This window comes from Phocaeicola vulgatus ATCC 8482 (assembly GCF_000012825.1).
Taxonomy (GTDB): Bacteria; Bacteroidota; Bacteroidia; order Bacteroidales; family Bacteroidaceae; genus Phocaeicola; species Phocaeicola vulgatus.
On record NC_009614.1, the window covers coordinates 2,997,795 to 3,055,465 of the forward strand.

Sequence of the window (57,671 nt, forward strand, 5' to 3'; positions counted from 1 at the left end):
GCAGCGTCTACACTTTCGTCTTCTTGTACGAATCCTCCCATCAAAGACCATTTTCCCATAGCCGGTTCAAAATTTCGTTTTAGTAGAAGCAGTTTTAATTCTCCTTCGTCAAAACCGAAAATGATACAGTCTACAGATACATAGAATTTAGGGTTTATGTTATAATAGGTGGTCATGGTTTAGCGTCGGTTTAAAATTAACAGGCTGTATTCTTCAAGATAATTCAAAGCATACAGCCTTTAATTTATGGTTTACCAGAAATAAGCATAGAATAGTGCACAAAGCAGAACTACACCTAAAGAGGTAATAACATCCCATTTGTTCCAACTCTTTCTGATAAGTTCCTTGTAACTGCCGGTAAAGGTGATGGCTTCCACTTGTTTGGCGGTTGGAGCCGGAGTGAAGCATGATACAACAACCATTAACAACAAGAGGAATACAAGTAGCCATATTTCAAAAATAAGCCAGTTTGTCTGCCAAAACCAAGTTGTATTTTCCCAAAACCAGCCGGTCATCACATCTTTTCCGGTGTTGGTGAGGATATTAGTCAGCAAACGGAGCATACCAATTAGGAAACCTACAATCATGGCTGTTTCACCGGCTTTCGGAGTGATTTTCTTGGAGAATATACCAAGTGCAAATACGGCTACCATTGCAGGTGCAAGGAGGGACTGTATGCCTTGCAGGTAGTCGTAAAGGCTGCCGAGGCTCATCATTACAGGAATCCATGCCATGCCGAGGATAACTACAACTACGGTGGCGATACGTCCTACCATAACATAAGTAGCTTCACTTTTGTTTTTAAACATGGGCTTGTAAAAGTCTTCTGTAAAAAGTGTGGCGCATGAATTAAAGAAAGCAGCCAGTGAAGCAACCAATGCGCAGATGAATCCGATAGTTACAATACCTTTTACACCGGCAGGCAGAACATCCTTTACCATTACAGCAAAAGCCGCATCTGTATTTGACATATCAAATTCACCTTTTGCAGCCAAGGCGGCAGCTACCATCCCCGGAATAAGAAACATGAAGACAGGCAGGATTTTAAAATAACCGGCTGCAATAGTACCTCTGCGGGCACGCTTCATTACCACATCATTATCTTCGCCTTTACGCTGTCCAAGTACACGCTGTACGATATGCTGGTCGGTACACCAATACCAGAAACCGATGATGGAAGCTCCGATAAATACCCAGAATCCAGGATAATCTTGATACATCGGGTCTGCTTCGGTCCAGTGAAACATATGGTTGGCACCATAAGCGTGTCCGTCTGCTCCTACATTCATGGCGCTACGCGCATGATCCATCATTTCTGTCCATCCTGTAGCAATATTACCGTCTCCCAAGGCTGACAGTCCCAGGAAAAGAACCAAGAAAGAACCGATGATTAAAATAGGGGTTTGAATAGCTGAGAGGGTCATTACTCCTTTCATTCCACTCAGTACGGTGAAGATGCCGGTCAGGACAATAAGTCCGATTGCCCCATACCAAAAAGGAAGTCCAAGTAAGAACTCCAAAAAGATACCTCCGGTATAGGCGGTTACACTCACTTTAGTAAGAATATAGGCTATCAGTGTGATGATAGAAAGCCATGAACCGGTACGCGGGGTATAACGGTATTTAAGGAAATCGGGCATGGTAATGATTTTGCCCATTTTATTGTTTAATAGTTGGTAGAATGGAACAAAAAGCCATCCTAGAAGAAGAATCATCCAACCTTGCATTTCCCAGTGTGCCATACCTACTCCGGATTTGGCACCGGTTCCTGCCAAACCTACCAGATGTTCCGAACCGATATTGGCTGCAAAGATAGCAGCACCAATGATGTACCATGGCTCACCTTTGCCAAATAGATAATCTTCACTGCTTGCTCCTTGTTGCGAGCGTTTGTCTTTTTGTACAGAGCGCCATACCGCCCATATCACAGCTACAATGCCGACTGCCAGTATTGTCCAGTCCAGCCAGATGAATTCATGTGAATTCCAATTCATGATATTAAATATTTAAAGTTTAACAATTATTTTTCAACACCGAATTTAAAGATACATTGGCTGTGATAGGTCTGTCCCGGTTCCAGAATTACAGAAAGCCATTGTGATTTGTTGGGGCTGTCGGGATAGTGCTGTGTTTCCAGACAAACAGACGCGCGTTGCGGATAAGTAATTCCCTTTTTCCCTTTTACGGTTCCATCCAAAAAGTTGCCTGTATAAACTTGTATTCCCGGTTCATTAGTATATACTTCCAAAGTGATACCACTAGTGGGGCTGGTCAGTTTGGCAGCCAGCTGGTTGATATCGCCTTTCGTGTTAAGTACCCAATTATGGTCGAAGCCGTTACCGAATTTTATTTGTTCGTTTTCAAAGTTAGTCACATCGGGGGCAATGGTTTTAGGAGTATTGAAATCAAACGGAGTTTCTGTTACTGCCATCATTTCTCCAGTGGTCATGAATGTGCTGTCAACGGGAGTGATGCTGTCTGCATTTACATAAAGAATATGGTCGGTGGCCGGATTGGCAGGGTTTCCACTCAAGTTGAAATAAGAGTGGTTGGTCATATTGATAACAGTCTTTTTGTCAGTTGTCGCTTCGTAATTTATGTCGATGGCATTGTCTCTTGTCAGTGCATAAGTAACAGTAGCGGTTACATTTCCCGGAAAATTGGCATCTCCATCCGGTGACTTCATAGTCAGTGTCATAGTACTGTCGTTTAATTGGTTTGCTTCATAAACTTGGTATTGCCATCCTTTAGGACCTCCATGCAGGCAGTGACCAAAATTATTTTGGGGTAATTGAATGGTTTCTCCATCCATTACGATGACTCCTTTATTAATGCGGTTGGCATAGCGTCCGATAGAAGCACCGAAGTCGCTTGGTATATTTTGGTAGTCAGCAATGCTGTCAAAACCCAGCACTACGTCTTTTAGATTTCCATTTTTGTCGGGGACCATGATAGATACAATACGTCCGCCAAAATTAGTTACGCATACTTCCATTCCGGCTGCATTCTTTAGCGTATACAGTTTAACAGGTTTTACGCCATCCACTATTGTTTCATAATTAGTGGGGTTTAATCCGGACTTTGTAAGTGTTTCTTGAGATTGTTTGGGAGCGCAAGCACTTAACAAGGTCAGTGCGATACCAGTTCCCAGAAAGGTTTTTTTCATGCTTTTCATGATATAAAAGTACTAATTAGTAATAGAGTATATGATTTTTGGTGTAAAAGTAACACTATTACTAATACATTGGATATGAAAAGAGTATGTTGTGCAACATAAAAGTGTATTTCCTACACTTTTATAGCATAAAGAAGAAAAAACCGCTTTGAATCCAAAGCGGTTTTTTCATATGTTAGCGAATTTGAGATCTTTTTTATACCAGCTTGCGAGAACCGTCACTGATGACTACATCGTAAACTTTGGGACTTCTTCCGAACTTCTCTTTGAATCTTTCTTTGGCAGTGGTGATGAATGTTTCGTATAGTTCATTTTTAACCAGGTTGATTGTACATCCACCGAAACCTCCACCCATGACACGTGAACCGGTGACACCGCAGTCGAAAGCAACATCATTCAAGAAGTCAAGTTCTTCACAGCTTACTTCATACAATTTACTCATGCCATAGTGAGTTTCATACATCTTCTGTCCTACGGTTTCGTAATCACCTCTTTCCAAAGCATCGCAAACATCAAGTACACGTTGGATTTCTTCAATGACGTATTCTGCACGCATATAGTCTTCTTCACTGATCTCGGCTTTTGCTTCCTGCAACATTTCCATTGTACAATCACGTAAAAATTCTACATGAGGATGTTTTTTCTGGATGGCGGCTACAGCAGCTTCGCAGCTTTGGCGACGTTTATTATAAGCAGAAGAAGCCAATTCGTGTTTGACTACCGAGTCAACCAATACCAATCGGTAACCTTCCGGTTTGAACGGGAAGTATTGATATTCCAATGAACGACAGTCCAAACGGATCAAACTACCTTCTTTTCCGAATACAGATGCAAATTGATCCATAATACCGCAATTTACACCACAATAATTATGTTCTGTTGCCTGACCTACCTTGGCTAATTCAAATTTATCTATTTTGTTGTCACCGAAAAGTTCGTTGATAGCGAAAGCATACGTACTTTCCAATGCAGCAGATGAAGACATACCTGCACCCAAAGGTACGTCACCCGCAAAAGCAGTGTCAAAACCTTTCACATCTACACCACGTTTGATCATTTCACGGCAAACGCCGAAAATATATCTTGCCCAACTGGCTTTAGGGGCATCTTCTTCGTTCAAGCCGAATTCTACATAGTCTTTTAGATCAATAGAATAAGCACGTACCTTATCAGTACCATTAGGTTTGATTTCAGCAATCATACCTTTATCTACTGCTCCGGGAAAGACAAAACCACCGTTATAATCGGTATGTTCTCCAATAAGGTTAATACGTCCGGGTGATGCATATACTGAACCTGTTGTGCCATCAAAATGTTTGATGAAGCGACTTCTTACGTATTCTATATCCATGATATTAATAGTTTAAAGTTAATACTATATGTTTTTATAATTATTCTACAGGAATGTCTTTGTTTACGTTCTTGCATCCTACCAAACCATAGAACAACAGATAAGCAAGCAAAGCGATAATTAACCAATAGCTGGCCATATATCCCACAGCGTCAGAAATGAATTGCTGCAATAATGGGAAAATACCGCCACCGACAACCATCATCATAAAAATACCTGAAGCTTGTGCGGTATATTTGCCTAAACCTTCTACAGCGAGGTTGAAGATACCTCCCCACATAATGGACGTACATAAACCACAAAGTACCAAAAATAGGGCACTGACAGGTACAGAGGCCATTTCGAATCCATTTTCTACACTATATCCCGGCATAGAGACAGTGATTTCTTTTGGAGTGAAGATTGCGATTAATATAAAACAGATAGCTGTTGCGGAAACAACAATCAATTGTGTGCGTGTAGCTACTTTACCGCTGATGACACTACTTGCAGAACGTCCCACTAACATGAGCAACCAATAGATGGCAGCAATAGCACCACCGATAGCGGCACCGTTGGCAAGCAGGCCCGCACCTTTTTCCGTTGGGTCGGCAAGATAGAAATTTAATGTGCCTGGAATACCGATTTCAATACCTACATACACAAAGATACCGATTACACCTAATACAGTATGGCGGAAATTCCAAGGGCTATGAGAGAATTTCTCTTTTTCATGACCTGCTTTTCTTAGATGAGGCTCTGGAATGGCGATGAATGAAAGAGCGATAAACGCTGATACGAATACACCCATTGCGATGAAAAGCAGAGGAGCTACATCTGACATAGCTGTTTGAGGGGTAACAGAACCAATCAAGGCACCTACGAAAAGCGGAGTCAAAGTACCTGACAATGAGTTTAGAGCACCACCGGCTTGGATTAATTGGTTACCTTTGTTACCACCACCACCTAAAAGATTTAGCATCGGGTTAACTACTGTGTTCAGCATACATACACAAAAACCACAGACGAAAGCACCAAGCAGGTAGATGATAAAATTCATTTTAATGGCATATTCTCCTAAATTGAATACGTCTATATCTGCACCGAACAAACTGGAAATATATTGGATAAACAAACCGATGAAACCTACTGCCATGGCAATGAGGGCTGTTTTTTTATATCCGATTTTTACAAGCATATTACCTGAAGGAATCCCCATAAACAGATATGCGAGGAAATTCATCATATTTCCCATCATACCCAAGGTATTGGCACCTGCATATTGGTTTTTCCATATTGTGCCGAAAGGCGCAGCAAGATTAGTAACGAAGGAAATCATCGCGAAAAGGAAGAACATTGTAATGATAGCGATGATATTACCGTTCTGTTTTTGTTGATTCATGGTTTTGAAAAAATTATAAGTTTATTAATTAGGTTATTTCATAAAATTATTTTTCTACACCGAATTTGTAGATGGTTACTTGATTGTAAGTTTCCCCCGGATGTAGAACACAAGAAGGGAAATGGCCTTTATTGGGCGTATCAGGAAAATGTTGTGCTTCAAAACAGATGGCACTTCTTGCTGGGAAAGTTGCTCCATGAGCACCTTCGAAACCATTGTGCCAGTTTGAAGTATAAACTTGTACACCGGGCTCTGTAGTGTATACTTCCATGCTACGACCGCTTTCGGGATCCACACATTTTGCTGCAAAACTCAGTGTGCCTGCTTCACGTTTGTTTAATACATAGCAGTGGTCATAGCCGGCACCGAATTCTAGCTGTTCGAATGGGTCATTGATTCTACTGTCTACTCTTTGAGGAGTACGAAAGTCCATAGGAGTACCTTCTACTTTGGCAATTTCGCCTGTAGGGATGGATACATTATCTATCGGAGTATAAAAATCAGCATTAATGGTTACGATGTTGTTATCAACGGTTGCCGTAGGATTGGCAATGCCTGATAGGCTGAAAAAACCGTGGTGAGTAAGATTTACCAATGTTGTTTTGTCTGTTGTAGCGTGGTAAGTAATGATGAATTCATTTTGATTACTTAAAGTGTACGTTACGTGAATATCCAAATTTCCCGGAAATCCTTCTTCGCCATCAGCAGATAAATAATGCAATTTCAAGCTTTGGGGAGTTTCCTGTTCTGCATCCCAAATGCGGGTATGAAATCCGGTAGGACCGCCATGCAGCGAGTTGGGACCATTGTTGATAGTCAGTGAATATTCTTTCCCTTCTAAAATGAATTTGCCTCCTGCTATACGGTTTCCGTAACGACCGATAAGAGTACTGAGGAAAGGTTCGTGGCTATTGATAACATGGGTTATACTATCATGTCCTTGAATGACATTGGCATATTTACCGTTTTTGTCCGGAACCATAATAGCTAATACTGCTCCACCATAGTTGGTGACAGCTATTTCAGCTCCGTTTTCATTTTTCAGAATGAAGAGGTCTGTTTGTTTCCCGTTCACTGTTGTCTGAAAATCGGCCCGTTTCAGGCCGCATAAATTCTCATCGGAAGTAGATGTGTTTATCATGTTATTGAAAATCTTTTTATTTTATGTATAAAACTAATGCAAATAAAAAGATTTTCTTCGGTATTCCCAAACTTTTTCTATAAAAGTGAACGGACTAAACGTGAAATTTTAATAAATCCGCAACGATAAAGCTGCTTCCTCCAACAAAAATAAAGTCATTTTTGTTAGCCTTTTCTTTAGCGGCTGTTACAGCTGTTTCTACATCAGGATAAGTATCTCCGTGCAGCCCGGATTGCATCGCTAAGCTTTGTAATTCTTTTTCGGATAAAGCACGCTTTACGCTGGCTTTGGTAAAATAATAGGTGGCATTTTTAGGAAGCATGGACAATACTCCACTGATATCCTTGTCGTTTACCATACCTATTACAATGTGTAATCGTTCATATTTCTGATGTTCTAATTGTTCTATGATATACGAAATACCTCCTACATTATGTCCTGTATCGCATATTAAAGTCGGTTCACTTTCTAATTTTTGCCATCTTCCCATCAGGCCGGTGAGTTCACATACTTGTGAGAATCCTTTGCGTATATTGCTTTCGGTAAGTTGATAACCTGCTTGTTTTAATAGGCGGATGGCAGATAAAAGTGTATTGGTGTTTTTAAGTTGGCAAAGCCCTTCCAGTTCGCCTTCCAGATTGAGGTAGTCGGTTGTTTGATATATTCGTTTACCTTTTTCATTTATGCTGGAGGAGTGTAATAACTGTTCTTCTTCTGCAAAGTAGATAGGAGCGTTTACTTCTTTAGCACGGGTTGTAAATATAGGTTTGGTTTCGGGTGTGGTTTCACCGATAACTACCGGGGTCTTTTCTTTGATGATTCCGGCCTTCTCTGTGGCTATTTTGGCTAATGTGTTACCTAAGAATTGTATATGGTCGAAACTGATATTGGTTATGACACATAGATCCGGACAGATGATGTTTGTACAATCTATTCGTCCTCCCAGACCGACTTCTATAATGGCTACATCTACTTGGCTTTGGGCAAAATAGTGGAAAGCCATTGCAGTAGTCAGTTCAAAGAAAGAAGGATGCAGAGGTTCAAAAAAGGCACGGTGTTTTTCTACAAAGTCTATGACATATTCTTTGGATACAGGAATTCCGTTGACGCGGATTCGTTCACGGAAATCTATCAGATGTGGAGAAGTGTAAAGTCCTGTCTTGTATCCGGCTGATTGTAAAATGGCGGCTAAAGTATGTGAACAAGAGCCTTTTCCATTGGTCCCGGCTATATGAATGGTTCGGAATTGGCGATGGGGATGGTTGAAATACTTGTCTAAAAGATAAGTGTTTTCTAACCCTGCCTTGTATGCATCTTTTCCTATATGTTGGAATAATGGGGCACTATTATATAAATAATCCAATGTTTCTTCGTAATTCATGGCAAATGTTTTTATTTACCGCAAAGTGTCACAAAAGAATGCCCGGCAGATATAAAACCTGGTATTCTTTCTGTGACACTTTGTAGTATAAAAATTAATCGAAGAAGTTTTTGAACTTCTTGAATATTTTTTCTTTAATGCTTGTATTCGGTTTGAAGTTATCCGATTCTTGCATTTTCTCTAGTGCTTGTTTTTCATCTTTATTCAACGTTTCTGGAATATATACGCTTACATTGACTAATAAATCACCTGTACCGTTACTGTAACCATAACTATTGACATTGGGCAATCCTTTACCTCTTAGGCGTAAGACCTTACCTGGTTGGGTGCCTGGTTCAATTTTTACTTTTACTTTGCTATCAATAGTTGGTATTTCTACAGTGCCTCCTAAAGCAGCAGTCGGAACGCTTAGTAACAGATTGTAAATCAAATCATTTTCATCGCGTATTAGGTCTGGATGGGATTCTTCTTCTATGACAACAAGCAAATCACCGGGAACACCGTTATGTTTGCCCGCATTTCCTTTCCCATTGACAGAAAGTTGCATTCCTTCAGCCACACCGGCAGGAATTTTCACTTCCACGACTTCTTCTCCGTATACAATACCTTCTCCTGCACAAGCTTTACATTTGTTCTTAATTATTTTCCCTTCTCCGTTACATTGTGGACATACGCTTTGTGATTGCACCATTCCAAAAATGCTTTGTTGGGTGCGGGTGATACTTCCTGTTCCATGACAAGTGGGACACGTTTCCGTTCCTCCTTCTCCTTCGGCTCCTGAACCATGGCAATGGTCACATGTTACGTACTTTTTCAGTTTGAATTTCTTTTCTACTCCCGTAGAAATCTCTTTTAAGTTCAGTTTTACTTTTACACGGAGGTCTGAACCACGGAACTTGCGTTGTGCGGAACGTCCGCCACCACCGAAACCTCCAAAGCCTCCGAAACCTCCTCCATGTCCACCGAAGATGTCACCGAACATAGAGAAAATATCATCCATGGACATACCTTGTCCGAATCCTTCAAAACCTCCACCGGCAGCTCCACTCATTCCTGCATGTCCGAATTGGTCGTAACGGGCGCGTTTATCCGGGTTGCTCAACACATCATAAGCTTCGGCAGCTTCCTTGAATTTTTCTTCCGCTTCTTTATCTCCCGGATTCTTGTCCGGATGATATTGTATTGCTTTTTTGCGGTATGCTTTTTTTATAACATCAAGGGTGGCTGTTTTGTCCACCTCCAGAACTTCGTAATAGTCTCTTTTTGCCATGTCGTTTTATGATACTGTTTTATTGAGCCACAACTACTTTGGCGTGGCGTATTACTTTGTCATTCAGCTTATAACCGGTTTGTACACAGTCCAATATTTTTCCTTTCTTCTCTTCGGAAGGAGCTGGAACTAATGCAATTGCTTCGTGATAATCGGTATCAAAGTTCTCACCGTCAGTCTCTATTTTCTGAAGTCCTTCCTGGTTCAATACTTTCAGGAATTTGTTGTAGATCAACTCAATTCCTTCACGCATTGCTTTTACATCATCCGAAGTTTCTGAAGTCTTTACTGCACGCTCCAAGTCATCCAAAATAGGAAGAATGGCAGTAATGGCCTTTTCTCCACCATTTTTAATCAATTCGGCCTTCTCTTTCATGGTGCGTTTACGGTAATTGTCAAATTCGGCTGAAAGACGCAGGTATTTGTCATGCTGCTCTTCTATTGTTTTCTGAGCTTCCGCCAATTCCTTGTTCACCTTCTCTTCAGCGTTCAGTTCTTCTGTTGCTTCTTTCTGAGTTTCTTCATCAATGGCAGCTTCTGCCGCTTCCTGATTTTTCAAAACTTCCTCGTCTTGAGGTTGGTTCTTCTCTGTTGGGTTCATATTCTTATTAAACTTTTTGTTTTTCTTATTTTTACTCATAACAGTCAGGTCTTTTAGGTTAATTTACTGCTAACAAATTTCGTGCCTAGTTGTTTTCTTAGAGTAATAATTTTGCAAAAGTACGGAATTTCTGCCACACTGGCATACTTTTCTGAATTAAAATGCCTACCTTTGCAATTCCAAAATAGAATAATTATATAAATAAGGTATATTAGGATGATTACAGTTTCGAACTTGGCCATTCAATTTGGTAAAAGAGTGTTGTATAATGACGTAAATATGAAGTTCACCAATGGTAATATTTACGGGGTTATCGGTGCGAACGGCGCCGGAAAATCTACTTTCTTGAAAGCAATTTCAGGTGAGCTGGAACCGACTAAGGGCTCAGTGGTATTAGGACCGGGCGAACGTCTGTCTGTATTGAGCCAGGATCACTTTAAGTGGGATGAATATACAGTCATGGATACGGTTATGATGGGACATACTGTGTTGTGGAACATTATGAAACAGCGTGAAGAACTGTATGCGAAAACTGATTTTACAGATGAAGATGGCTTGAAAGTTTCTGAATTGGAAGAGAAGTTTGCCGAACTGGATGGTTGGAATGCCGAGAGTGATGCTGCTTCTTTGTTGAGCGGATTGGGCATAAAGGAAGACAAGCACTATATGTTGATGGGGGAACTGAGCGGTAAGGAAAAGGTGCGTGTCATGTTGGCGCAGGCACTTTACGGTAATCCTGATAACTTGTTGTTGGATGAACCTACCAATGATTTGGATATGGATACGGTGACTTGGTTGGAGGAATATCTTTCTAATTTCGAGCACACGGTGTTGGTGGTAAGTCATGACCGTCACTTTTTGGACTCTGTTTGTACTCATACTGTAGATATTGATTTCGGTAAAGTGAATATGTTTGCCGGTAACTATAGCTTCTGGTATGAATCAAGTCAGTTGGCACTTCGCCAGCAGCAGAACCAGAAGGCTAAAGCTGAAGAGAAGAAGAAAGAGTTGGAAGAATTTATCCGTCGTTTTAGTGCCAATGTGGCTAAGAGCAAGCAGACAACCAGCCGAAAGAAGATGTTGGAAAAACTGAATGTAGATGAAATTAAGCCGTCGTCCCGTAAATATCCCGGTATCATCTTTACTCCGGATCGTGAACCGGGCAATCAGATTTTGGAAGTATCCGGCTTGCGTGCGGAAACTGAAGACGGTATGGTATTGTTCAATGATGTGAATTTTAATGTAGAAAAAGGAGATAAGATTGTCTTTTTGAGCCGTGATCCGCGTGCCATGACTGCTTTTTTTGAAATAATCAATGGAAATCGTACTCCGCAGGCTGGTAAATTCGCGTGGGGCGTTACTATTACTACGGCTTATTTGCCTTTGGATAATACGGATTTCTTTGAAAGTGATTTGAATTTGGTAGATTGGCTGAGCCAGTTTGGCGAAGGTAACGAAGTCTATATGAAAGGTTTCTTGGGGCGTATGTTGTTTTCCGGAGAGGAAGTATTGAAGAAAGTGAATGTGCTTTCCGGAGGTGAGAAGATGCGTTGTATGATTGCCCGTATGCAGTTGCGTAATGCGAACTGTCTGATTTTGGATACTCCAACCAACCATTTGGACTTGGAATCAATTCAGGCTTTCAATAATAATCTGAAGACTTATAAGGGAAATGTGCTGTTCTCTTCCCACGACCACGAATTTATTGAAACGGTGGCGAACCGTATTATTGAATTGACCCCGAATGGTATCATTGACAAGATGATGGAATACGATGAATACATCACTTCTGATCATATTAAAGAAATGCGTGCGCGTATGTATGGAGATAATTAAATTATAAATATGAGCTGAAAAAGAAAGAGTCATTGGGAGCCATTGTTCCTGTGGCTCTTTTTTTATGGTTTAGCCGCAATTCTCATTCTGTATGAACCATAATGAGTTCAAAAAATCTATGATAATGGACGATAATCCATGTCGTTATATTAGAATTAGGATTATTTTTGTGTCCATTAAAAACATGAAATGATACTTATGAAAAACTTAATTTTGATTTTGATTTTTGCAGCTGTTGGCTTGAATACGATGGCTTCCAATCCTGTACATGTGATTATAACTGCCGGACAGTCTAATACCGATGGACGAACTCCTAATGAAGATTTGCCGGCATATATTAAAGCATTGGCTACGGATACACTGACGTATGCCGAAGGTGCCTACCGTTATTGTCAGATAGCTCAGAATGACGGAAAGGGAGAATTTATTCCTTTCTGGCCTCGTGCCAAACGTAGCGGAAAAAATAATATGTGGGCTTTTGATGCAGTGACATATTATTGGTTGGAGCAGTTGTTGCAGGAGAAATTTTATGTGGTGAAATGGGCTGTTGGCGGAACTTCCATAGCACCTGATTATAATGCTTCCAAGGGACGTTTTTGGTCTGCGGCGCCTGAATGGCTGGCACAGGCTAAGCCAACTTCTGATGGAGGAAACTCCTTGTTGCTTTCTTTCATTCAAGAGATAGACATGTGTATAGACAAGACTCTTTCCCGCCTGAAGGATGGCTATCAGATAGATGCATTTCTTTGGCATCAGGGGGAAAGTGATTATGCTAAAAGTAAAGATTATTACCGTAACTTGAAGACAATGGTGGCTTATGTGCGTATGCATCTGACAGAAAAAACCGGAAAGGATTATTCTCGTTTGCCTTTTATTTTTGGTACTGTTGCCCGAAGTAATAAATATTTCAGCAGAGAAGTGGAGAATGCGATGAAGCAATTGGCTGCTGAAGATCCGAACATGCACCTGATAGATATGTCAGGCGCGGAATTGTTAAATGACAGACTTCATTTCACGGCTCATTCGGCAGAGTATTTGGGACAACAGGTATATAAGCAGTTGGAACAAATTATTAAAGGAGTTACCGTCAGGACTGATGAATTGAAAGGAAAACGTTTGGGAATTATTGGAGATAGTTATGTGAAGAATCATAAGGAACCTGTTAAGAATACCTGGCATTATAAATTTGCCGAGAAACATGGTATGGAATATTTAAATTATGGCAAGAACGGCAGCAGCATTGCTTATAGTAGCCCGCGTTGGGGGGAAGCGATGTATGTAAGATATAAGGAAATGCCGGATGATTTGGATTATGTTATTGTTGTGGGTGGGCACAATGATGGTTTTAAATTGGATTCAATTGGCGGTATTGATGTATTTAAAGAGAGGCTGGCAATGCTGTGTGAAGGGCTTATTGAAAAGTATCCCACAGCTAAGATTTTTTTCTTTACCCGATGGAACTGTAAAAATTTTGCAGGAAGTGATGCTGAGAAAGTGGTGGATGCTATGATTGAGGTTTGTGGAAATTATAGTATTCCTATTTTTGACAGCGCCCGAAAAGGAGGAATTTATGCAAGTAATGATCATTTTAGAAAAATATATTTTCAGAACAGCAAGAATAATACAGATACTGCACATTTGAATGAAAAAGGTCATGAACGTTTCTTGAAAGTGGCTGAGAGTTTTATATTGCAATACTGAATAATGTAAATGTAATGGATTATTTTTAAAATGTGATGACGCAGAAATAATCCATTTACAATTTTCTTACAGTTCGGAGAAAAAAGTAAGGTATTTTCTCTCCGCTAGGGAAAGTAATTCTCTTTTGATCTTTGTATTTTTCTTGAACCAGTTCATTTCTATATGTGTTGTTTGTTTTTGTATGACTTTATTCCAATTTCCAACTATTTGCCCGTTGTACAGAATAACCGGACGGAATATCCCGAAAGAATTGAATGCTTTGTGTTGGTATTCTTTGTTCAATACATCAGTACGGTCTTTGTAGCTGATTAGGTATTCATCGTATGAAGGAAGAATATGCAATATGTCGGTTGTTTTTTCTTCTTTATAAGACTGATGAACATATAATTTTTGTGCTAGGAAACGGTCAGTAAGCAATTCTTGTTCAATGGCGGCTATACCTTGTCTAGCTTCCGTTACCGAAAGTCCGGACCACCATACAAAGTCTTTCAGACTGGCAGGAGAGTGGCTTCTAAAATACTTGCGTGCCAAGATAGCTAGCGCCTCTTCTTTATGTAATTCTTGTATTGGAGGAACACGCTCATCCAAAAGTGCGAAGGTGATTTTATTATTTTTATCTGCTCCGCTGCAAATAAGTCCTTCAGCTTCAGCGTGAATCAGGAAACGGTTGGATAATCTTTCATTGGTTTCCAGCCCTCCTTCTTTAAATATGTTGTCAATTTCTTGCTTGGTCAGATGATTGTGTCCTGCTAGTGCCTTTTCCAATAATCGGTTTGCTTTGTTGTAAATGTCAACTGAAATGTCTTGTCCTCTGGACTTGGCAAAAGAGTCATTGGCAGTAATGATGCGTCGGGATGAAAGCTTCAGCATCCAGCGTATATCTTCTGCAGCTACATAATGCCAAGTAGGACGCATGACATGAATGCGCAATATATCTCCTTTTGCCAGTGCCTCATTGACTGTTTGCAGATTTCCTGCCTTTAGCCGGATACCAATAGCCCATTTGGACATGGTGTAATCTTGCGCTTGAATGCCTCCCATCCATGATACAAGATCTTTCGGATTATTGAAAACCGGATTTATTAACTGTTGGCTGTGCAGACGGATGGTAGGTATCATTTCAGATAATTTCCATCAAACGATAAAGGTAAAAGTCCGCTTACGTTTTCTAATATATAAATATCAGTCTTACTATAAAGCAGTATCCGCATAGGTTTTCCATATCGTTTTTCAGTTTCTAATAATACTTGCCGACAGGCTCCGCAAGGAGGAATAGGTGTGTCAAGAAAACCATTTTCTGTGCGGGCAGCAATGGCGAGTGTTTTTACTGCTTGATCCGGATATTGAGAATTGGCATAAAACAAAGTGGTACGTTCTGCACAAAGACCAGATGGGTAGGCTGCATTTTCTTGATTGGTTCCGGTAATGACGATATCATTTTCCAACAGTGCGGCGGCTCCAACAGCAAAATGTGAGTAAGGAGCATAGCTTCTTTTCGTTGCTTCACACGCGGCGTCTATCAGTTTGCGGTCCTTCTCTGTTAGTTCGTCATAATGGCAAGCCTCTATGTTTATTTCCAGTTTGATTTGTTTCATGATACGTTCCTCTTTGTTTTCTTGCAAATGTAATGTTTTGTTTTTAATCTCCCAATGTTTCTTTTCTAAAATCTGGTTTTAAATTTATTTGTTTTCTTATTGCTTGTCAGAGTTGAATGTGAGAAGAATAATATAGTTACCGATAAAAAAAGGAGAAAGTTGCAACTTTTTTTTTATTTGTGCGTCTAATGAATATATAATTAAAAAAGAGAAAGATTATGTTAGCAACAACAACACCTACTATCGAAGGAAAACGTATAACCAAATATTATGGCATTGTAACAGGTGAAACTATTATCGGTGCTAATCTGTTTCGTGATTTTTTTGCTAGTATTCGTGACATTGTAGGCGGTCGTTCCGGTTCTTATGAAGAAGTACTTCGACAGGCTAAAGATACTGCGTTACGAGAAATGCAGGATCAGGCTGCTTTATTGGGAGCTAATGCTGTAGTTGGGGTGGATTTGGATTATGAAACTGTGGGGGACAGCGGTAGTATGCTGATGGTAACCGCAAGCGGCACAGCTGTCAGAATAGAAGATTGAGGTAAAGCAGATGTGCCTGTTGCAATATTTTTTAGGTTTATTGCAACAGGTACGTTTGCTTTTACTGTATTAGGGTATTCCTAATATCTCTTTGGCCTTGTTTTTACTTGAAATGAAATCTAGTGAGTTGACAATATTATCGTAATTTGTTGTGTCAGCTATATGGTCTTTCAGTACTTGTAACATTTTTAACTTGTCATTATCAAAAGTATAAAGTGACATAAGTTTAAGGCATTGTGCGCAACTTAATTTTTTATTTATAATGGCTTTTTCCAGAGTTGAATCTTTGAATACGGAATTTTTTGTTTCATTGTATATCTTTTCAAATTCGTTATCGTCTATTGAACCAACGGTATCGAGGGATATTTTGCTGGAATATAGGTCTCCTACTGAAGTCTCTTTAGCTATTTCATTGTAGGAATCCATGCTTGTTACCTTTCCGTTTCGAAATTCGATAATTAGAAATTTGCAAGACGTTGCAATTCCTCCGCTCTGATATTCCCATTGTTCCAAAGAACCATCGAAACGTCGGAAATCGGGTTTTCCAAGAAGTTGGCCTATTTCTTCTGTTGTCATTCCCTGCTGTACTTTCCATGCTTTCTGTTTGATACTTCCTGTGGTATGACAGCTGACAAGTGTTATACTGATAACAAGCAATAATAGTTGTTTGAATTTTCTCATATATTTATGTTTTTGTGTGTTGTTTAGGTTGAATTACCATTGGTTAGTGATTCCCAATATTTTACGTGCATCATCTTGTTTAAATAAAGAATCCAGTGTCTTGATGATTTCTTTTCCATTTTCACGGTCTACAATGCGGTTGGAAATCATTCTTAATACTTTCATTTTTTCATCGTCCCATGTAAATATGGACATGAGTCGGGCAGTTTGTTTACAGGTGAAGTAGTTGTTTACAACTCCTACAGATAATAATTCCATTTGGTCGTCCTTAAATGCTTTGTTTTTTACTTTTTTATAGAGGTTTTCAAAATCATGTGGATTCATGGCTTTGTGTTTTGGTCTGTGCGGGCCAGAATGATCAGGGTGGTTGGGTGGAACTACCGTAATGATTTCATTTGGCGGACACACTGCAACTGGAGGCGGAGTAATGTTGGACTCAAAAGAATCCATGTTTGTTACCATTCCGTCTACAAAATCGATAATAATTACCGTGTTTGCAGCTGTGGACATATTGGTCTTGGTATATTCCCATTGTTCCGAGCCGTTGTCGAATCTACGGAAATCGGGTTTCCCAAGTAAATGGCTGACTTCTTCTTGGGACATCCCTCTCTGTACTTTCATAATAGTGCTACTAGTAGTCAAACTGCAACTGATGACTAAAGTACAAATGGTTAACGCTAATAATGTTTGTTTCAATCTTCTCATTTTTTTGTTTTTTTGTTTGTAACAAAGATAAGTTGGGAAAAGGTATATTCTTCTATCTTTTTCCCTATTTATTTTTAGGGATTTCCCTATTGTTTATATGGTAATTCTTCTAAGAACTGAAATTTATTGATAGGAAGATTGAGTTTGAATTCTTTAAATTCATATTCCGGAAGATTGGTTGTATTTTTCTCTTGTAGGAAATGTGATTGATTATTTTAACTTCATCTATAATTAATGTAAAAACTTCATTTTCACTTTTAACTTCTTGTTCTCGGGTGGTTCTAACCTATAAACTTTTGACGAATAGATGATAAACGAAGATAAAATTAGGGAAGTATGGGCTTCCAACCCGGAACGGGGATTTAAATTGTTGATAGATTTTTTTCAACAGCCCATATATTGGCATATCCGGAGATTGGTTGTATCACATGAGGATGCAGAGGATATTCTGCAGGAAGTCTTTATTCGCGTCTTTCGCCATCTTCCTCAGTTTAGGGAGGAAAGTTCATTGGGGACATGGATTTACCGGATAGCGACCAATGAGTGTCTCCGTTTTCTGAATATGCGTAAGGAACAAGCTGTTTCGGCGGAAGAAGTTCAGGAAGAGTTAATGAATAAGTTGATGGCGTCAGATTATGTGGATTATGAGAACGAAATGGCGGTGAAATTTCAGCAGGCTATTTTGATGCTTCCTGAAAAGCAGCGGGTAGTTTTCAATCTTCGTTATTATGATGAACTGGAATATGAGGAAATTAGCAGGATTACGGACACGAAAGTGGATACGTTGAAAGTGAATTATCATTATGCAAAAGAGAAGATAAAAGAGTACATGATAAATAATTAAAGACAGGATGGAAAAGGAGTTTGATTTTAAGAATATTGGGAAGCGGATGCCTTATCGTACCCCTGATGGCTTTTTCGGAAAAATGCAGAAGCAAGTATTGGAGCGTACACAGGCTGAGAGGTTTAATAGGCAGCATAGAATAAAATTGATTATTGGGGCTGCTTTAGCTATTGCGGCTGTCATGTTGGGAGTTCTTTTCTTTCCGATATCCCAACCTGTGGCAGAGGAGTTGCCTTCTCCTTCACTTATTGTTTCTACGGATTTAGACTCTTCTTATTCAGATACTTTGGATCGTTATATAGAATCTATGTCTGATGAGGAATTAGCAGGATGGGTGGAATTATCTGAAAATGATATATTTATAAATTGATTAATCACTAAAAACAAAAAAATGATGAGAACAAAATTTTTTTTAATGATGTTGGCAGCCATTGTTATGGGAAGTCAGGTAACACTTTTTGCACAAGAAAAGAAAGGAGCTAAATCTGAAAGAAGGCAGTTTAATAAAGAGCAGATGCTGGAAATACAGTGCAATCAAATTATAAAAGGATTGGCATTGGATGACGCAACGACTGCTAAATTTATTCCGGTGTATAAACAATACATGGAAGAAATGCGGGCTACTCGTCATATGGGAGCCTGTCGAAATATTGCAAATAGAACGGCTGCAGATAAACAGACCCCCAAACCGCTTCCTACAGATGCTGAAGTGGAGCAGGCTATCAAGGCACGTTTCGCGCAGAGTAGAAAGATACTGGATGTTCGTGAGAAGTATTATAATGAGTTCCGGAAATTTCTTTCTCCTAAACAAATTCAGAAAATGTATAATATGGAGAAACACAATGGCGATAAATTCCGTAAAGAGATGAGAAAAAGACAAGGAATGAAAAAACAGCATGATGGGAGAAGACATATGCCACAGGGCGATGTGAAGAAATAAATATGGATGAAAATGTAAAAATTGTGCTTTCATTGTCTTTATAGCTTTATTCTTTTAGTGGCTGCTGTTTATGGTAGCCACTATTTTGTTTTCTCAGTGGAAGTATATATTTTTGTGAAGCTAATAGTAGCTATTTAACTAATAAAAACAATACGATGAAAGTAAAGAAATTAAGTGGTAAAGTTCAAGATGCACAACAAATACCGACCTTGTTTGATAATGAGAACATTACGTATCATCCTATTGATATAGTGAACTGGAAAGAATATCCTTATCAACCTCAAGTCTCTTTTCGTATAGCCTATACAAATGATGCTATATTAGTCCATTATAAAGTAGTAGAAGACAGTGTTCGTGCCAAATACGGTGAAGATAACGGTAGTGTTTGGACAGATTCCTGTGTGGAATTTTTCTCTATTCCTGCGGGAGATGGCATTTATTATAATTTGGAATGTAACTGTATCGCTACGATTCTTTTAGCAGCAGGTTCGGAGCGTAATAATCGTGAAATGGCTCCTTCTGAAATAACGGATCAGGTGAAGCGTTGGGCTAGCTTGGGCAGAGAAACTTTTGAAGAAAAGATAGGAGAATGTACTTGGGAGGTGGCTTTGCTGATTCCGTATAAGGTATTTTTTAAGCATGCCATTACCGGGCTGGATGGAATGAGCATACGGGCTAATTTTTATAAATGTGGAGATGAATTGCAAAAGCCTCATTTCTTATCATGGAATCCTATTAAAATAGAGAAGCCGGATTTTCATCGTCCGGATTTCTTTGGACTTTTGGAATTCGAATGAAATTCGTAATTAATTTAAAAAGATTGCATACAGCCGGATAAAAATGGTAAGTTTGCAACTATATATAGCGGAAAAAGTATAGTCGCGATTTTGAAACAGTTTTATATGATGAAACATACGTTGAAATTTATATTAATCGGGTTGTTTTGTTGTCTATGTAATTTTACAGTGCAAGCGCAAACCCGTAACCGGCAGTATGAGGAATATATTCATAAGTATAAAGATCTCGCTATCGATGAGATGAAACGGTATCGTATTCCTGCCAGCATCACTTTGGCTCAAGGATTATTGGAATCAGGAGCGGGAAAAAGTACACTGGCTCGTAAATCCAATAATCATTTCGGTATAAAATGTGGTGGTGACTGGACTGGTCGTACTGTACGGCATGATGATGATGCCCGTAATGAATGTTTTCGTGCCTATAAGCACCCTCGTGATTCATATGAAGATCATTCTAAATTTTTAAAAGGACGTTCACGTTATGCATCTCTTTTTAAATTAAAAATCACCGATTATAAAGGATGGGCGCATGGGCTGAAGAAAGCGGGATATGCTACTGACCCTCGCTATGCATATCGTTTAATTGATATCATTGAATTATATGAATTACATAAGTATGATACCAAGGATGGTATAAAGTGGATGAAGGAATTCCCAAACCCGCATCAGCCTTATTTGGCTAATGATTTACTCTATATTGTGGTACGTCCGGGGGATACATTTAAAAAACTTTCTAAAGAATTTGATATCAGTCAACGCAAGTTGAGGAAATACAATGATCTTTATAAGGGATATGTATTGAAGCCAGGAGATATTATTTATTTGGATAAAAAGCATCGTCGTGCGGATAAGGAACACATAGTTCATGTTGTCCGTGGGGGAGAATCTATGTATTCCATTTCCCAAAAATATGGTATTCGTCTGAAAAATTTATATAAGATGAATAAGATGAAACCGGAAGACCCTTCTCCTAAAGTAGGTGATATATTGCGTTTGCGTTAATCATTATTGTACGGTAACTGATGTTTAAAAGCGTACAGGGTGTCCGATATCGGACACCCTGTACGCTTTATTTGTTGTTGATTATCAATAAGTTGTTTCCTTGGCACGGATGTTGTTTATTCTTTAGCACAAAAATGATAATAATAAAATTACAATAAGTTATGGACAGAGAAATTCCTAAAGAAGTGCGTGATAAGGAGCGCAAAAAGAAGTTCATTAAATATGGTGCAATAGGTGTGGCGGCAGTGGTATGTATAGCTGTATTGATTTCGTTTATGCGAAGCAGCGTCAATAGGAAAGATTTGGTGTTTTCAGAAGTGGACAATGGAACTATTGAAGTAAGTGTCAGTGCTTCCGGTAAGGTTGTTCCGGCTTTTGAAGAGATTATCAACTCACCTATTAATACTCGTATCGTGGAAGTTTACCGTAAGGGAGGAGACAGTGTGGATGTAGGTACGCCGATTTTGAAACTTGATTTGCAGAGTACGGAAACCGAATACAAGAAATTACTGGATGAAGAACAGATGAAACGTTATCAGTTAGAGCAGTTGAAAGTGAATAATAATACGTATCTGAGTGATTTATCGATGCAAGTGAAAATTTCCGCCATGAAATTGAACCGTATGGAGGTGGAACTTCGTAACGAACGTTATTTGGATAGTTTGGGCTCTGGAACAACGGACAAGGTTCGTCAGGCTGAACTGAACTTTAATACCGGAAAATTGGAATTGGAACAGCTCCGTCAGCAATACGCGAATGAATCGAAAGTAAAAGAGGCTGATTTGAAAGTGAAGGAGTTGGAATTCAATATTTTCTCAAAGAGTCTTGCTGAAATGAAACGTACATTGGATGACGCTCAAATTCGTTCACCGCGTAAAGCGATTCTTACCTATATAAATAATCAGGTAGGTGCGCAGGTAGCGGAAGGCAGCCAGGTAGCTATCATTTCTGATTTGAGCCATTTTAAAGTGGAAGGTGAAATAGCCGATACATACGGTGACCGTGTGGCAGCAGGTGGACGTGCCATAGTCAAGATTGGCAATGAGAAACTGGAAGGAACGGTAAGTAGTGTGACACCGTTGAGTAAGAATGGGGTGATTTCGTTTATTGTACAATTGAATGAAGATAATAACAAGCGATTGCGTTCCGGCTTGAAGACAGATGTGTATGTCATGAATGCCGTGAAGGAAGGAGTCTTAAGATTGGCGAATGCTTCTTATTATGTGGGCCGGGGTGAATACGAATTATTTGTCCAGGACAGTAAGGATGAAATCGTGAAGCGTAAAGTTCAGTTGGGCGACAGCAACTTTGAATATGTGGAAGTCGTATCGGGGCTGAAGCCGGGTGACAAGGTAGTTGTCAGTGATATGAGCAGCTATAAAAACAAGAATAAGTTGAAGTTGAAATGAGAGCAGCTATGACATAAACAACAAGATAAAACTTTCTCTCTTAAATTAAAGTAGCGGGAAACCGGGTGGAAGGGAGGCATATTCCCTTCTGCTCGCCCCGGATACTGATGATAATTCGTTCTCATTATGATAAAATATTATTGGAAGCAGGCCTGGGAGCTGCTGAAACAGCATAAACTGTTCAGTGTGCTTTATATAACAGGTGCGGGATTGGCTATTGCCATGACTATGGTTGTTTTTGTGGCACATTATATAAGAGTGGCACCTGTTTATCCGGAGACAAACCGTGCTGAGACGTGGGTTTTGAAGTCTGTTACGGTGCAACGGGTGAAAACCCGTGGAAGTGGCAGTTGGCAAAGCTCTCACCAATTGGTACGTGACTGGTGGTATCCCATGCAGGAGGCCGAGCAGGTTTCTGCTGTATATAACTCGTGGGAATTGGATGACTACATTCAACGTGAGAACTTGGGTTCGGAACTGAATGTGAAAGTGAAATATACCGATCCTGCTTTTTTCCGTATCTTTCAATTCTCTTTTTTAGCTGGGAAGCCATTCTCGCAGGCCGATTTTGAGAGTGGTATCATGAATGCAGTGGTAGGGGAGGACTTGGCACGTCGTCTGTTCGGCACCACAGAGGTGGTTGGCAAGACTTTCAGCTTGAATTATACGGACTGTCGCATTGTGGGAGTTGTGAAAGATGCAAGTTTCCTGACAAGAGACTCCTTTGCACAATTATATCTGCCTTATACTACAGTGGCAGGCTATGATAAGGATTCTAAAAGTGATGCCGGTATGTTGGGACCCTATACGGTTTATTTCAAAGTGAAGGATGATGCCATGGGAGCGGCTTTGGAGGCGGCCATGCATGAAATGGTCCGTAAATATAATACTTCACAGGAAGAGAATAAATTGGTTTTATCAGGTCCGGATGTTTATTGGAAAAGTGTCTATCGGCGTGGAAATGTTCCTTTGGACTGGTGGGAGCTGATACGTCTTTGGGGAGGGCTTGTTTTGATTTTCTTATTGGTGCCTGCTCTTAATTTATGTGCGATGATCAGTACGCGCATGGAAAACCGTCTTCCGGAAATGGGTATCTGTAAAGCCTTCGGTGCCGACCGCGGACGTTTGCTTCGTCAGATATTGATCGAGAATTTGATATTGACCTGTTTGGGGGGGCTGCTGGGCTTATGTTGGGTCTGGACGATATTGATAGCCGGACGTAATTGGGTGTTTACTTTGTTTGAGCGTTACGGAAATTCCGCTCCTGAAGGAGTAGATACAATCGTCAGTTTTGATATGCTGTTCTCTCCATGGATTTTCTGTGCAGGTTTTATCGTTTGTCTTTTGCTGAATTTATTCTCTGCATTATGGCCGGCGTGGAAGGCACTGGGTAAGGATATCGTTTATTCATTGAATCAGAAGAAATAAAAGGAGGGGGATGCGATGCTACATTTGATAGGTAAGAATTTATGGGCACGCCGATACCGCAATGGCTGGTTGTTGGCAGAGTTGATCATTGTATCTATGGTGATATGGGTACTGACTGACCCGATTGTGGTGACTACCCACGACAGGGGGCTGCCTACCGGTATCACAGAGGAAGGAATGTACAGACTGAATCTTGCTGCTGTCTCTTCCAAATCAGCGCGTTTTGAAGCAGGGGAAGACACTCCGGAGGCACGTGCTGCCAATGTACGACGGATTCTTTCGCGCATTCGCGACTATGAAGATGTGCGGTATGCAACTTTGCAGTTTAGAGACGTCGGTCCGTTTTGTTCCAGTTCATGGAGCCGTTCGTTAAATACGGACTCTTTACATTATTATCCCTATATGGTGATGTTCTTTGAGCCTCAGAGCCAGTTTTTCAGCACATTTGGATTTGAGGAAGTGGAAGGGCAGACTAACGAAGAACTGGACCGTATGCCTTTTGAAAATAAAGAAGTCGTTATGACCGTAGATCCTGTACCGGGAGTCGTTTCATTGGGCTATCGCTATGTTGATTTTAAAACGGATACCTTGAACTGGATTATAAAAGCAACCATCGGTAAACTACGTATGCGCAATGGCATGCAGCCGCAGAATGTATTGGCCGAGCCTCAACAGTTGGAAAAATTCGAAATACCGGAAGAGGTATGTATCGTTTTCCGTACTAAACCGGCTATAAACGAAACGCAATTTATGCAGCATTTCAGACCATGGGCGGAGAAAGAGTTGCGTGTGGGTAATCTATATATGCGTAGTGTGAAGAGTTATCATGAAGTAATAGCGGACAATGATGAAGAGAATACGGTGAATTATACTTATCGTGTGAATTTACTGATGGGAGGATTCTTCCTGATCAGTTTATGTTTAGGAGTTTCCGGTACCTTTTGGATGCAGACACGCAACCGTCGGGAGGAAGTGGGTATCATGAAAAGTTTCGGTGCCCGGTCTGTCTATATCATCCGTATGTTGCTGGGCGAAGGGATAGTGCTTTCTACGCTGGCTACTTTGACCGGTTGTCTTATTTATTTGCAATATGCCTTGAAAGAAGGGCTTTATACCAATATGTGGAATGAACAGGAAATACTTCCCATTTATTGGGTGAATAGATTCCCGCTTCATTTTTTAGGAGTGTCACTGATTGTATGGATTATCTTGCTGATTGTGGTCAGTATAGGCATTTATATTCCTGCACGCAGCATCAGCCGCATAACTCCGGTGGATGCATTGCGGGATGAGTAGGATTAAGATTTAAAAAAAATGATAAACGGCTGTAAACCGGTCTGTTTATAGGTGTATGGATTTTGAGATAACTAGTATGAGATAAGATTAACAATTTAAATACGAAACGATTATGGCAATGATTAAATTAACCGGTATCAATAAAATCTACCGTACGAATGAGATTGAAACATTAGCGCTGGAAAATGTAAATTTGGATGTGGCTAAAGGGGAGTTTGTCAGCATTATGGGTCCTTCCGGTTGCGGCAAGTCTACCTTGCTGAATATTATGGGGCTGCTGGACGCTCCCAGCAGTGGAAAGATTGAAATAAACGGCACGTCTGTAGAAAGCATGAAGGACAAGGAACTGGCTGCTTTCCGTAACAAGACCTTGGGCTTTGTATTCCAGTCGTTCCACCTGATTAATTCGCTGAATGTGATTGACAATGTGGAGTTGCCTTTGCTCTATAGAAAGATGGCTGCCAAGGAGCGTACCCGTCTGGCAAAAGAAGTGTTGGATCGTGTCGGTTTAAGTCATCGTATGCGGCACATGCCCACACAGCTTTCCGGAGGACAGTGCCAGCGTGTAGCGATAGCCCGTGCTATTGTGGGTAATCCTGAAATTATTCTTGCGGATGAGCCTACCGGTAATCTGGACTCAAAGATGGGTGCAGAGGTCATGGAATTGTTGCATAAATTAAATAAAGAGGATGGACGGACCATTGTGATGGTAACCCATAATGAAGAACAAGCCAAACAGACTTCCAGAACCATTCGTTTCTTTGATGGGCGTCAGGTGCAATAACTACTGATTACTATGAAAAGGAATTTATTAAGAAATAACAGAGATGATTAAACAGTATTTTAAGCAAGCTTTGGCGCAACTTCGCCAGCATCCGCTTATCAGTGTCATCAGCATTGCAGGAACTGCTCTTAGCATTTTCCTTATTATGTTGGTAGTGATGCTACAACAAGTGAAGGTCGCTCCTTTTTCTCCCGAGTCAAACCGGAATCGTTTTCTGCATGTGCATTATATGAGCATAAGTCATAAGGATTGGGGGGACGGAACAAGTAACGGACCGATGAGCGTGCGGACGGCGCGTGAGGTATATAAATCATTGAAAACCCCTGAAGCTGTCACTATTTATTGCAGTATGCCGGTATCGACTCCTGTTTCATTACCCGCTATGCCGGCTATTGGAGCGGATGTGCGGGAAACGGATGATACTTTTTTTAAAGTGTTCGATTTTCGTTTTGTGAATGGAAAACCATACGATGAAGCTACTTTCAATGCGGGCACTCCTGTGGCTGTGATTACTGAGAGCATATCGCGGGCTTTGTTTGGTTCCACAGAATCTGCGGGCAAAGAGTTTTTGTTGAATCATGCTCCCTATCGTGTGGTAGGGGTAGTGAAAGATGTATCTACTCTTGCCGATGCTTCTTATGGCCAAGTATGGATTCCCTTTACTTCGACGGATTTGCCTAATGATACGTGGAGTGACCAGCACATGGGGATGATGAGTGTCACTATTTTGGCTCGAAGCCATGATGATTTTGGAGAAATCCGTGCTGAAGCCAAGCGGCGTATGAGTGAGTATAATTCTATTCTTGCCGATCAGGGGTATACGTTGATAGACCGTAACCGACCATATGATCAGGAAACTCAGTCTATTTCATTTGCAGCTAACTTGGAGCCGGATTTGAAGTCGGCTCGTCGTGAACGTGCTATCATTTTTATCATTCTGTTGTTAGTACCTGCTATAAATCTGAGCAGTATGACGCAAAGCCGATTGCGCCAACGTGTGGCGGAAATAGGAGTACGCCGTGCTTTTGGGAGCACCCGCATGGAAATGGTTGGACAAATAATCATGGAAAACCTGGTCGTGACTTTGTTGGCTGGTGCCGTAGGTTTGTTTATCAGTATTGTTATGGCTTATTTAGGTACCGATATCCTGTTTGCACAGCCTTATAGTGCGACATTGAATGCCCCTACAGTTGATTCCAGTATTTTATTGCACCCTTCCACTTTCCTTTATGCGTTGTTGTTTTGCTTTGTTTTGAATTTGCTGAGTAGCGGCATTCCTGCTTGGAGGGCTTCAAGGACTAGCATTGTCAATGCGCTGGGAGGAAGGATTCACTAAGGTGATAACGAATTAAAAGTAAAGAATCAAGATGAATAAGAAACTATTTACTCAGATAAAAAATGAATGGCGGTCTAATCTTTGGCTTGTCACCGAATTATTGTTGGTAAGTGTCGTTTTATGGTATATTGTGGACTATATGTATGTGCAGACCTCAATTTATAATGAACCACGGGGATTTGATATTTCTCATTGCTATTTGGTGCAAATGGGACGTCTTACGGACAAAAGTCCAGACTTTATTCCCAATCAGACAGACGAGGAAAAGCGGCAGGATATCAAGGAACTTCTAAGTCGTCTTCAGCATAGACCGGATATAGAGGCAGCCGGATTAGGACAAAATTCTTACCCGTATAATGGCAGTAACAGCAGTGCGTCAGTGGTGTATGATACGTTACGTTCGCCGGGATGGACTATACGCAGATTGGTGTCTCCCGATTTTGTCCGTGTGTTCCGTTATCGTGGCACCCGTGGGGAGACCCCTGAACAACTGGCTGAGATGCTGAAACATCCGAAGAATTTCTTAGCTTCAGATAATCTTTATAAACGGCGCTATGGATGTGATTTGACTTCATTGGTAGACAAACAATTTTATTTGTTCGGGGATACAACAAATACATATAATTTAGCGGCTTCTTTGCAGGTTGTGCGTTATGGGGATTATTTTGAGGCATGGAACAGTTACTGCATGGTGGCTCCTATGCCGGAAGAATGGTATGATTTGGGCACGGAGCTTTGTGTACGCGTAAAAGAGGATCAAGATCGTGATTTTATAGCCCGTTTGAAAGCGGATAGTGAGAAACTGTATCGCGTGGGCAATGTGTTTATCGCGGATGTGCGTTCTTTTACCGATATCCGTCGTAACTTTCAGCAGTCACATACGAATGCCTGGAACAGTTACCTTTTCGGAATGGGTTTCTTGTTGTTGAATATATTCTTGGGATTGCTAGGTACTTTCTGGTTCCGTACTCAGCAACGACGTGGGGAGATTGCATTGATGAAATCATTGGGTGGAACAGATCATAGTATCTTTGTCCGTCAGTTGGCAGAGGGATTGATATTATTGGCGGTGGCCACAATTCCTGCGATTTTTATTGATTGGAATCTGGCAAATAGTGAATTGAATGCTTGGATGAATGGCACTACTATTGAAGGTGGACGTTTCATAATAACAGTTCTTATTTCCTTTATTTTGATTGCATTGATGATTGTAGTAGGCATTTGGATTCCCGCACGTAAGGCTATGAAAGTTCAGCCGGCGGAAGCATTGCATAATGAGTAATCTCTTTTTTGTTAAAAGGTTTTAGAGCATAGCACAAACATGATAAAACTATATATTAAACAGGCTTTTTACCAACTTCGTGAGAATAGGCTCATCAGCTTGGTTTCTATCATAGGAACGGCATTGGCTATTTGTATGATCATGGTCATTGTCCTGGTGTTGGAAGTACGCATTACGGATTGTGTGCCCGAGGTGAACCGTTCACGTTCTCTTTATATGAAAGCGATGTCTATTCATCAGAAAGGAGATACCAGTGATAATTCATCAAACGGCTGTATGTCACTCACAGTGGCTAAAGAGTGTTTTAAGGCACTTACTGTTCCTGAGGCGGTAACTATAGTGTCTACAGGAGGCAGGATGCGTATTTCTGTACCTGCTGGAAAAATGATGACAGTGGATAACCTTGAAACTGACGATACCTTTTGGAAAGTGTTCTCTTTTGATTTTATTGCCGGAAAGCCGTTTACGGCTGCCGATAGTGAAAGCGGACTTCCTAAGGTTGTACTTAGTGCTTCTGTGGCCCGGAATTTGTTTGGTACGGTAGAAGCGGTAGGACGTACGGTCCAACTCAACTTGGCCGATTATACGGTAGTGGGTGTTGTGAAAGATGTATCCAAACTGGCTGTTTCTTCTTATGCGCAGATTTGGATACCTTTCAATTCAACAGAAATAGCCAGGAAGTGCTGGTATGACAATGCGATGGGAACTTTTCGTGTGGTCATTCTGGCACATTCGGAGAAAGATTTTCCTGCCATCAGAGAAGAGGCGGAACGCCTGCGTCAGAAATTCAATGACGGATTGCAGGATTCCGAAATTTTTTATCGTGGACAACCCGATGATCGTTTCTCTTTTATCTTTCGTCACTGGGGAAGAGAGTTACAGGCGAAGGAAGCTTATTTGCACTACCTGTTGGTGATTGTTATTTTATTGCTGGTACCGGCTATAAATTTGAGTAGCATGACTTTGTCCCGTATGCGGAAGCGCATGTCGGAAATAGGGGTGAGGAAGGCATTTGGTGCTACTGCCAATGTCTTGTTGAGGCAAGTGTTTTATGAAAATTTATTATTGACGCTCATAGCCGGAGCAGTAGGAATGCTTTTCAGTTATGCATGTACTTTTTTATTGAATGATTTCTTATTTTCCAATAGCGAGAACCGTGCCCAAATAGGAGAAACCAGTCTTTCGGCAGATATGTTGTTCAGTCCCTGGATATTCTTGGCCGCATTCATTTTCTGCCTGCTCTTGAATTTGCTGTCAGCGTGCATCCCTGCCTGGAGGGCATCGCGCATGAATATTACGGACGCTTTAAACCAACGTTAGATCATGAACAGGAATTTATTGAAACAGATATGGAACGAGCGCCGCAGCAATGCGTTTCTGTGGATGGAACTTTTTGTGGTGTTTGTCATATTATGGTATATTGTGGATGTGGTATATGTCACATTGAGCATCTATAATTTGCCGATGGGCTTTGATATAGAAAATACGTATGTTCTTCGTTTTGAGCGGATGACTTCGAAGGCGGCTGCTTATCAGCCTGGCCGTACTATGAAAGAAGATGTTGCCGATTTGCATGAAATTGTAAACAGGCTTGCGCATCGTCCGGATGTGGAAGCAGTCAGCCTCTCGCAAAACTGTATACCTTATAATGACGGTGCAAACAGTTTTTCATTTTATCTGGATACAGTTCCGGTACGTAGTTTGAAACGATGGATAACTCCGGAGTATTTTAATGTATTCCGTTATCGCAATATAGACGGTTCGGGTAGTGAAAGCCTTGCTGAGGCACTGACACCGTCCGGCATGGTCTTATCTGTGAATATTGCCGATGTTTATCAGGATGCACCTTGGCATGGTAAGGAACTTTTAGGGCGTAGGGTGCCTGTTTGGCGGAATGAGCCGGAGGCGGAGCATCTTTCTATAGCTGCTCTTACCGAGCCGGTCCGTTATGACCATTTTACAGCTCCGGATGATTACGGCTCCCGTTATGCTGCTGTGTACCTGACAGATGAGGCGTTGGAATCCTTAGGTGAGACGGTTTATATAGAAGTTTGCCTGCGTGTTCGTGAGGGACAGAATGATGGATTCATAGACCGTTTGATAGTGGATGCCGACCGTCAATATCAGGTGGGCAATCTATATCTTTTGGATATAACTCCTTTGAGTGATGTACGCACAGCTTATGAAACGGATTCGGTGAATGAGTTGAATACGCAATTTTGTATCATATTTTTCTTATTGCTGAATATCTTTCTAGGCATTATCGGAACTTTCTGGTTCCGGACACAGCATCGGCGTGCCGAAATAGCGTTGCGTATGGCTTTAGGATCTACCCGTTGGGGAATCTGCGGTCGTCTGATGGGGGAAGGAGTCTTGTTATTGCTGATATCTGCTATTCCTGCATTGGTTGTGGCGTGGAATTTGGGATATGCCGAACTGGTGGAAGTTACACGTATGCCTTTTACGGCAGGTCGTTTTGCGATTACGGTTCTGGGCACTTTTATTCTGATTGCTGGAATGATTGTCATTGGAATAGGATACCCTGCCCGTCGTGCCATGAGTATCGAACCGGCTGAGGCATTACATGAAGAATAAATAAAATGAAGAGATAAAACGAATGAAACAGCTATTATTACAAGCATTTAATCTGATACGGCAGAATCCTTTTTATGCTACAATCAGTATTATAGGAACAGCTGTCACTATCGCTTTTGTTATGGTAGTAGTGATGATTTATGACTTCCGTACAATGGATATGGCTCCGGAAAGTGATCGGAGCGATATGATGTATACAGGTTCGGGAATGACCTATCGTAAGCTGGATCATACCAACCAGAACAGCGGTATGGGACGCAAGGCTTTTGAAGCATTGTTTTCAGAGCTTCCTGGTGTAAAAGAGGTTACTTGGTATCGTGGCGTTTCCAAGACCCCTTGTAACTTGTCCGCTTCGAATGAGATATTCAACTATTATGTGCGGCCTGTGGCTGATAACTGGTTTAAGTTCTTTGATTATGAATTTATAGCGGGACGTCCTTTCACACAAGAGGAGTATGATGCCCGTCGGTGGGTCAGTGTGATAACCGAGCGTATGGCCTTGCAGCTTTTCGGCACGACGGATGTGGTAGGAAAAGAATATCAAAGTAATTTTTTTCCTACTAAAGTGGTAGGCGTGGTGAAAGATGTCAATGCTATTTTCCAGACAGCATACGCTGATGCTTTTGTTCCTTTCTCATTGGAAAATGAAGACTATTATGCTACTTGGACAGGGGGCTTGGGAGGAATCCGTCTGGGATTGCTCAAACTGCTGCCGGATACTCGTCCTGCAGAGGTACGGACTGAAGTACAGCATCGGCAGGATCGTTTGAATAGTTCAACGGCAGAATATGCTTTCGAGATGAACGAACTCTATACTCATACGGAATACACCTTTTTTCGTGGAAAAGATATTAGTGCACCGTTGGTTTACAGTATGTTATTGATGGTCTTGCTGATTGTTCCTGCTATTAATATCTCAGGTATGACCAATGCCCGAATGCAGGAGCGTGTGACAGAAATTGCAGTTCGCAAGGCGTATGGCGCATCACGTATTTCCATTATGGTGAGGTTGTTTTTAGAGAATCTGCTTACGGTCTTTTTGGGTGGAATTTTAGGATATCTGTTTTCGTGTGTTTTGGTTTGGCTGGGACGTGTATGGTTGTTTGGTAGCGGCGAGGTAGAATTATCAGGTATCAGTCTGGATGGAGGTTTGTTGTTGCATCCTGCTTTATTTGTGTTGGTTTTCGGCGTATGTGTTGTTTTTAATTTATTGTCGGTATTGATTCCGGTATGGATGGTCACACATCGTAATATTGCAACTACCATTAAAGGAGAATAGGAGGAAAGGAAAAATGATAAAGAGTTTATTCAGACAAATGTGGAACCAAAGGCACGCTAATGTATGGGTGTGGGTTGAATTGGTTGTTGTTCTTGTCTTGCTATGGTACAGCATCGATCTGGTTTATAATTATGAGGTTGCTGCCCGTCAGTCTAAAGGATATGACACGGAGAATGTTTTTGATATTCAACTGAATATTAAGCCGGTTTTGCAAAATGATTCTGTATTAATGAGTCATTCTGCTGAATATTTGGAGCAAATCTATCATTTGATCCAACAATATCAAGGGGTGGAGGAAGCTTGTTTTTATTATGGGACAATACCTTATACGGGAAATAATATGTATGAGGGATATGCTCCGCATTCGGATTCGACTCATGTGGTAGGCTGTTTCATCCGTTATGTCAGCCCTACTTATTTCAAGGTATTTCGCTTGCAGCCATTATCAGGTTCATTTGAGGCGGAGCGTTGGGACAAGAATGAATACCCCATGCCGGTGTTGATGAGTGAAACGTTAAGTGATTCCTTGTTTAGCGGACGCAATGGAGTAGGGGAAACTTGTTTCAATCCTTATTTCCTGAATAGTGTGCAGCCGGAAACTAATTATAAGGTAATGGCGGTACTTCCTGCTCATAAGACCGATGAGTACGAGCGTTACGAACCTTTTATTTATCTTCCCAGTTCGCCGCTGACTTATTGGCATCACATTGCGGTGCGTGTGGCTTCTAATTCCATACCGGGATTTACCGAACGTTTTATGCAGGATATGCAAGGGAAATTATCTATCGGCCCTTATTACTTATACGATATAAATTCGTATGGCGATATGAAGGAAGCTTTCGATATAGAGCAAGGAACGGTGAATTATCTGAATACTACCTATGCCGTTATCCTTTTCTTTGTTTTCAATATATTTTTAGGGATGCTGGGTACTTTCTGGTTTCGGACTCGTAAAAACCGAAGTGAGATAGCTTTGCGTATGGCACTAGGTTGCAGTAGGATGAATGTATTTGGTTATTATGTACTTGAGGGCATCCTTCTCTTGGTTTCGGCTGCCATTCCCGCTGTTTTTGTTTGTGCGAATATGCAGATGGCGGATCTTACTGTGCATACATTAATGGAACCTGCTTGGGGACGTTTTTTGCTTTGTTTTGTGTCGGCCATGCTGTTGTTGGGGATAATAATTTTGCTCGGCATTTATTTCCCCGCCCGGAAAGCGATGAGGATTGAGCCTGCAGACGCGTTGCATAATGAATAATGTTATTTCATTGTCACATGATCAGCAGTGTTCGTATATGAATGGAGTGTCCGATTTCGGACACTCCATTTTTGTTGTAAGGTGTTATAAAACAGTGAAATAGTTTTTTGGCATACCATTTGCCTTACCTTTGATAAAAAGAATAATAACGCAATGAAAAAACAAGTAATATCTCTATTTTTAGCCTTTGGCATATCGTTGGTTGCCGGAGCGCAGCCACAAGAAAAGCGACGTGCCATCACTTTGGAGGAAGCCATTACTATTGCCCGTGTGCAAAGTGTAGATGCGGCCGTAGCTTTAAACGAGCTGAAAACTGCTTATTGGGAATATCGTACTTTCCGTGCGGATTTGCTTCCGGAAATGAATTTTGAAGCCACTATTCCCAGCTATAATAAGAAGTATAATTCTTATCAGCAGGATAACGGTGCTTATACATTTGTACGTAATAATTATATGGAAATGAATGGTGAAGTTTCCATCGATCAGAATATTTGGTTGACCGGTGGTAAACTCTCATTGAATACCTCTCTTGATTTCTTGAAACAACTGGATGGAGATAAATCAAAACGATATATGTCTGTTCCTGTGGCATTGACTTTGGAACAACCTATTTTCGGAGTGAATACAATTAAATGGAACCGCCGCATCGAACCGGTGAGATACGCTGAAGCTAAAGCCGCATTTCTTACTGCAACCGAAGAGGTAACCATGACTACTATCAATTATTTTTTCAATTTGTTGCTGGCCAAGGAAAATGTAGGCATTGCCCGACAGAATCTGAAGAATGCAGATAAACTGTATGAAGTGGCTAAGGCAAAGCGTAGCATGGGGCAGATCAGTGAAAATGATTTGTTGCAATTGGAACTGAATGTATTGAATGCCCGTTCTACGTTGACTGAAAATGAAAGCAACTTGAAAAGTAATATGTTCAAACTCCGTTCATTTCTGGCATTAGGAGAGGATGAGGAACTGGAGCCGGTTGTTCCCGAAACGATTCCGACTGTTTTGCTGAACTATCCGGATGTTTTGGACAAAGCACTTGCCAATAATTCATTTGCACATAATATTCGTCGCCGCCAGTTGGAAGCAGATTTTGAAGTGGCTAAGGCGAAAGGTAATTTACGTGAAATCAAGCTCTATGCACAGGTAGGTTTTACAGGAACAGACAATGAATTTAATAGTGCATACCGCCGTTTGAAAGACAACCAGATTGTGGAAGTCGGTTTTAAGATTCCTATTCTTGACTGGGGAAAACGTCGTGGTCAGGTAAAGATTGCTCAAAGTAACCGCGATGTGACCGAAAGCAAGTTACGTCAGGAAACCATGAATTTCAATCAGAATCTGTTTATCCTTGTAGAACAGTTCAATAATCAGCAGGCCCAGTTGCAGATAGCAGACGATGCGGACAAGATTGCCCAGAAACGTTACAGTACCAATGTGGAAACCTTCATGGTTGGTAAAATCTCGACATTGGATTTGAATGACTCCCAGACAAAGAAAGATGAGGCTCGTCAGAAGCATATCAATGAGTTGTTCTATTATTGGTACTATTATTACCAGTTGCGCAGCTTGACATTGTGGGATTTCAATACCAATACTAATATTGATGCCGATTTCGAAAAGATTATCAAACAATAGGATTTTTACTATTCAATTCTGTTTGAATATAAAATGGGGTTGTCTTTGTACTTATTAAAATAATAATTTCTACATTTGCAGTATTATGATATTAATTATAGACGATGACAGTGCCATTCGTTCTTCTCTGAGCTTTATGCTGAAAAGGGCGAAATATGATGTGCAGGCCGTACCAGGTCCCAAAGAGGCTATTGAAATAGTCCGTTCGGTTGCACCCCAGTTAATCTTGATGGATATGAACTTCACCCTGTCCACCAGTGGTGAAGAAGGATTGACGCTTTTGAAACAGGTCAAAGTGTTCCGGCCCGATGTTCCCGTTATATTGATGACGGCATGGGGAAGTATCCAGCTTGCCGTGCAAGGGATGCAGGCAGGTGCATTCGACTTTATTACCAAACCTTGGAACAACGTAGCGTTGATGCAAAGGATAGAAACTGCTTTGGAACTGACTTCACAAGATAAGAAAGCAGCGGTTCCGGTGGAAGATAATGACGGCTTCAACCGTAGTCATATCATTGGAAAGAGTAAGGCACTGATGGATGTGCTGGCCACGATCAAGCGGATAGCGCGTACCAACGCATCGGTCTTGATTACCGGTGAAAGTGGTACAGGTAAGGAGTTGATAGCCGAAGCGGTGCATTTGAACAGTTCCCGTAGCAAGAAACCTTTTGTGAAAGTGAATTTGGGAGGTATTTCTCATACTTTGTTCGAGAGTGAAATGTTCGGTCATAAGAAAGGTGCGTTTACGGATGCCACAGCCGACAGGGTAGGACGTTTTGAACTGGCTGATAAGGGTACGATTTTCTTGGATGAGATTGGCGATTTGGATTTAAGCTGTCAGGTGAAACTGCTTCGCGTGTTACAAGAGCAGACTTTTGAAGTTTTGGGCGACAGCCGTCCCCGTAAAGTCGATATCCGTGTGGTCAGTGCGACGAATGCCGATTTACGGCAGATGGTGCAGGAACACACCTTCCGCGAGGATTTGTTCTATCGTATTAATTTAATTACGGTGCATCTTCCGGCATTACGCGAACGCCGTGAGGATATTCCGTTATTGGTCCGTCATTTCGCCGACAAACAATGTGAATCGAACGGTCTTCCCAAAGTGGAATTTACTTCTGAAGCGATGGATTATTTGAGCCGTTTGCCTTATCCGGGTAATATCCGTGAATTAAAGAATTTGGTGGAACGTACCTTGCTGGTCAGTGGAAAGGAAATATTGACTGCGGATGATTTTAAATCACAATACCAGCATCCTATAGAACAGAAGATGACAACGAATCTGCAAGGCATGACCTTGGAGGAGATAGAAAAGCAGACTATTCTGCAAACGCTTGAAAAGTATAACAATAATATGTCACAGGTTGCCATAGCCTTAGGAATCAGCCGGGCCGCTCTTTATCGCCGTTTGGAGAAATACAATATACAAGTGAATGATTAGCAAAAACGGAACCGGATAAAATATGAAACTGAAATTCTTGTTCTTCTTTTTAGCATTACTGTTGACAGCAGTATGGACTATCCTGCTCGTTCTTACATTGAAGGAACGCGGTGCGCTGTTTTATATAGGAGAGGGAGTCATTACATTCAGTCTTGTGTTTCTGGTTTATTTCTACCGCAAAGTCGTGAAACCGCTTGATATCATCGGCAACGGTATGGAACTTCTTCGTGAGCAGGATTTCAGCAGTAGGCTGACTCCTGTCGGACAAAAGGAAGCCGACCGCATTGTGTTGGTTTTCAACCGCATGATGGAGCAGTTGAAAGACGAGCGTCTCCGGTTGCGTGAGCAGAATCATTTTCTTGACCTGCTGGTCAGTGCTTCTCCTATGGGAGTTGTCATACTGACTCTGGACGGACATATTTCCATGCTGAATGCGGCAGCTCTTCGTTTTTTGGATTATTCTTCGTCAGAGGAAGTCAGAGGCCGATTGCTGTGCGAGTTGGCTTCCCCTTTGGCCGAAGAAATAGAACGTATTCCCAAAGATACTACGGAAACAATTCGTCTGAGTGACTCCATGATTTACCGCTGTTCCCGGCTTTCTTTTGTTGACAGAGGCTTTTCTCATCCGTTTATTCTGGTGGAAAGTCTGACTTCCGAGGTGGTGAAAGCAGAGAAAAAGGCATACGAAAAAGTGATCCGTATGATAGCACATGAGGTGAATAATACGACTGCGGGCATTACCTCTACTCTTGATACGGTGGATGGTGCCTTGGAATGTATGGAGGATACGGAAGACTTGCGCGAAGTGATGAAAGTCTGCATAGAGCGTTGCTACAGCATGAGCCGTTTTATCACGAATTTCGCCAATGTGGTGAAGATTCCCGAGCCTCAATTACAATCAGTGGACTTGAATGACCGCGTGGCCGCTTGCAAGACATTTATGGAAACGGTTTGCCGTAACCGCAAGATTACGCTGCATCTTAATTTATGTAAAGAGAATCCCGAAGTGATGATGGATACTTCCTTGTTTGAGCAAGTATTGGTCAACATTATCAAGAATGCGGCTGAAAGTATCGGGGAAACAGGAGATATCTTTATCCGTACTTCCGTATCACCTACGATGTTGGAAATTGCTGATACCGGTGCCGGTATCAGTAAAGAGGTGGAAACCAAGCTGTTCAGTCCTTTCTTCTCCACCAAGCCTAACGGACAGGGTATCGGTCTTATTTTTATCCGTGAAGTTTTGATAAAACATGGGTGTACTTTCTCTCTTCGTACCTATCCGGATAAACTGACCCGTTTCCGTATCCGTTTCTGATGATTTTCTACCACTTTACCACGCTGCGATGCTTCCGTAAGGAAGTGCAAAGGGAGGGGGTATAGTAAACGTCTTTCGGATGTTTCTTTTTGTGCTGTTGGTTCTTTCGGAATCTCAGTTCAAAATGAAATACCCTTTTTATTATGCTAGGCTGTCCACGATAAAAAATGTTCAATCAGGATTGGATGAAATCGGTTCGTTTGGTTTATCTTCACAATATTATGTGCTAAATAATTAAAATATGAAATACCCTATCGGCATACAAATTTTTAGTCAAATCCGTGAAAACAGATCTGTTTTCACGGACAAGACCGATTTTATCTATCAGTTGGTGAGTAGAGGAAGTATCTATTTTTTCAGCCGTCCGCGCCGTTTCAGCAAAAGTAGTATGAAGGGCGGAGAGAGGTGAGGTAATATCCGGACAAGCCTGAAAATATCCTGTAGTTTGGAATAAGTAATGTTATAAAATAGCCTGATACATTATTTTATTCATCGTTATAAGCCCAAATCCAAAAAAGTTGGGATTGTTCATGCCCTCATGCTCTCACTGTATATGTAACATGTTGGCCATGAATGATTTGTGTAGTTATGGTAAAAATAGTTGCTCTCACTTATGCTCTCACTAATCCCTCATGCCCTCACTACGTTTTGAAGCATTCTTCCGTATAACATGTTTGTTGTCAGTTATATATACTTTTTTATAGGATATTCCGGCTTGATGTAAAGTAGGATGTTTTTTGGCTTTTTGAGAAGAAAAAGTGTACGTAAAGGGTTTGTATTTCTATGGAATGTGATCGTAAAGTTCCCGGCATTTCATGCAGGGTAAAAAGATCAAGACGTTTTTAAAAAAGCTCTTGTTCTTTTTTAAAAAGGCCGTTATCTTTTTTTGAAAGTTCTTGATCTTTTTAAAGAACGTCCTTGTCTTTTGAGGTGAAATTCCGGATCCTACGCGAAAACTTCCACCACAGAGTTTTGCAAAACTGCTGCTACTGCTACCACCCTTTCCATTGAAAGCACCATGGGCAGGACGTTTCATAGGGTGATGGCAGCATTTTTTTATATGGTAAAAAGGGTTGCTGTCACCACTTTTACCTCTTTTTTACCCCAAAAAGTCCGTAGGAGGGGGAAGAAACAGGAGGCGGAGGATGACCAAATACTGGGAAAAGGTGGGAATACAGGCACACAGCATCCGGAAACCGGATCGGCAGAATATTGTACACCAACAAACAAGACACTGACTACAGCCTGATGGGAATCTGATTGCGGATCGCCAGAACTGAAGTTTCAACCCTACGGAACCGGTTGAAGCTGAACCTTATGGCTGAATATGATGTCCGTACAATTAATATAGGTGCTGAATACAGCTTTTGGAAAGATTATATCAATGCAGTGATAGAGTTCAACCGCTGCCGTTACTTTTCCGGCGGAGTGTTTTTTAAAGTCCACCTGAAATAATAAAAGGAGTGGCTGTCAGTCTTTGATTTTCTTTTTATACACTTCCCCTCTGTTCATTACTTCCTTAACGAAATTGTAGGTTTCCACCCCTCGGAAGTATCCATTCTTACAAACCGGATCATTGAAATATTCTTCATTACTTTTAAGCAGAATATAGTTATCTACGCTGTTGTTCCATACATATTTATTCTTGCCGTATTTTTCAGCCAGTGCCATGGCATCCAGTACGTGTCCTATTCCGGCGTTATAAGCCGCCAAGACAAATTTCATCCGTTCGTTTTCATCTTTTATTGCGTTGAAAGAACGGGAAGTGGCAGCAATATATTTCACGGCGGCCTTTATACTCTCTTCCGGATTCTGTTCTTTACCGGGAGGAACTCCCATAGCACGCGCCGTCCGGGGCATGAGCTGCATTAATCCTTTCGCGCCTGCCCATGATACGGCTGTTGTATCAAAGTTTGATTCCGTATAGGCCAGGGAAGCTAAAATACGCCAATCCCAATCTATATCTTTGGCATATTTCTTGAATAGAGTGTCGAAGTGTGAAATCTTTCCGTCTTTGATGGACAAGATGGAACCGTGAGGTGTCCGTTTGCTTATTTCAAAATAACGCTTGCTACTGGCCTGATAGGCAGGAGAAGTCATATTTTCCTGATGCCATTTAGTAGCAGCTTCACCTAGTAGCGGTGAGGTCTTACGTACGGCCCATGAGGCACGTTGGTCAAAACTGACAGCCAGGTCAATATTCAGATTGGGGTAATAAGTCTTGTTTAATTTGGCAAGGTCGTTATCACAGATGGCATAATCTATCTCACCATTGGAAACCTGCATGATTAAATCCTCGGTGGTGATGCTGTCATTATCGACTTCGTGTATCAATATACCGCCACCCAGTTCTTTATCCAGATTGATGAGACGTTCCAGATACTTTCCTGGTTTTACATAGACCTCTTTCCCGATTAATTCTGTTACATTATTCAGTGCTTTCTTCTTTTTTTGAGTATTACGTTGTACCAATACCTGATGGGTGATGATATCTTCCCCGCAAAACTCTACACTGTCTTTGAACTCTTTGGTGACAGGCAGATTATAGGCTATCAGGTCTCCTTCTCCTTGTAATAGTTTATGAACCAGGTCACGTGCATTCTGTGCTACTTTTATTTTCAGTTTTACGTCCAATGAACGGGCAAACTGATCGGCCAGCTCATACTGGAATCCCATAGGCTCGCCCCGATAGTCGAAATAAGAAGTGGAACTGTTCAGTGTCAGGACTACTAATTCTCCGCTGTCTTTTATTTGCGGCAAATCATAATTTGTCACTTCGGCAGATTGTTGCCGGTTACGGCACGCTGTCATGCATATACAGGCAAGAACTAATAGCCAGACATTTTTCATCTTCCTAAAATCTTTTCAATATATAGTTTAAGGATTTCAATGGCCTTTTGGTTGTTGCCTCCATTGGGGATAATAATATCGGCATATTGCTTGGTAGGCTCTATGAATTCGTCATGCATCGGTTTCAGAATGTTCCGGTATTTGTCTATCAGCATTTCCAAGGGATGGCCGCGTTCCACCATGTCGCGGGTAATCACACGCAGCAAACGTTCGTCGGGTTCGGCATCCACAAAAATCTTTAAGTCCATCAAGTCTCGTAACTCTTTATCATAGAGACTCATGATACCTTCCACAATGATGACTTCCTTTGGCTCTACACGAACTGTTTCGGGCAGGCGTGTACATACTAGATAAGAATAGGTGGGCTGCTCAATGGGATGCCCTTTGCGCAGGTCGGCAATCTGTTGTTCAAAGAGCGGCCAGTCAAAAGCATCGGGATGGTCGAAATTGGTTTGTTTACGTATTTCCAAGGGAATGGATGACTGATCGTTATAATATGAATCTTGTGGAATGACTGCAACGGAACCTGGGGGCAGGCTCTCTATGATTTTTCTAACTACAGTGGTCTTTCCTGAACCGGTTCCGCCGGCTATACCAATAATTATCATAATAATAGAATGTATTTTAAAACAAAACTGTTACTTTTGCATCAGGTTAAATACTTTAGCCCTGTGTCGATTACAAAAGTAGGATAATTAATTAAAATATCAAGTATGGTTAAGCACATTGTTTTATTTAAATTGAAAGAAACTCTTTCACAGGAAGAAAAATTGAAAGTGATGAATGATTTTAAAGCGGCTATTGAAGCTTTGCCGGCCAAGATAGGTTTTATCCGTCATATATTTGTGGGACTGAATGCCAATTCTGCTGAAAAATGGGATATTTGTCTGGATAGTGAATTCGATACGCTGGCAGATGTCAATGCCTATGCCGTTCATCCGGATCATGTAGCTGCAGCCGGCCTTTTGAAGGAGGTTAAGGCTGATCGTGCTTGTGTGGATTATGAATTCTAAAAGATAGCCTATGAAAAAGATAATCAATCCCTGGAAAGGGATGGAAGGATATAATTGCTTTGGCTGTGCTCCCAACAATGAAGCCGGAGTGAAGATGGAATTTTATGAGGATGGGGATGAGGTAATTAGTATATGGAAACCTCAGCCACAGTTTCAGGGATGGATTGATACGTTGCATGGCGGTATTCAGGCGGTGCTGCTGGATGAGATTTGTGCATGGGTGGTTTTGCGTAAACTACAGACTACCGGTGTTACGTCCAAAATGGAAACCCGCTATATGAAACCTGTTAATACCAACGATTCGCATATCGTATTGAAGGCTTCCATAAAGGAGAGGAAGCGCAATATCGTATTTGTAGAAGCGGCTATTTATAATAATAAGGAGGAACTTTGCACCAAGGCGCTGTGCACTTATTTCACTTTTTCTCAAGAGAAGGCAAAGGAAGAAATGCATTTCTTGAACTGCGAGGTGGAGCAAGATGAGATAATACCTTTAATTTGAAAGAAAAAACAAAGTTTTTGCGATAATTATTTGCTGATATTAAATATAAACTTTATTTTTGTCGCAAGTAAAAAGAAAAGACTATGGTTAGAACTGCTACACATCATCATCATTTTCCTAACGAATAATTCGGTGGGCTAAGGTGATATTGTAGTATAATGATATAGGGCTTGCCGAAAACGGTAAGCCCTTTTTATTGCCGGTTAATAATTAAAAACAGATAGAATCATGCTTAGAATTGCAGTACAGTCAAAAGGCCGTTTGTTTGAAGAGACAATGGCATTATTACAAGAGGCAGATATTAAAATCTCCACTTCTAAAAGAATTCTTTTAGTACAGTCGTCTAATTTTCCGATCGAAGTTCTTTTTCTTCGCGATGATGATATTCCTCAGTCGGTGGCTGGTGGAGTGGCTGATTTAGGGATCGTAGGCGAGAATGAGTTTGTAGAGAGAAAAGAGGACGCTGAGGTGATTAAACGTTTGGGGTTCAGCAAGTGCCGTTTGTCATTGGCTATACCTAAAGATGTGGACTATCCGGGTTTGTCTTGGTTTGAAGGACGTAAGATTGCGACTTCTTATCCCGGCATTTTGAAAGATTTCATGGATCGGAATGGCATTCATTCTGATATTCATGTCATTACCGGTTCGGTAGAGATTGCTCCGGGAATCAGTTTGGCTGATGCTATTTTTGATATTGTCAGTTCGGGATCTACTTTGGTAAGCAATAGCTTGAAGGAAGTGGAAGTGGTTATGAAAAGTGAGGCGTTGCTGATAGGCAATAAGAATATGTCTGAGGAGAAGAAAGAGATTCTGAACGAACTCTTGTTCCGTATTGAAGCGGTGAAAGCTGCCGAAGACAAGAAATATGTCTTGATGAATGCTCCGACAGAGCGTTTGAAAGAAATTATCGAAGTGCTGCCGGGTATGAAGAGTCCTACTGTGATGCCATTGGCACAAGAAGGATGGAGTTCGGTACATACAGTGCTTGACGAGAAGCGTTTTTGGGAGATCATCGGAAAACTGAAAGCATTGGGCGCGGAAGGTATTTTGGTATTGCCCATTGAGAAAATGATATTATAGCCGGTCCATACGTCAGGCGAGATTTGTAAACTTATAAAAGAATACATGTATGAAGAAAATAATATATCCTGAAAAGAAAGACTGGATGGAAATTCTCCGTCGTCCGGCATTGAATACAGACACGCTGCGCAATACGGTTAAAGAAGTGCTGGATAAAGTGAAGACGGAAGGAGATAAAGCGGTGAGGGAATATGAAGAACGTTTTGATAAGGTGAAACTGGACTCACTGGGGGTTACTGAAACGGAAATTGCTGAAGCGGAAAAGGAGGTACCCATTGAATTGAAGGCAGCTATCATGCTGGCACAGAAAAATATTCATACTTTTCATAGTTCTCAGCGGTTTGAAGGGAAAAAGGTGCAGACCGTACCCGGGGTAACTTGTTGGCAGAAGGCGGTTGCTATTGAAAAGGTGGGCTTGTATATTCCCGGAGGCACGGCGCCTTTATTTTCTACCGTATTGATGTTGGCTACTCCGGCACAGATTGCAGGTTGCAAGGAAATCGTACTTTGTACTCCTCCTGATAAAGAAGGAAAGGTTCATCCTGCTATCTTGTATGCGGCAAAATTGGCCGGGGTAAATAAAATATTCAAAGCAGGAGGGGTGCAGGCCATCGCTGCTATGGCATACGGAACGGAAAGTGTGCCTAAGGTTTATAAAATTTTCGGTCCGGGTAACCAATATGTAACGGCTGCCAAGCAGCAGGTTTCTTTGCGGGATGTTGCGATAGATATGCCTGCCGGTCCTTCTGAAGTCGAAGTGCTGGCCGACGAGACGGCTAATCCTGTATTTGTGGCAGCCGATTTGCTTTCACAGGCGGAACATGGAGTTGATAGTCAGGCCATGCTGATAACTACTTCTGAGAAATTAATGAAGGAGGTGGAGTATGAGGTACAACGCCAGTTGGCTTTGCTTCCCAGATGGGAAATAGCCGAAAAGTCGTTGGCAAGCAGCAAATTGATTTTGGTGAGGGATATGGATGAGGCAATTGCTCTGACGAATGAATATGCTCCCGAGCATTTGATTATCGAGACCAGGGATTATATGGAACAGGCAGAGCGTATTGTCAATGCCGGATCTGTATTTCTAGGTTCACTTACTCCGGAGAGTGCCGGTGATTATGCATCCGGAACCAATCATACTTTACCTACCAATGGTTATGCCAAAGCGTATAGTGGGGTGAGTCTGGATAGTTTTATCCGTAAAATCACTTTTCAGGAGATTAATGGCGAGGGTATTCAGAATATCGGTCCTGCTATTGAGGTGATGGCGGCTAATGAACAACTGGGTGCGCATAAGAATGCAGTAACCGTAAGATTAAAAACAGTATAAAGATGAAAGATTTGAAAGAATTGACGCGCCCGAATATTTGGGCTTTGAAACCCTATTCATCGGCACGTGACGAATATAATGGAGCGGAGGCATCTGTTTTTCTGGATGCCAATGAGAACCCGTACAATACACCTAATAACCGTTATCCTGATCCTATGCAGCGGGAATTGAAGAATATGATAGCTCCTATTAAAAAGGTAGACCCCGATACGATCTTTCTGGGAAACGGCAGTGATGAGGCTATTGACTTGGTGTATCGCGCGTTCTGTATTCCGGGGGTGGATAATGTAGTGGCTATTGACCCTACTTATGGTATGTATCAGGTGTGTGCCGATGTCAACGATGTAGAATATCGCAAGGTGTTATTGGATGAAAACTATCAGTTCAGTGCCGATAAACTATTGGCGGCAACAGACGATCACACCAAACTGGTTTTTCTTTGCTCGCCCAATAATCCTACCGGTAATAACCTGGATCGTAGGGAAATGGAAAAATTACTGGATACTTTTCAGGGATTGGTGATTATAGACGAGGCCTATTCCGATTTTTCTGATGCGCCGTCTTTCCTTGCCGATTTAGATAAATATCCTAATTTGATTGTCTTTCAGACTTTTTCTAAGGCATGGGGATGTGCTGCCATTCGTTTGGGCATGGCCTTTGCGTCTAAAGAAATCATCTCTATTTTCAGTAAGATTAAATATCCGTATAATGTGAATCTGCTGACACAGAAAGAGGCTGTTATGATGTTGCACCGGCATTATGAGGTAGAACGTTGGGTAAAGTCGTTATTGGAAGAACGGACGCGTTTGGTCAATGAATTTGTAGAACTGCCTTGTTGTGAGAAAATCTATCCTACGGATGCCAATTTCTTTCTAGCTAAAGTGACAGATGCCAAGAAAATATATAATTATTTGGTAGGTAAAGGTATCATAGTGCGTAACCGTACCAGTATTTCTTTATGTCGTGATTGTTTGCGTGTGACTATTGGTACACGTCCGGAGAATGATATGTTGTTGGAAGCATTGAAGAATTATGAATGTTGAAGTATGAAGAAAGCGTTGTTTATAGATCGTGACGGTACGTTGGTTATAGAGCCACCGGTTGACTACCAATTGGATTCTTTCCATAAATTGGAGTTTTATCCTAAGGTATTTCGTAATTTGGGATTTATCCGCAGCAAACTCGACTTTGAATTTGTGATGGTTACCAATCAAGACGGCCTCGGTACTTCTTCTTTTCCTGAGGATACCTTTTGGCCGGTGCACAACCTGGTGTTGAAGACATTGGAGGGGGAAGGCATCATTTTTGATGATATCTTGATAGACCGCAGTTTTCCGGAAGACCATGTGTCTACCCGTAAGCCTGGAACAGGAATGATGGGAAAATATCTTATCGGTGATTATGATTTGGCAAACAGTTTTGTTATTGGTGATCGTGCTACAGATGTGGAACTGGCTAAAAATATGGGCTGTAAGGCTATTTTGTTGCAAGAAAATATGGATATTCTGAAGGAAAAGAACTTGGAATCCTACTGTGTATTGGCGACTACGGATTGGGATAAGGTCGCTGAATTCCTTTTTGCCGGAGAACGTATAACGGAGGTCCGTCGTACTACGAAGGAAACGGATATTTATATCAGTTTAAATTTAGATGGCAGCGGAAAATGTGATATTTCCACAGGTATTGGTTTTTTTGATCACATGTTGGAACAGATTGGAAAGCATGGTGGTATTGACCTGACCATTAAAGTAAAAGGTGATTTGGAAGTGGACGAACATCATACTATTGAAGATACCGCCATTGCTTTGGGTGAATGTATTTATCGGGCATTGGGCAGCAAGCGTGGCATTGAGCGTTACGGATATTGCTTGCCCATGGATGATTGTCTTTGTCGGGTAGCTTTGGATTTTGGCGGTAGAGCATGGTTGGTATGGGATGCTGAGTTTCATCGGGAGAAAATAGGGGAGATGCCTACCGAGATGTTTCTTCATTTTTTTAAATCATTGAGTGATGCAGCTCGTATGAATTTAAATATCAAAGCCGAGGGGCAGAATGAGCATCATAAAATAGAAGGTATTTTCAAAGCTTTGGCTCGTGCCATAAAGATGGCTGTGCGAAGAGATATTTACCATTTTGAAGTACCCTCAAGCAAGGGATGTATTTAAGTCGGCTTCAAAGACAAAGTAACTTAACTTAGTTGGGCGAGTAAGTTAAGTTACTTTGTCTTTGAAGCCGACTTACTTTTTTATGTGGTTTATAGCTCTTCGCATTCTTTCAGCCATGAAGCTGCACTGGCATCGCTCGGCATACGCCAGTCACCTCGGGGACTGAGTGATACAGATCCCACTTTGGGACCATCGGGCAGGCAAGAGCGTTTGAATTGTTGTTGAAAGAAACGGCGGCAGAATATAGTAAGCCATTTTTTGATTGTTTCCTCATCGTATGTATCACGAAAAGCGATACTTGCCAGGAAGAATATCTTGGCGGGACGAAAACCGAAACGTAGGAATTGATAAAGGAAGAAATCATGCAGTTCGTATGGTCCTACCAAATCTTCTGTCTTTTGTTTTATATTGCCGTTTTCATCAGCAGGAATCAGTTCGGGACTGATAGGAGTGTCTACAATATCGAGCAGGGTAATACGTGATTCATTATCCATGCCATTCAAAGCCACCCAATTTACCAGGTATTTGACCAGTGTTTTGGGAATGCTTCCATTGACTCCGTACATAGACATATGGTCGCCATTGTAGGTGGCCCAGCCTAGGGCAAGTTCTGAAAGGTCTCCCGTACCAATGACAAGACCGCCCAATTGGTTGGCAACATCCATCAGAATTTGAGTCCGTTCGCGTGCCTGGCTGTTTTCGTAGGTTACATCGTGTACGGTCATGTCGTGGTTAATATCGTTAAAGTGTTGGATGCAGGATTCCTTTATGCTGATTTCTTTAATGGTAACACCTAGTGAAGCCATCAGATGGAGAGCATTGTTATAAGTACGGTCGGTAGTACCGAAACCAGGCATGGTGATGCCGATGATACCTTTTCGTGGCAGATCCAATTTATCGAAAGTCTTGGCACAGACCAAAAGTGCCAAGGTGGAATCCAGACCACCGGAAATACCGACTACTACAGTCTTGCAGTGAGTGTGTACCAGACGTTTGGCTAGTCCTGCTATTTGGATAGCGAAGATTTCTTCACAGCGTTCATCCAATTCTTTGCCTTGAGGAACAAAAGGATGAGCTTCTATACTGCGCGTCAGACTAAGATCGCGTGTGTTGACAAATTCTGTACTGATGTGGATGGCGGGACGTCCCGGGCAGTTGCCGATATTGGCGGCAAAAGTGGTATTGGTCAACCGTTCACCACGAAGACGCTCCACGTCTATTTCACTGATGACCAATTGTTCCTTGAATGAGAAACGTTCAGACTCGGCAAGTAACGTGCCGTTTTCATATATCAGTCCGTTGCCTGCAAAAACAACGTCTGTGGTTGATTCGCCGAAACCGGATGAACTGAATACATATCCTGCCAGACAGCGTGCTGATTGTTGACTGACTAATGAACGGACATAATTATGCTTGCTTATTCCTTCATTGTCGGCAGACATGTTGAAAATGATTTCCGCTCCTTTCAGTGCTAATGCGGAACTGGGCGGAATGGGGGCCCACATGTCTTCGCAGATTTCAATGCCAAAGCAAGTTTCCGGAGTGTCGAAAAGCAGGTTGGCGCTGACCGGTACATTTTGTCCGCAGAGGCGTACATTGGCATCCGGGTGGTTCAGAGCAGAGGTAAACCAGCGTTGTTCATAGAACTCTTTATAATTAGGTAAATATGTTTTAGGAACAATACCCAGTATTTTCCCTTTTTGGAAAACAACAGCACTGTTCAGCAGCGTGGAATTCATAACCACAGGCATCCCTATAATAGAGATGATATCCATTTGTCGGGTATTATTCATAATTTGCATTAAAGCCATTTCTGCTTCTTCCAACAGTAAAGACTGACCGAACAAGTCGGCGCAAGTATACCCTGTAATACTTAGTTCGGGGAAAATGATAATTTGTACTCCTTTCCCGTCTGCTATGGCAATTTGAGTTTCAATCTGTTGTGCATTAAATTTGCAGTCAGCCACTTTCACTATCGGAATGGCAGCCGCCACTCTTACAAAACCGTATTTCATATTATACCTATTATTATATATACCTGCAAAATTAATCATTCTTTCCCGATTTATACCTCTAAATAAAAAAAATAAAAAAAAGTGCGTGATTTATTTGTTTGTTGCGAATAACTATCTATCTTTGCACATGAAATAAAATTGTAATAGTTACAAAAAGGGAATATATGAAGAGTTACGATTATCTTATCAGTTATAACATTAAGCCGTCCGTACAGCGCATAGCTATTATGGATTATTTGTTGGCTCATAAAACTCATCCTTCTATCGATGAGATTTATTTGGCGCTATGTAAGGATATTCCAACCTTGTCCAAGACTACAGTGTATAATACACTGAAACTCTTTGTCGAGCATGGAGCAGCTTTAATGCTTACAATTGATGAAAAGAATGCGTGTTTTGACGGCGATACTTCCCTACATGCTCATTTCCTTTGCAAGAAATGTGGTAAAATATTCGATTTACCCTATAGTAATGAAGTGAAAAAAGTAGAGCAAATTGATATGAATGGATTCAAAGTGGATGAAATTCACCAATATTATAAAGGTATATGCCCTGCTTGTTCTAAAGAAGATTAAGAAAGAAGTTAAAAAGGATAGAGAGTAAATGACTAACTAATAAATAAAATATTGACTAACTAATAAAAAAAGAAATTATGAAAAAGTTTATTTGTACAGTTTGTGGTTATATTCATGAAGGTGATGCAGCTCCTGAAAAATGTCCGTTGTGTAAAGCGCCTGCTTCTAAGTTTAACGAAATGGTAGAAACAGAAGGTGGATTGGAATTTGCAGACCAACACGTTATCGGCGTAGCAAAAGGTTGTGATGAAGAAATGATTAAGGATTTGAACAACCATTTCATGGGTGAATGTACAGAAGTTGGTATGTATTTGGCAATGAGCCGTCAGGCAGACCGCGAAGGTTATCCTGAAGTTGCTGAAGCTTTCAAACGTTATGCTTGGGAAGAAGCAGAACATGCTGCTAAGTTTGCTGAGTTGCTGGGTGACTGTGTATGGGATACAAAGACTAACTTGGAAAAGAGAATGAATGCTGAGTCAGGTGCTTGTGCTGACAAGAAACGCATTGCTACTCGTGCAAAAGCTTTGAACTTGGATGCTATTCACGATACAGTTCACGAAATGGCTAAGGACGAAGCTCGTCACGGCAAAGGTTTTGAAGGTTTGTACAACAGATATTTCAAGAAATAATATACAATTTGCTATAGTATAAATGGAGAGAGGGGGAGCAATTATTATTGCCCCCTCTCTTTTATTGGTTATATTTAGATTAGAGATATATAGGGCTTGTTTCTCATTCTTTCAGTAACACTTCTTCAATGGCTTTCCTGAAAGTAGCTTTATTGGCTGCTCCTATAATGATTTGTGGCTGTCCCGTTTTGGGAATAAAGATGATGGTGGGCAGTGACTGTATTCCCATAACGGCAGATAATTCTTTTTGTTTGTCTGTATCTACTTTGTAAACTGCAATTTGATCTTTGTATTCTTTGGCCAGACTTTTTAGCAGAGGGGCAACCATACGGCAGGGACCACACCATGTGGCGTAAAAATCAATAACTGCCGGTTTCTCTCCTTTGTATTTCCAGTTAGTGGAACCGGAAGTGTAGTCAAATATATTATCCAAGAACATTTGTTTGTCCATACGTATGACTTTTCCTGAATTTTTATCTGACTTATCCTGGACAGGAGTTTGGGCACTGAGATATCCCGTTAATCCGGCAGTTAATAGAATACATGTGATTGTTTTCTTCATATTTTACTCATATTGGGCTAGAATAGTGCTTAAATCATTGGCACGCATTACACCGCTTTGTCGCCACAATTGCTTACCGTTTTTAAAAATCATTAGTGTGGGAACTGACTGAATCTGATAGTATGCAGCAATTTCTTTATGTTTGTCTACATCTACCTTGACAATTCTTACTTTTTCCCCTTTTATTCCTTTTAATTCTTCTAAAATAGGTTTCATGGCTTTGCAAGGTCCGCACCATTCAGCAAAAAAATCAACTAATACAGGGATGTTTGAGGTGATTAAATCTTCAAATCTTTCCATAATGTTCTCCTTTCGTTATTTTTATTATAATAAAAACGTTTATAGGGTGCTTTTTGTTTAAAAGTAAAGCCGGAACAGTAGACTGTTCCGGCTTTACATATATAAGGTTGATGAACTATTATTTTTTTACAGAAGAGGGAGTATAACGTGCATTCAGTCCGTCAATGATTTCTTGTGTGATGTTGTATGCCGGATTAGCGTATAGCAAGTTGTCAAATCCTGTATTGCTGATAATCAGATCATATCCTTTGTTCTGATTATAAATTTTCAAGAATGAATTGATAGAATCACGTAACTGCAAGCTGTTCTTTTGGTTTTCAGAAGCTAGCTCGTCGCTTAGTTTCTGTTGGAGTGCCTGCAGTTCTTGTTGTTGCTTCATCAGTCTCATCTGTTCTTGTTCAGCACGTTCACGTGTAGCAAAGCCATTATTTTCCAGTTTGCGTTGGAATTCTTTAGCATCAGCATCCAGCTTCTTTGCTTTTTCATTTAAAGTAGTGCGGATATTTTCTTCTTTCTGTATCATCACTTCATTTAAGTCATTCCAGAAATTGTACTTAGTCAACAGTGAATCGATTTCCACATAAGCTATTTTCATGTTTGAGGAACCTGCAACGCCGGCAGCCGGAGCAGCGGAAGAAGTTGCAGCGTTGTTGTTTTTGTCGCTACATTGTGCGAACACTAACACGATGGCTAGCGCTAGAAATCCATTCAGGATGAAATTTGTTCTTTTCATAATCTTTTTCACGTATTGTTTATTAATTATTATCCGTTTTGCTTTGCTTTTCAATTTCGGCTATGGCATTTTTATTAGGTTTGCGTGCTTCACGATCTTGTGATTGCACACAGCCTATTCCTTTTTTACGGAGTGCCTTATTACCGCTTACATGTGTATTTGGAAACTTTCCTTTTAGAAAGATTCCGATAGACAATAATGCTATACAGATAGCAACTATTAACACAGTTATAAGGATAGTATCAAGCATTTCTATTATTTTTGTGGTGCAAAGTTAGTGTAAGGCAAGGGAAATGCCAAATTTATTGAAGCATTTCGTGTCTGCGGACTAAATTTGCATAGCAAATATAGAATTTTGCAATGATTTAGCTTTCTCTTTTTTCATTAAAAAAGAGGAAGTGTCCTATTTAAGAGAATTATTTAACCATTTTTTGCAAATTTGGAAACTGAATTTTCCTAAACGACATGATTATGAATGAAAAGAATTTAAAGCCTGCATCTGTCTTTTATTATTTTGAAGAGATATGTAAGGTACCCCGTCCCTCTAAAAGAGAGGAGAAAATAATTGCTTATTTGAAAGCCTTCGGTAGAGAACATGGTTTGGAAACCAAGACAGATGAAGTAGGCAATGTATTAATTAAAAAGCCTGCCACTCCGGGTAAGGAGAATTTGAAAACTGTGATTTTGCAGTCTCATATAGATATGGTTTGTGAAAAAAACAGTGATGTGGAGCATGATTTTCTAATTGATCCTATTGAAACAGTGGTGGACGGTGAATGGTTGAAAGCCAAAGGTACTACATTGGGGGCGGATAATGGTATCGGTGTGGCGACAGAATTAGCTATATTGGCTGCTACTGATATAGAGCATGGTCCGCTAGAGTGTCTTTTCACGGTGGATGAAGAAACTGGATTGACAGGTGCTTTTGCATTGAAGCCAGGGTTTATGACTGGTGATATTCTGATTAATTTGGACTCGGAAGATGAAGGAGAATTATTTATCGGCTGTGCCGGTGGTGCAAATACTACAGCGGAATTTACTTATCAGCCTGTTTCTGCCCCACAGGATTATTTCTATTTCCGTGTGGCGGTCAAGGGATTGACTGGTGGGCACTCCGGTGATGATATTAATAAAGGTAGAGCGAATGCCAATAAGCTGCTGAATCGTTTTCTGACCCAGTTGGCTTCTAAATATATTTTATATTTATGTGAGATTGATGGTGGAAACCTGCATAATGCCATACCTCGTGAGGCACAGGCATTATGTGCGGTACCTATGAAGGATAAGGAATCGGTTCGTGTAGATTTGAATATCTATACCGCAGAACTGGAGAATGAATATGCTGCGACAGAACCGAACTTGAGAACCGAACTCTCTTCTGAATCCCCTTGTAAGGAAGCGATAGATATGACTACTGCCGGACACCTTCTGAGAGCTGTTTACGCTGTGCACAATGGAGTGTATGCCATGAGTCAGGATATTCCGGGATTAGTAGAAACTTCGTCTAATCTTGCTTCCATCAAACAGGTAGAGGGAAACAAGATTAAAATAGTGACTAGCCAGCGCAGCTCCATTCTTTCATCACGCAAGGATATGTCCGAGATGATCCGTTCTGCTTTTCTTTTGGGAGGTGCTGAAGTAACAACTGGTGAAGGCTATCCAGGGTGGAAACCGAATACGGATTCTCCAGTTTTGAAAGTTGCGGTAGATAGCTATAAAAAACTTTTTGGTGTGGAACCTAAAGTAAAGGCAATTCATGCCGGATTGGAGTGTGGTTTGTTCCTTGAGAAATATCCGTCACTGGATATGGTTTCTTTTGGACCTACTCTGCGTGGTGTTCATTCACCTGATGAGCGTATGCTGATACCTACTGTAGATAAATTCTGGCGTCATTTGCTGGATGTATTGGTTAATATACCGACAAAATAATTTATATGAAGAAAACAATTTTATTTCTTTGTTTGTGCTACCTGGTAGGGGTGACGTATGCACAGGAACCGTTTCGGGTAATGTTCTATAATGTAGAGAATTTGTTCGATTGTCAGCACGACACGTTGAAAAATGATTATGAATTTTTGCCAGATGCTCCGAAAGGATGGACACAAGCGCGCTATCATGATAAATTGGCTAAGATAGCTAAGGTTATTATTGCCACCGGTGAGGAAAATGTTCCCGATTTGGTGGGGCTTTGTGAAGTGGAAAATGATCATTGCTTGAAAGATCTGACAGAAAACTCACCATTACGCGAGGCAGGTTATCGTTATGTCATGACTGATTCTCCTGATGAGCGTGGTATTGACGTGGCGTTGCTTTATCAGCGAGGAAGTTTTAAGTTGCTGGGCAAAAACAGCCTTTCTGTTCCTTATAAGGAGATGGAACGCCGCCCTACACGTGATATCCTTCATGTGATGGGGCAGGTAGCATCAGGTGATACTTTGGACGTGTTTGTGTGCCATATGCCGTCTCGTGCCGGTGGTGAGGAAAAAAGTGAGCCTTATCGTCTTTTCACTGCACAGATATTGAACATAGCGGCAGATTCCATCATAAACCTTCGCCAGCATCCCAATGTGATGATAATGGGTGATTTTAATGATTATCCCACTAATAATTCGATAGCTAAAGTATTGGGTGCCGTGGCTCCGAAAGGTGAAGTACAGGCTAAGAAACTGTATAATCTGATGGACGGGCGTAAGGAGGGAACCTATCGTTATCGAGGTGAGTGGGGCGTACTTGATCAGCTGATTGTTTCCGGTTTTTTGTTACAAGGGCATGATAGTATGCGCACTTCATATGATAAGGCACAGATTTTAAAATATCCGTTCCTATTGGAAGAGGATGAAAAATATGGTGGTGATATCCCATCACGTACCTACTGGGGAAAGAAATATCATGGTGGCTATAGCGACCATTTACCAGTGTGTGTGGACTTTGAAATTGGAAAATAGGGAGAGAATTAGTGGTTAGTGATGAATGGACTGCGCTATTATGCCGCAGGTGTTAATCACTAACCGCTATATATTTCTATTCATGATGATAAGGACCGTTATTCAATATAGTCATCGCCCGGTATAGCTGTTCTACGAAAATAAGGCGTATCATTTGATGTGAGAAGGTCATCTTGGATAATGAGATCTTTTCTTGGGCTGCATCATATATTTTGGGTGCAAATCCGTATGGTCCCCCAATGATGAATACTAACCGTTTGTTTACAGTGTGCATTTTGCGTTCTATCCAGTTGGCAAATTCTACGGAACGGAATTCTTTTCCATGTTCATCCAATAAAACCACTACATCGCCCGGCAACAAAGCTTTCAGAATTAGTTCTCCTTCCTTCTCTTTTTGTTGCTCCATACTCAGGTTTTTGGTGTTCTTGAGTTCGGGGATGACTTCCATATCGAAAGAAATGAAGTGCTTGGTACGTTCCACATAATCATTGATAGCGGTGATATAATGTTTTTCGACAGTGCGTCCTACTACTAATAATGTAAATTTCATACGTTCTTTTCTGGTTTACTTTGCAAAAATACGGAAAATCTCTACCTTTGCCTATCAATTCATAAAAAAACGATAACATTATGGACGAATTAGTAGTAAAAGACTTAATAGACAGACTGATAGACCTGTCTTTTGCTGAAGATATAGGTGATGGGGATCATACTACCTTGTCATGTATTCCCGCAGATGCAATGGGAAAATCAAAGTTGTTGATTAAGGAAGAAGGTATTTTAGCAGGCATTGAAGTGGCTAAAGAAGTATTTCGCCGTTTTGATCCCACAATGAAGGTGGAGGTGTTCATTCAAGATGGAACTCACGTGAAACCGGGTGATGTGGCTATGGTGGTGGAAGGTAAAGTTCAGTCACTTCTTCAGACAGAACGCTTGATGCTGAATATCATGCAACGCATGAGTGGCATTGCTACTATGACCAATAAATATGTGAAGAAACTGGAAGGTACGAAAACTCGTGTACTTGATACCCGTAAGACAACTCCGGGTATGCGTATCATGGAGAAGATGGCTGTAAAGATAGGAGGAGGATGCAATCACCGTATCGGTTTGTTTGATATGATTCTGCTGAAAGACAACCATGTAGATTTCGCAGGCGGCATACACAATGCGGTGTCCCGTGCCAAAGAATATTGTAAGGCAAAGGGTAAGAACTTGAAGATTGAATTGGAAGTGCGTAACTTTGACGAATTGAATCAGGCGTTGGCAGAAGGTGTGGATCGTATTATGTTTGATAACTTTACACCTGAAGATACTCGTAAGGCTGTAGAGATAGTAGGAGGTCGTTGCGAAACCGAGTCTTCCGGTGGTATTACTTACGATACTATGTTGCCTTATGCGCAGGCAGGAGTGGATTTCATTTCTTTTGGTGCGCTGACCCATTCTGTAAAAGGATTGGATATGAGCTTCAAGGCCTGTTAAGGAAATGTTTTATGATAAGAGAGAATTCTAAATTTTGGACTTCTTTTTGAAATGTGAATGACGCAAGTGGTACGAATAAAATTAAAATGAATTCGCACATTTGCGTCATTGATATTAGTTTCTTTTACTTTCTTCTTTAAATTGGGTAGGTGTCATTTCCTTTAACTTGTTTAAAGGAGGTACTGAAATGCCTCTGGCAGGAAAAGCCTACCTTGCAAGATATGTCGTTGATATTCATGTTGGTATTTGTAAGTAAACAGATTTTTCTGTGTATAGTGTTCTTGATTTTTTCAGTTTGGTCATAGCAAGACAGTCCAAATCCATGATATGATGTGATGTTATTTATCTTTTCGTCTCTTTGTTTTATCTTTGTCGTTGAATATTATAGTAATTAAGTATATGAAGAAAAAAAATGTTTTTAAATGGTGGGGAGTTGTTTTGATATTGTCTATGTGTTCTGTCCATGCTGAGGCGCAGGATTTGAAATCTGTATTGACAGGAGTGGCAAAGGCCGTAATTGGTAACAAGGCTACTACGGCTCATTCCATTGTGGGGACTTGGACTTATCAGGCTCCTGAATGTCAGTTCGAGAGTGATCAGTTGCTGGCAAAGGCTGGTGGAGAGATAGCGGCCAAAGAAGTGGAAGAAAAATTACAGACAATATATGATAAGATTGGTTTGGCTGGTATTAAGTATATTTTCAAGGAGGATGGTACTTATTCATATATATTGAAAAAACGTACGGTAAGCGGCACTTATGTTTTTGATGATGAAGCTAAGACGATTACTATGAAAAATAAGTTGGGCATACAGACGGTAGCTTATGTGACAGTGACAGGAAATAGTATGAGTCTTGTGTTTAATGCTGATAAGTTGATGTCTATTCTAAAGGTGATTACTGGAGCGGCTTCCAAAGTAAATTCCACAGCTGCCACTCTTAACAGTGTAGCTGAAGCTTATGACGGGCTGATGTTAGGATTTGAATTGAAAAAGTAGATGCTTTTTGTAAAATATGGATACAGGTGTTTTATGAAAGTTGAAAAATAGTGATTGGAAATAATGTTTGAGGATAAAGCCGTTTTGACCTAACCTTATTATTATGGTTAGGTCAAAACGGCTTTTATTTAAAATGTATTGTTTCCGTATATACTGGTCATGAATGTGATATGTTGCATATATGTGAGAACGATTTATTCTTGTTCTTTCAGTGCTGCGAAAATCAGACCTTCCAGTTCTTCCGCCAGTTCGGGGTTGTCCTGAATCACTTGTTTGGAGGCGTCACGTCCTTGTCCCAGTTTGGTTTCGTTGTAGCTGTACCATGAACCGCTTTTCTTGATAATGCCTAAATCAGCACCTAAATCAATGATTTCACCAGCTCTTGAGATCCCTTCACCAAACATGATATCGAATTCGGCTTTACGGAAAGGAGGTGCCACTTTGTTTTTCACCACTTTTACTTTAGTCTGGTTGCCGATTACTTCTT

58 protein-coding genes and 1 pseudogene (2 of these 59 cut by a window edge) are annotated in these 57,671 nt (G+C 40.9%); 36 read left to right on the forward strand and 23 right to left on the reverse strand.

From position 1 onward, the window contains the following. From BVU_RS11680 to grpE, 9 genes are all read right to left on the reverse strand, one after another. Positions 1–176 carry the 5' end (the start) of an NUDIX hydrolase gene (locus BVU_RS11680; protein WP_005846195.1) on the reverse strand. 502 nt of this gene lie to the left of the window's left edge, so the window shows 176 of its 678 coding nt (coding positions 1–176); the start codon lies at positions 174–176; its stop codon lies off the left edge, out of view. Positions 177–251: 75 nt separating this feature from the next. Beyond that, a complete protein-coding gene (locus tag BVU_RS11685; protein WP_005846197.1) occupies positions 252–1,994 on the reverse strand; it encodes a sodium:solute symporter in 1,743 nt (580 codons plus the stop codon). A 26-nt stretch (positions 1,995–2,020) separates the two neighbouring features. Next, positions 2,021–3,175, reverse strand: coding sequence for an aldose epimerase family protein (locus BVU_RS11690; RefSeq protein WP_011965561.1), 1,155 nt, complete (start codon positions 3,173–3,175; stop codon positions 2,021–2,023). 196 nt (positions 3,176–3,371) lie between these two features. After that, positions 3,372–4,526: a galactokinase gene (gene galK, locus BVU_RS11695; RefSeq protein ID WP_005846201.1), complete on the reverse strand. Its 1,155-nt coding sequence runs from the start codon at positions 4,524–4,526 to the stop codon at positions 3,372–3,374. A gap of 40 nt (positions 4,527–4,566) precedes the next feature. After that, complete coding sequence (locus BVU_RS11700) at positions 4,567–5,907, reverse strand: MFS transporter (protein ID WP_005846203.1); 1,341 nt, start codon at positions 5,905–5,907, stop codon at positions 4,567–4,569. A gap of 46 nt (positions 5,908–5,953) precedes the next feature. After that, on the reverse strand, positions 5,954–7,048 hold the full coding sequence (locus BVU_RS11705) for an aldose epimerase family protein (protein ID WP_005846205.1): 1,095 nt from the start codon (positions 7,046–7,048) through the stop codon (positions 5,954–5,956). A 94-nt stretch (positions 7,049–7,142) separates the two neighbouring features. Beyond that, positions 7,143–8,429 (reverse strand): bifunctional folylpolyglutamate synthase/dihydrofolate synthase, encoded by a 1,287-nt coding sequence (locus BVU_RS11710; protein WP_011965562.1) that lies wholly within the window; start codon positions 8,427–8,429, stop codon positions 7,143–7,145. A 94-nt stretch (positions 8,430–8,523) separates the two neighbouring features. After that, entirely contained in the window at positions 8,524–9,699 is a 1,176-nt protein-coding gene (gene dnaJ, locus BVU_RS11715) for a molecular chaperone DnaJ (RefSeq protein WP_005846209.1), read from the reverse strand. A gap of 19 nt (positions 9,700–9,718) precedes the next feature. Beyond that, positions 9,719–10,339, reverse strand: coding sequence for a nucleotide exchange factor GrpE (gene grpE, locus BVU_RS11720; RefSeq protein ID WP_005846211.1), 621 nt, complete (start codon positions 10,337–10,339; stop codon positions 9,719–9,721). 177 nt (positions 10,340–10,516) lie between these two features. On the opposite strand from grpE, the gene BVU_RS11725 reads away from it, so the two are divergent. After that, entirely contained in the window at positions 10,517–12,136 is a 1,620-nt protein-coding gene (locus BVU_RS11725) for an ABC-F family ATP-binding cassette domain-containing protein (RefSeq protein WP_005846213.1), read from the forward strand. Positions 12,137–12,325: 189 nt separating this feature from the next. Continuing rightward, positions 12,326–13,837 carry an SGNH/GDSL hydrolase family protein gene (locus tag BVU_RS11730; RefSeq protein WP_005846214.1) on the forward strand — a complete coding sequence of 504 codons (1,512 nt, stop codon included), beginning with the start codon at positions 12,326–12,328 and terminating at the stop codon, positions 13,835–13,837. Positions 13,838–13,903: 66 nt separating this feature from the next. Here BVU_RS11730 and BVU_RS11735 read toward each other — a convergent pair whose 3' ends face one another. Both BVU_RS11735 and BVU_RS11740 read right to left on the reverse strand, forming a co-directional pair. Beyond that, positions 13,904–14,956, reverse strand: coding sequence for a winged helix DNA-binding domain-containing protein (locus BVU_RS11735; protein WP_005846216.1), 1,053 nt, complete (start codon positions 14,954–14,956; stop codon positions 13,904–13,906). Then, positions 14,953–15,432 carry a cytidine deaminase gene (locus BVU_RS11740; protein WP_008781946.1) on the reverse strand — a complete coding sequence of 160 codons (480 nt, stop codon included), beginning with the start codon at positions 15,430–15,432 and terminating at the stop codon, positions 14,953–14,955. Before BVU_RS11740 ends, BVU_RS11735 begins: the two co-directional genes overlap by 4 nt. 218 nt (positions 15,433–15,650) lie before the next feature. On the opposite strand from BVU_RS11740, the gene BVU_RS11745 reads away from it, so the two are divergent. Beyond that, positions 15,651–15,974, forward strand: a complete 324-nt coding sequence (locus BVU_RS11745) for a heavy metal-binding domain-containing protein (protein WP_005846220.1) — start codon at positions 15,651–15,653, stop codon at positions 15,972–15,974. Between the two features lie 69 nt (positions 15,975–16,043). Here BVU_RS11745 and BVU_RS11750 read toward each other — a convergent pair whose 3' ends face one another. Together BVU_RS11750 and BVU_RS11755 are read right to left on the reverse strand one after the other, a co-directional pair. Beyond that, positions 16,044–16,655, reverse strand: coding sequence for a DUF4476 domain-containing protein (locus tag BVU_RS11750; RefSeq protein ID WP_005846222.1), 612 nt, complete (start codon positions 16,653–16,655; stop codon positions 16,044–16,046). A 33-nt stretch (positions 16,656–16,688) separates the two neighbouring features. Continuing rightward, entirely contained in the window at positions 16,689–17,360 is a 672-nt protein-coding gene (locus BVU_RS11755) for a DUF4476 domain-containing protein (RefSeq protein WP_011965564.1), read from the reverse strand. Positions 17,361–17,667: 307 nt separating this feature from the next. Between BVU_RS11755 and BVU_RS11760 the strand changes: the two genes are divergently transcribed. The 21 genes from BVU_RS11760 to BVU_RS22465 all read left to right on the forward strand — a co-directional run bounded on the left by BVU_RS11760 (position 17,668) and on the right by BVU_RS22465 (position 39,462). Further along, on the forward strand, positions 17,668–18,204 hold the full coding sequence (locus tag BVU_RS11760; protein WP_005846226.1) for an RNA polymerase sigma factor: 537 nt from the start codon (positions 17,668–17,670) through the stop codon (positions 18,202–18,204). 7 nt (positions 18,205–18,211) lie between these two features. Beyond that, positions 18,212–18,574 (forward strand): hypothetical protein, encoded by a 363-nt coding sequence (locus tag BVU_RS11765; RefSeq protein ID WP_005846227.1) that lies wholly within the window; start codon positions 18,212–18,214, stop codon positions 18,572–18,574. 21 nt (positions 18,575–18,595) lie between these two features. Beyond that, the gene (locus BVU_RS11770) at positions 18,596–19,144 is read left to right on the forward strand and encodes a hypothetical protein (RefSeq protein WP_005846229.1); all 549 of its coding nucleotides are present in this window, start codon (positions 18,596–18,598) and stop codon (positions 19,142–19,144) included. 155 nt (positions 19,145–19,299) lie between these two features. Further along, on the forward strand, positions 19,300–19,941 hold the full coding sequence (locus BVU_RS11775; protein WP_005846231.1) for a carbohydrate-binding family 9-like protein: 642 nt from the start codon (positions 19,300–19,302) through the stop codon (positions 19,939–19,941). Between the two features lie 105 nt (positions 19,942–20,046). Then, a complete protein-coding gene (locus tag BVU_RS11780; protein WP_005846232.1) occupies positions 20,047–20,943 on the forward strand; it encodes a glucosaminidase domain-containing protein in 897 nt (298 codons plus the stop codon). Positions 20,944–21,104: 161 nt separating this feature from the next. Further along, positions 21,105–22,352: an efflux RND transporter periplasmic adaptor subunit gene (locus BVU_RS11785; protein ID WP_005846234.1), complete on the forward strand. Its 1,248-nt coding sequence runs from the start codon at positions 21,105–21,107 to the stop codon at positions 22,350–22,352. 126 nt (positions 22,353–22,478) lie between these two features. Further along, positions 22,479–23,780 (forward strand): ABC transporter permease, encoded by a 1,302-nt coding sequence (locus tag BVU_RS11790; RefSeq protein ID WP_005846236.1) that lies wholly within the window; start codon positions 22,479–22,481, stop codon positions 23,778–23,780. A 15-nt stretch (positions 23,781–23,795) separates the two neighbouring features. Further along, positions 23,796–25,076 (forward strand): ABC transporter permease, encoded by a 1,281-nt coding sequence (locus BVU_RS11795; protein ID WP_011965566.1) that lies wholly within the window; start codon positions 23,796–23,798, stop codon positions 25,074–25,076. Between the two features lie 112 nt (positions 25,077–25,188). Next, complete coding sequence (locus BVU_RS11800) at positions 25,189–25,860, forward strand: ABC transporter ATP-binding protein (RefSeq protein WP_005846240.1); 672 nt, start codon at positions 25,189–25,191, stop codon at positions 25,858–25,860. A 43-nt stretch (positions 25,861–25,903) separates the two neighbouring features. After that, the gene (locus tag BVU_RS11805) at positions 25,904–27,196 is read left to right on the forward strand and encodes an ABC transporter permease (protein ID WP_011965567.1); all 1,293 of its coding nucleotides are present in this window, start codon (positions 25,904–25,906) and stop codon (positions 27,194–27,196) included. Between the two features lie 31 nt (positions 27,197–27,227). Further along, positions 27,228–28,478, forward strand: coding sequence for an ABC transporter permease (locus tag BVU_RS11810; RefSeq protein WP_008671090.1), 1,251 nt, complete (start codon positions 27,228–27,230; stop codon positions 28,476–28,478). Positions 28,479–28,517: 39 nt separating this feature from the next. Next, positions 28,518–29,798 carry an ABC transporter permease gene (locus BVU_RS11815; RefSeq protein WP_005846246.1) on the forward strand — a complete coding sequence of 427 codons (1,281 nt, stop codon included), beginning with the start codon at positions 28,518–28,520 and terminating at the stop codon, positions 29,796–29,798. 3 nt (positions 29,799–29,801) lie between these two features. Beyond that, positions 29,802–31,073: an ABC transporter permease gene (locus BVU_RS11820; protein WP_005846248.1), complete on the forward strand. Its 1,272-nt coding sequence runs from the start codon at positions 29,802–29,804 to the stop codon at positions 31,071–31,073. A gap of 22 nt (positions 31,074–31,095) precedes the next feature. Next, on the forward strand, positions 31,096–32,352 hold the full coding sequence (locus BVU_RS11825) for an ABC transporter permease (protein ID WP_005848549.1): 1,257 nt from the start codon (positions 31,096–31,098) through the stop codon (positions 32,350–32,352). Positions 32,353–32,365: 13 nt separating this feature from the next. Continuing rightward, a complete protein-coding gene (locus BVU_RS11830; RefSeq protein ID WP_011965568.1) occupies positions 32,366–33,610 on the forward strand; it encodes an ABC transporter permease in 1,245 nt (414 codons plus the stop codon). Between the two features lie 153 nt (positions 33,611–33,763). Next, positions 33,764–35,248, forward strand: coding sequence for a TolC family protein (locus tag BVU_RS11835; RefSeq protein ID WP_005846254.1), 1,485 nt, complete (start codon positions 33,764–33,766; stop codon positions 35,246–35,248). An 85-nt stretch (positions 35,249–35,333) separates the two neighbouring features. After that, on the forward strand, positions 35,334–36,689 hold the full coding sequence (locus tag BVU_RS11840) for a sigma-54-dependent transcriptional regulator (protein WP_005846256.1): 1,356 nt from the start codon (positions 35,334–35,336) through the stop codon (positions 36,687–36,689). Between the two features lie 22 nt (positions 36,690–36,711). Continuing rightward, complete coding sequence (locus BVU_RS11845; protein WP_005846258.1) at positions 36,712–38,007, forward strand: sensor histidine kinase; 1,296 nt, start codon at positions 36,712–36,714, stop codon at positions 38,005–38,007. Positions 38,008–38,248: 241 nt separating this feature from the next. Next, on the forward strand, positions 38,249–38,416 hold the full coding sequence (locus BVU_RS21645; RefSeq protein WP_080510703.1) for an AAA family ATPase: 168 nt from the start codon (positions 38,249–38,251) through the stop codon (positions 38,414–38,416). Positions 38,417–39,049: 633 nt separating this feature from the next. Next, positions 39,050–39,256, forward strand: a complete 207-nt coding sequence (locus tag BVU_RS11855; RefSeq protein WP_005846261.1) for a hypothetical protein — start codon at positions 39,050–39,052, stop codon at positions 39,254–39,256. A 68-nt stretch (positions 39,257–39,324) separates the two neighbouring features. Then, positions 39,325–39,462 (forward strand): hypothetical protein, encoded by a 138-nt coding sequence (locus BVU_RS22465; protein ID WP_005846263.1) that lies wholly within the window; start codon positions 39,325–39,327, stop codon positions 39,460–39,462. A gap of 15 nt (positions 39,463–39,477) precedes the next feature. Here BVU_RS22465 and BVU_RS11860 read toward each other — a convergent pair whose 3' ends face one another. After that, positions 39,478–40,857 carry a transglycosylase SLT domain-containing protein gene (locus BVU_RS11860; protein WP_011965570.1) on the reverse strand — a complete coding sequence of 460 codons (1,380 nt, stop codon included), beginning with the start codon at positions 40,855–40,857 and terminating at the stop codon, positions 39,478–39,480. Next, positions 40,854–41,465: a uridine kinase gene (gene udk / locus BVU_RS11865; protein ID WP_008671116.1), complete on the reverse strand. Its 612-nt coding sequence runs from the start codon at positions 41,463–41,465 to the stop codon at positions 40,854–40,856. Before udk ends, BVU_RS11860 begins: the two co-directional genes overlap by 4 nt. Before the next feature lie 105 nt (positions 41,466–41,570). Between udk and BVU_RS11870 the strand changes: the two genes are divergently transcribed. The 6 genes from BVU_RS11870 (at position 41,571) to hisB (ending at position 46,947) form a co-directional block, all read left to right on the forward strand. Next, entirely contained in the window at positions 41,571–41,870 is a 300-nt protein-coding gene (locus tag BVU_RS11870) for a Dabb family protein (RefSeq protein ID WP_005848519.1), read from the forward strand. A gap of 10 nt (positions 41,871–41,880) precedes the next feature. After that, a complete protein-coding gene (locus BVU_RS11875) occupies positions 41,881–42,372 on the forward strand; it encodes a PaaI family thioesterase (protein WP_005846271.1) in 492 nt (163 codons plus the stop codon). A 228-nt stretch (positions 42,373–42,600) separates the two neighbouring features. Beyond that, complete coding sequence (gene hisG / locus BVU_RS11880) at positions 42,601–43,452, forward strand: ATP phosphoribosyltransferase (protein WP_005846273.1); 852 nt, start codon at positions 42,601–42,603, stop codon at positions 43,450–43,452. Between the two features lie 49 nt (positions 43,453–43,501). Next, the gene (gene hisD / locus BVU_RS11885) at positions 43,502–44,782 is read left to right on the forward strand and encodes a histidinol dehydrogenase (RefSeq protein WP_005846275.1); all 1,281 of its coding nucleotides are present in this window, start codon (positions 43,502–43,504) and stop codon (positions 44,780–44,782) included. A 2-nt stretch (positions 44,783–44,784) separates the two neighbouring features. Then, on the forward strand, positions 44,785–45,825 hold the full coding sequence (gene hisC, locus BVU_RS11890) for a histidinol-phosphate transaminase (RefSeq protein WP_005846277.1): 1,041 nt from the start codon (positions 44,785–44,787) through the stop codon (positions 45,823–45,825). A gap of 3 nt (positions 45,826–45,828) precedes the next feature. Then, on the forward strand, positions 45,829–46,947 hold the full coding sequence (gene hisB / locus BVU_RS11895) for a bifunctional histidinol-phosphatase/imidazoleglycerol-phosphate dehydratase HisB (RefSeq protein ID WP_011965571.1): 1,119 nt from the start codon (positions 45,829–45,831) through the stop codon (positions 46,945–46,947). A gap of 89 nt (positions 46,948–47,036) precedes the next feature. Here hisB and BVU_RS11900 read toward each other — a convergent pair whose 3' ends face one another. Beyond that, a complete protein-coding gene (locus BVU_RS11900) occupies positions 47,037–48,962 on the reverse strand; it encodes an NAD(+) synthase (protein WP_011965572.1) in 1,926 nt (641 codons plus the stop codon). A gap of 164 nt (positions 48,963–49,126) precedes the next feature. On the opposite strand from BVU_RS11900, the gene BVU_RS11905 reads away from it, so the two are divergent. Both BVU_RS11905 and BVU_RS11910 read left to right on the forward strand, forming a co-directional pair. Continuing rightward, a complete protein-coding gene (locus tag BVU_RS11905) occupies positions 49,127–49,537 on the forward strand; it encodes a Fur family transcriptional regulator (protein WP_005846283.1) in 411 nt (136 codons plus the stop codon). 77 nt (positions 49,538–49,614) lie between these two features. Further along, the gene (locus BVU_RS11910; RefSeq protein WP_005846285.1) at positions 49,615–50,166 is read left to right on the forward strand and encodes an NADH peroxidase; all 552 of its coding nucleotides are present in this window, start codon (positions 49,615–49,617) and stop codon (positions 50,164–50,166) included. A gap of 103 nt (positions 50,167–50,269) precedes the next feature. On the opposite strand, the gene trxA (BVU_RS11915) is transcribed toward BVU_RS11910, so the two are convergent. The 4 genes from trxA (BVU_RS11915) to BVU_RS11930 form a co-directional block, all read right to left on the reverse strand. Continuing rightward, positions 50,270–50,728 (reverse strand): thioredoxin, encoded by a 459-nt coding sequence (trxA, locus tag BVU_RS11915; RefSeq protein ID WP_005848510.1) that lies wholly within the window; start codon positions 50,726–50,728, stop codon positions 50,270–50,272. Between the two features lie 3 nt (positions 50,729–50,731). Next, a complete protein-coding gene (trxA, locus tag BVU_RS11920) occupies positions 50,732–51,028 on the reverse strand; it encodes a thioredoxin (protein WP_011965573.1) in 297 nt (98 codons plus the stop codon). Positions 51,029–51,146: 118 nt separating this feature from the next. After that, positions 51,147–51,761, reverse strand: coding sequence for an OmpH family outer membrane protein (locus BVU_RS11925; protein ID WP_005848506.1), 615 nt, complete (start codon positions 51,759–51,761; stop codon positions 51,147–51,149). Positions 51,762–51,783: 22 nt separating this feature from the next. After that, a complete protein-coding gene (locus BVU_RS11930) occupies positions 51,784–52,011 on the reverse strand; it encodes a hypothetical protein (protein WP_005846293.1) in 228 nt (75 codons plus the stop codon). Between the two features lie 221 nt (positions 52,012–52,232). Between BVU_RS11930 and BVU_RS11935 the strand changes: the two genes are divergently transcribed. Together BVU_RS11935 and BVU_RS11940 are read left to right on the forward strand one after the other, a co-directional pair. After that, complete coding sequence (locus BVU_RS11935; RefSeq protein ID WP_005848504.1) at positions 52,233–53,690, forward strand: aminoacyl-histidine dipeptidase; 1,458 nt, start codon at positions 52,233–52,235, stop codon at positions 53,688–53,690. A gap of 5 nt (positions 53,691–53,695) precedes the next feature. After that, on the forward strand, positions 53,696–54,706 hold the full coding sequence (locus BVU_RS11940; RefSeq protein ID WP_011965574.1) for an endonuclease: 1,011 nt from the start codon (positions 53,696–53,698) through the stop codon (positions 54,704–54,706). Positions 54,707–54,782: 76 nt separating this feature from the next. On the opposite strand, the gene rlmH is transcribed toward BVU_RS11940, so the two are convergent. Further along, positions 54,783–55,256 carry a 23S rRNA (pseudouridine(1915)-N(3))-methyltransferase RlmH gene (rlmH, locus tag BVU_RS11945; RefSeq protein ID WP_011965575.1) on the reverse strand — a complete coding sequence of 158 codons (474 nt, stop codon included), beginning with the start codon at positions 55,254–55,256 and terminating at the stop codon, positions 54,783–54,785. Between the two features lie 80 nt (positions 55,257–55,336). Here rlmH and nadC point away from each other — a divergent pair, with 80 nt between their 5' ends. Then, a complete protein-coding gene (gene nadC, locus BVU_RS11950; RefSeq protein ID WP_005848499.1) occupies positions 55,337–56,188 on the forward strand; it encodes a carboxylating nicotinate-nucleotide diphosphorylase in 852 nt (283 codons plus the stop codon). A 114-nt stretch (positions 56,189–56,302) separates the two neighbouring features. Here nadC and BVU_RS23115 read toward each other — a convergent pair. Continuing rightward, a pseudogene (locus BVU_RS23115) lies at positions 56,303–56,447 on the reverse strand (helix-turn-helix domain-containing protein); the annotation flags it as partial. A 140-nt stretch (positions 56,448–56,587) separates the two neighbouring features. Between BVU_RS23115 and BVU_RS11955 the strand changes: the two are divergent. Then, entirely contained in the window at positions 56,588–57,184 is a 597-nt protein-coding gene (locus BVU_RS11955; RefSeq protein WP_011965576.1) for a DUF4923 family protein, read from the forward strand. Between the two features lie 194 nt (positions 57,185–57,378). Here the strand turns inward: BVU_RS11955 and recA are convergent, their stop codons facing one another. Continuing rightward, positions 57,379–57,671 carry the final stretch of a recombinase RecA gene (gene recA / locus BVU_RS11960; RefSeq protein WP_011965577.1) on the reverse strand. 751 nt of this gene lie beyond the right edge of the window, so only the last 293 of its 1,044 coding nucleotides appear in the window; its start codon lies beyond the right edge, outside the window — the gene reads right to left on this strand; it ends in the stop codon at positions 57,379–57,381.

Excerpts from the sequence above, each read along its gene's own strand:
- galK (WP_005846201.1), bottom strand. The coding sequence starts at position 4,526 with ATGGATATAGAATACGTAAGAAGTCGCTTCATCAAACATTTTGATGGC.
- BVU_RS11775 (WP_005846231.1), top strand. The coding sequence starts at position 19,300 with ATGAAAGTAAAGAAATTAAGTGGTAAAGTTCAAGATGCACAACAAATA.
- BVU_RS11790 (WP_005846236.1), top strand. The coding sequence starts at position 22,479 with ATGATAAAATATTATTGGAAGCAGGCCTGGGAGCTGCTGAAACAGCAT.
- BVU_RS11745 (WP_005846220.1), top strand. The coding sequence starts at position 15,651 with ATGTTAGCAACAACAACACCTACTATCGAAGGAAAACGTATAACCAAA.
- BVU_RS11855 (WP_005846261.1), top strand. The coding sequence starts at position 39,050 with ATGGCAGCATTTTTTTATATGGTAAAAAGGGTTGCTGTCACCACTTTT.
- BVU_RS11830 (WP_011965568.1), top strand. The coding sequence starts at position 32,366 with ATGATAAAGAGTTTATTCAGACAAATGTGGAACCAAAGGCACGCTAAT.
- dnaJ (WP_005846209.1), bottom strand. The coding sequence starts at position 9,699 with ATGGCAAAAAGAGACTATTACGAAGTTCTGGAGGTGGACAAAACAGCC.
- BVU_RS11755 (WP_011965564.1), bottom strand. The coding sequence starts at position 17,360 with ATGAGAAGATTGAAACAAACATTATTAGCGTTAACCATTTGTACTTTA.
- BVU_RS11765 (WP_005846227.1), top strand. The coding sequence starts at position 18,212 with ATGGAAAAGGAGTTTGATTTTAAGAATATTGGGAAGCGGATGCCTTAT.
- BVU_RS11845 (WP_005846258.1), top strand. The coding sequence starts at position 36,712 with ATGAAACTGAAATTCTTGTTCTTCTTTTTAGCATTACTGTTGACAGCA.
- BVU_RS11935 (WP_005848504.1), top strand. The coding sequence starts at position 52,233 with ATGAATGAAAAGAATTTAAAGCCTGCATCTGTCTTTTATTATTTTGAA.
- BVU_RS11735 (WP_005846216.1), bottom strand. The coding sequence starts at position 14,956 with ATGATACCTACCATCCGTCTGCACAGCCAACAGTTAATAAATCCGGTT.
- BVU_RS21645 (WP_080510703.1), top strand. The coding sequence starts at position 38,249 with ATGAAATACCCTATCGGCATACAAATTTTTAGTCAAATCCGTGAAAAC.
- BVU_RS11785 (WP_005846234.1), top strand. The coding sequence starts at position 21,105 with ATGGACAGAGAAATTCCTAAAGAAGTGCGTGATAAGGAGCGCAAAAAG.
- BVU_RS11860 (WP_011965570.1), bottom strand. The coding sequence starts at position 40,857 with ATGAAAAATGTCTGGCTATTAGTTCTTGCCTGTATATGCATGACAGCG.
- BVU_RS11930 (WP_005846293.1), bottom strand. The coding sequence starts at position 52,011 with ATGCTTGATACTATCCTTATAACTGTGTTAATAGTTGCTATCTGTATA.
- hisC (WP_005846277.1), top strand. The coding sequence starts at position 44,785 with ATGAAAGATTTGAAAGAATTGACGCGCCCGAATATTTGGGCTTTGAAA.
- BVU_RS11780 (WP_005846232.1), top strand. The coding sequence starts at position 20,047 with ATGATGAAACATACGTTGAAATTTATATTAATCGGGTTGTTTTGTTGT.
- rlmH (WP_011965575.1), bottom strand. The coding sequence starts at position 55,256 with ATGAAATTTACATTATTAGTAGTAGGACGCACTGTCGAAAAACATTAT.
- BVU_RS11955 (WP_011965576.1), top strand. The coding sequence starts at position 56,588 with ATGAAGAAAAAAAATGTTTTTAAATGGTGGGGAGTTGTTTTGATATTG.
- BVU_RS11700 (WP_005846203.1), bottom strand. The coding sequence starts at position 5,907 with ATGAATCAACAAAAACAGAACGGTAATATCATCGCTATCATTACAATG.
- BVU_RS11815 (WP_005846246.1), top strand. The coding sequence starts at position 28,518 with ATGATAAAACTATATATTAAACAGGCTTTTTACCAACTTCGTGAGAAT.
- trxA (WP_011965573.1), bottom strand. The coding sequence starts at position 51,028 with ATGGAAAGATTTGAAGATTTAATCACCTCAAACATCCCTGTATTAGTT.
- BVU_RS11685 (WP_005846197.1), bottom strand. The coding sequence starts at position 1,994 with ATGAATTGGAATTCACATGAATTCATCTGGCTGGACTGGACAATACTG.
- BVU_RS11835 (WP_005846254.1), top strand. The coding sequence starts at position 33,764 with ATGAAAAAACAAGTAATATCTCTATTTTTAGCCTTTGGCATATCGTTG.
- BVU_RS11825 (WP_005848549.1), top strand. The coding sequence starts at position 31,096 with ATGAAACAGCTATTATTACAAGCATTTAATCTGATACGGCAGAATCCT.
- BVU_RS11730 (WP_005846214.1), top strand. The coding sequence starts at position 12,326 with ATGATACTTATGAAAAACTTAATTTTGATTTTGATTTTTGCAGCTGTT.
- BVU_RS11770 (WP_005846229.1), top strand. The coding sequence starts at position 18,596 with ATGATGAGAACAAAATTTTTTTTAATGATGTTGGCAGCCATTGTTATG.
- hisG (WP_005846273.1), top strand. The coding sequence starts at position 42,601 with ATGCTTAGAATTGCAGTACAGTCAAAAGGCCGTTTGTTTGAAGAGACA.
- BVU_RS11820 (WP_005846248.1), top strand. The coding sequence starts at position 29,802 with ATGAACAGGAATTTATTGAAACAGATATGGAACGAGCGCCGCAGCAAT.
- BVU_RS11740 (WP_008781946.1), bottom strand. The coding sequence starts at position 15,432 with ATGAAACAAATCAAACTGGAAATAAACATAGAGGCTTGCCATTATGAC.
- BVU_RS11800 (WP_005846240.1), top strand. The coding sequence starts at position 25,189 with ATGGCAATGATTAAATTAACCGGTATCAATAAAATCTACCGTACGAAT.
- hisB (WP_011965571.1), top strand. The coding sequence starts at position 45,829 with ATGAAGAAAGCGTTGTTTATAGATCGTGACGGTACGTTGGTTATAGAG.
- BVU_RS11690 (WP_011965561.1), bottom strand. The coding sequence starts at position 3,175 with ATGAAAAGCATGAAAAAAACCTTTCTGGGAACTGGTATCGCACTGACC.
- BVU_RS11725 (WP_005846213.1), top strand. The coding sequence starts at position 10,517 with ATGATTACAGTTTCGAACTTGGCCATTCAATTTGGTAAAAGAGTGTTG.
- BVU_RS11905 (WP_005846283.1), top strand. The coding sequence starts at position 49,127 with ATGAAGAGTTACGATTATCTTATCAGTTATAACATTAAGCCGTCCGTA.
- BVU_RS11760 (WP_005846226.1), top strand. The coding sequence starts at position 17,668 with ATGATAAACGAAGATAAAATTAGGGAAGTATGGGCTTCCAACCCGGAA.
- BVU_RS11910 (WP_005846285.1), top strand. The coding sequence starts at position 49,615 with ATGAAAAAGTTTATTTGTACAGTTTGTGGTTATATTCATGAAGGTGAT.
- BVU_RS11900 (WP_011965572.1), bottom strand. The coding sequence starts at position 48,962 with ATGAAATACGGTTTTGTAAGAGTGGCGGCTGCCATTCCGATAGTGAAA.
- BVU_RS11805 (WP_011965567.1), top strand. The coding sequence starts at position 25,904 with ATGATTAAACAGTATTTTAAGCAAGCTTTGGCGCAACTTCGCCAGCAT.
- BVU_RS11940 (WP_011965574.1), top strand. The coding sequence starts at position 53,696 with ATGAAGAAAACAATTTTATTTCTTTGTTTGTGCTACCTGGTAGGGGTG.
- udk (WP_008671116.1), bottom strand. The coding sequence starts at position 41,465 with ATGATAATTATTGGTATAGCCGGCGGAACCGGTTCAGGAAAGACCACT.
- grpE (WP_005846211.1), bottom strand. The coding sequence starts at position 10,339 with ATGAGTAAAAATAAGAAAAACAAAAAGTTTAATAAGAATATGAACCCA.
- BVU_RS11795 (WP_011965566.1), top strand. The coding sequence starts at position 23,796 with ATGCTACATTTGATAGGTAAGAATTTATGGGCACGCCGATACCGCAAT.
- BVU_RS22465 (WP_005846263.1), top strand. The coding sequence starts at position 39,325 with ATGGCTGAATATGATGTCCGTACAATTAATATAGGTGCTGAATACAGC.
- trxA (WP_005848510.1), bottom strand. The coding sequence starts at position 50,728 with ATGAAGAAAACAATCACATGTATTCTATTAACTGCCGGATTAACGGGA.
- BVU_RS11710 (WP_011965562.1), bottom strand. The coding sequence starts at position 8,429 with ATGAATTACGAAGAAACATTGGATTATTTATATAATAGTGCCCCATTA.
- BVU_RS11705 (WP_005846205.1), bottom strand. The coding sequence starts at position 7,048 with ATGATAAACACATCTACTTCCGATGAGAATTTATGCGGCCTGAAACGG.
- BVU_RS11810 (WP_008671090.1), top strand. The coding sequence starts at position 27,228 with ATGAATAAGAAACTATTTACTCAGATAAAAAATGAATGGCGGTCTAAT.
- BVU_RS11750 (WP_005846222.1), bottom strand. The coding sequence starts at position 16,655 with ATGAGAAAATTCAAACAACTATTATTGCTTGTTATCAGTATAACACTT.
- BVU_RS11925 (WP_005848506.1), bottom strand. The coding sequence starts at position 51,761 with ATGAAAAGAACAAATTTCATCCTGAATGGATTTCTAGCGCTAGCCATC.
- BVU_RS11840 (WP_005846256.1), top strand. The coding sequence starts at position 35,334 with ATGATATTAATTATAGACGATGACAGTGCCATTCGTTCTTCTCTGAGC.
- BVU_RS11870 (WP_005848519.1), top strand. The coding sequence starts at position 41,571 with ATGGTTAAGCACATTGTTTTATTTAAATTGAAAGAAACTCTTTCACAG.
- hisD (WP_005846275.1), top strand. The coding sequence starts at position 43,502 with ATGAAGAAAATAATATATCCTGAAAAGAAAGACTGGATGGAAATTCTC.
- BVU_RS11875 (WP_005846271.1), top strand. The coding sequence starts at position 41,881 with ATGAAAAAGATAATCAATCCCTGGAAAGGGATGGAAGGATATAATTGC.
- nadC (WP_005848499.1), top strand. The coding sequence starts at position 55,337 with ATGGACGAATTAGTAGTAAAAGACTTAATAGACAGACTGATAGACCTG.